This window comes from Sphaerisporangium rufum (assembly GCF_016863395.1).
Classification (GTDB): Bacteria; Actinomycetota; Actinomycetes; order Streptosporangiales; family Streptosporangiaceae; genus Sphaerisporangium; species Sphaerisporangium rufum.
Genome location: NZ_BOOU01000048.1, coordinates 1 through 55,089, shown reverse-complemented (window position 1 = coordinate 55,089; position 55,089 = coordinate 1). Strand labels below are relative to the sequence as shown.

Sequence of the window (55,089 nt, the reverse complement as noted above, 5' to 3'; positions counted from 1 at the left end):
GTAGCAGTCCATCACCTCCCAGCCAAGCCGTTCAGCCAGACTGCCGGCCAGGGTGGTCTTTCCTGTACAGCTCACGCCCTCTATTCCAATGATCATTTGTTCCTCTCTCGTCCGTCGAAGGGCGACCGGACAGCGTCCGCCGGCCGCCGGAACTTGTCGACCCAGGCCGCGGCGATTCGCGCCCGGGTTCGTGCCGGAACCTCATACAGGGCCGGCTCGTGAGGCTCGGACAGTAGGCGCGCCGCTGCGGCGACGATCTCGGCCTTGACGAGGTGGATGGCAGGCCCCATCGCGGAGGTGTGCAGAAAGTTCACCGCGTTCCCGTTGCCGAGCAGGAAGAAGGCTCGCCCCTGGCGGCCATAGCGCACCACGCCGTCGATCACGTCCTGTCGAATGAACCCGCTGGTCTCGCCGGTGAGGCTGCCGAGGTCGAACTCGTCGTCCCCGGAGGTGGCGCCCGCCAGGAAGGCGCCCTCCCGCAGCAGGGGGAGGTGTTCCATGCCGATGGCATGTCTGCCAGTAGCACTGACGACAAGGTCCGCGCCCGACAGAGCCTCGGGCAGCGGCATCGAGTGGAAGCCGGCTGCGATGGCCTGCGCCTGGCGGACCGGATCGGTGTCGCGCACCGTCACCACGACGTGCCGGGCATGCAAAGCCGCTGCCACACCCGAGCCGATCTTGCCGAAGCCCAGCACACACGCCCGGCGGCCGGGAAGGATCTCCCCCATACGACGCAGCAATGACTCGATCGAGAACACGATGGCCTCTCCGACCAGACGGTCCTCCGGCTCCTTGAGCGGGCTGCGCGCGACGCTGTAGACCGGGCATGGGAGCGGGTCCAGTTGCAGATAGCGCCGCAAGCCGTTCTCGGTGTCCTCAACGACCCCGGCGATCTGGCCGGAGAACGTGCCGCACAGCTCGGCGAGAGCGGGAGCGAAGTACCCGCCGATGTCCGCCAGCACGAGCCGCCGTCCGGCTGCCCGATCCTCCAAGTAGGCGGTGAGCCACAGCGGATCAGTGAATCGGGCCCGGTCCAGGACGTCACAGCGATGGACTGCTTCGACCTGCTTCCGGATACGAAGGTCTGCGGACTTGGGTTTGGGCAATACCGCTACGACCTGGGCGACATGCTCGAACGCTGCCAGAAAGTCCATCTGGCCGGGCAGCAGATGGGTGACCACCACGGCTGCTGCCGTGCTCGCCGGCAGACCTGCGACGACTTCGGCGAAGAATGCCTCGGCCCCGCCGAGGCCGGACAGGACCACAGGGGGTGCAAGAGCGCGCTGGACCCCGGTCATACGTGCCGCCCTCGTACGTTCAGAGCGCGCAGGATTTGGGTGGCCGCTTTGCTGGGTTCCAGGACCGAGGTGATGACTTCACCCCATGCCCAGCCGTAGTGTCCCCCTTCACCGGCTCCCCGGCCGGGCAAATAGTAGATGATTTCCGACAAGGCCCCGAATCCGTACAAGATGATGCGGAGCTGGGGCGGGCCGCCCGTCAGCCGCTCCAGTCTCACGAATAGGCCGGGGTCGAGCCGGCCTAGAGCGACCCGGAGACTTTCCAGATGTTGGGCGGCGTCCACCTGCTGGTGCAGGTGGCGCGGTGCCCGCCACTCGCGTGGCTGGTCGAAATCAACGACGGGCACGTCCGCGCCACCATGGCACATGCGGTTCGTTCTACGAAGCATCGACACTCCGTTTCGGTGGTCGGTCAACTACTTTTAGTCAACCGAGGAGATCGCCACCGAACCAGCGCAGCAACTCCGCATCTCTGCTGCGTCTAGCCGCATTCCCACGGCATCCGCGGAGCGTCCCGTACGCTGACCTTGGTGAACGGGGACGTACCGGGCTTCGCTTCGACGGATCACGGCTGGCAGAAGAACGCGGTGGCTGTTACCTGGCCCTTGGTCGCACCGATCTCGCCGAGAGCGCCCTCACCGAGGCACTCGGTAAGACCATCTCACTGCGCCGAAAGGGCAGCGTCCTGACCGACCTGGCCATGATCGGCGTCAATTGCAACGACCTGGACCAGATCCTTGAGAGCGGAGGTTCCGCCGTTTCCCTCGCTGAGCAGACCCAATCCTCGGGATACGTCGGACGTAAGCTTCAGTCCCTGCAGACCCGGCTCACCCCCTTCTTGGCCGACCCCAGGGTGAGCCATCTCAGCACCCGCATCACCCAGCTGACGGACCCCGTGAGACCGAGAGGATCAGGATGAGCACTCAGACCGAGGAACCCGGCCGTATCTTCCGCGAGGCGTGGATCGCCGGGGTCACCAAGTACTACCCCGGTGATCCCAAGCCCGGCTATATCACCCCGTGGGATCAGACGCCTGACTGGGAACGCCAAGCGGCTGCCGCCGTCTACCAGCAGATCTTGGACTTTATAACGGTCAGTGATGGGAATACCGCCAAGCTCACCCGTGAGCAGAAAGGCCGATTCGTCGCGCTCTGCTGGATCGCCCAGATCCACAAGCACATCGCCGATCCCAAACCGTCCTACGTCGCCGACTGGGACGACCTCCCTGCCTGGCAGCAGGAGACGGACGCCGACATCTTCGAGCGCGTCCAACTGGAAATCTGAGAGGAGGGGGCGTCCATCGGATTCGAGGCCGGTTTCTGTCACTCGTGCGGCGACCGGCCCTCGCCGTTGACAGCGGTGATCTCCTCCGAACCCGACAATGTCAACGAGTCACCTTACGCGCCACAAGGTGCCGTTGAGCCCGGCAGAAGCCGGGCGTCACGGGGAGACGGACGGCGCCGGGGCACGGGTCACCGGCCGCGGCCGCTCCACCGGATGTCGTAGGCGGCGAGCTGGAAGTCCCGGCCGTCGACCCGGGCGGTGACCGGCTCGGCGGTGGTGTTCACCATCACCATCTGCTGTTCGACGGCCAGCACCTGGACGCGCGGGTCGGAGGAGGCCACCGTGTCGAGCCGGGCCCCGGCCGGGAACCAGCGGGTGAACCCGCTGAGCACGCCGGCCATCGGCATCTCCTCGCCGGTCGCCGGGGACCACAGGCAGCCGGGGCAGTCTTCCCCGCTCTTGCGCTGCGGGTTCCAGTAAAGGGCGGTGGCGACGCCGCTGCGGGCCATCTCCATCATGGCGACGGTCTGCACGGCCGTGCGGTGCCGCTCGTCCCAGTCGGCGTTCGGCGGGGCCGTGTACCACTCGGCCCACCAGATCGGCAGGTCGCCGCCCTGCCGCCGCAGCCAGTCGGTCATCACGGAGAACTTCTTCAGGGCGGTGAACTCGTCCGGCACCGCGCCCTGGTCGTTGGTGAGCGAGGAGGCGTCGATGACCAGGAAGTCGGCGCCCTTCTTGTGGCGGATCCAGTATTCGACGGCGTCCAGCGACCGCTGGTCGATCACCCCCCACGGGCCGCGCAGGCTGGAGGCGTTCGGGGTGGAGACGTGGCTGTCGACCGGCACGTACGGCCCACCCACCTGGATCTTGGGGTTGACCGCCTTCAAGGCGGTGTACACCCGGTTGTACAGGTCGGTGTAGGCCTCGGCGTCCCAGCGCCCGCCGGCGTCGTCGAAGAACCCCTTCAGCTCGTTCCACACCATGTAATGGGTCACCGTGGGGTAGCGGCGGGCGACGGTGGCGGCGAGCTTGGCGTAGTCGTCGAAGTGCTCGCGGCGCGGGGCGACCTCGATCTTGCCCCAGTCGGTGCGGCCCTCGGCCCCGCCCTTCATCCAGTCGGGCGCGCAGCACAGGGTGAGCACGGGCTGGGCGCGGGTCTCGGCCATCAGCCGGACCCGGCGGTCCAGGTCCCGGAAGTCGTACTTGCCGGGCATCGGCTCGGGATTGCCCGCCCCCCAGCCCATGATGTGCTGGTTCTGCACCATGGGCACCCTGGCGAACAGGTCGTCGACCCGCGGCCGGATGTCCTCGTCGGTGCCGTCCACGTTGTCCCCGCTGTACTGGGTGTGGGTCACCCCCCAGCGCGGCCAGGTGGCCGTCACCGGCGGCGCCGCCACCGCGGGCGGCGGCTGCGGGGTGGCCGGGATCGTCGCGGCCGCGCCGCCGCCGGACCGGCCGGCCTCGCGCTGGGCGGCCACGACGAGCAGGCCGACCACCAGCAGCAGGGCCACCAGACCGGCCCCGAGGGCGACCGGCCCTTTGGGGATGTAACGGCGCCGGGCATGCCGGCCGTTGTTGTCCAACACTTGGTCACCGTATCCGCTCGCGCTTGCACAGGCCTTGCACCATCCCACTGTGGGCCACCGGCCATAAGCTACCTGTCACGAAGCGTGCGCCGACCATACCGTCCGCCGACCGTCCCATATGTGCTGTTAAGCCGCCAAGCATAGCGTCGGGCCTCGCTATAAGAATCAACGACCCTAAGGTGTCAACTCCTTGGTGAAAGGGGTATAAACCCGGCGACCGAGGATTTGAGGGGGCACAGTGGCCCAGGCATGGCTGCCCGTCGCCAGTCGAATTCCCGCTCTCGAAGACTCCGGCCCGATGGGAGGAGGCGCTCCCCGGGCCGTGTGGTTCATCTGGCCGACCGATCCGCAACGGGTCTCGGCCAAGTCCGTGGCCCAGCGGCTGGTCCAGCTCGGCCGCCCGGCCCACCTCACCTGGAACCCCGTCACCGGGGAGATCGCCCAGTCGCTGCCGCCGACCCGGGCGGCGTGCGGCCTGCCGGGGGACCTCAACCGGCACGGGCGGGTGTGCGTGCAGATCCGGGTGCTCGGGTCGGTGGACGTGCCGTTCACCGAGAGCAAGCTGGACGGGCTGGACGACATCCTCGGCTGGCTGGACTCCTGGCAGGTGCCGCGGCGCTGGCCGGCCGGGCCGCCGCTGCCTTACCCGCACGCCATGGCCGCGAGCGGCACGCCGCGACTGTGGGCCTGCGGCGGGCACTTCGGCAACTCCCAGGTGCCGGGATCACGGGAGGGCGACCCCGGCCCCATCGACGTGCATCGCATCGTCGGCCCGCGGGACGTGGAGGTGCCGCGCCCGCGGCAGGAGGCGGCGCGGGACCGGCTGCTTGATCGGCAAACCGGCTAAAGGGCAGGTGACCCGACAAATCGGATAAAATATCAGTGAGCCCCGGACGCCGGGCCTCGCTCTTTATCCCGGTATTACGGGCGGGACGCGAAGCTGGGAACCACGGGGGGCCTTGTCCCGCCGAGTCACAGTAGGAGCTTATGCGCGTCACCGTGGTTCACCCCCGCGAGCTCGGCCCCGCCGAGATCGCTCGCTGGCGCGCCATCCAGACCGGCGATCCGGCGCTGGACAGCCCGTTCCTGACCCCGGAGTTCACCGTGGAGGTCGGGCGGGTGCGGGAGCAGGCCCGGGTGGCCGTGCTGACCGACGGCGGGGAGATCGTGGGCTTCCTTCCCTTCGAACGCCATCCGATGGGCATCGGGATGCCGGTGGGCGCCGGACTCACCGACGTCCAGGGCATGGTGCACGTCAAGGACATCGAGTTCGACCCGCGCGCACTCATGCGCGACTGCGGGCTGGCGGTGCTGGAGTTCGACCACCTGGCCGCCGGCCAGCCGCTGGTGCCCGAGCGGCACACCCGGCACGCCTCCCCCGTCATCGACCTGTCCGACGGCTACCCGGCGTACGTCGAACATCTCAAGCGGGTGTCCGGCAAGACCTACAAGTCGACCGCCTACAAGTCGCGCAAGCTCGGGCGGGACGCCGGCGCGCTGCGCCACGACTACGGCGTGCACGACCCCGCGGTGCTGCGCACCCTGCTGTCCTGGAAGACCGACCAGTACCGCCGCACCGGCCGGACCGACCGGTTCGCCCGGCCGTGGATCGTCCGGCTGGTCCGCAACCTCCTCAAGCTGGACACCGAGCACTTCGGCGGCTCGCTGGACATGGTCTACGCCGGCGACCGCCCGGTGGCCGGCCACTTCGGGCTGCGTACCGCGACCACGCTGGCCGGCTGGTTCCCCGCCTACGACCCGGAGTTCGCCAGGTACTCCCCCGGGCTCGTCCACCATCTGGCGATGGCCGAGCGCGCCGCGGCGGCCGGCATCCGCCTCATCGACATGGGACGCGGCGACAAGGAGTACAAGGACAAGCTCAAGACCGGCGAGCTGTGGGTCGTCGAGGGCCGCCTGGCCCGGGTCGCGCCGGGCGCCGGAGTGCACTGGCTGGTCCGCGTCCCGGTGCGCAAGGCACGTGGAACGGTCCTCGCCAACGAGCGGCTGCGCGGCACCGCCGACCTGGCGCTGCGGGCCTACGGCAGGATCCGCACCACGATCGCATCGTGACGCCGGCGCCACCATGCGCTACCTTGCTGCTGGCCACCGGTCATCGGCCCGCCGCCCGGACGGATGCCGTGACGAGGTGGTGAAAGAGAGCGACCGTGAGCCCGGAAAGACATGTCGCGGCCCGCACCGGCCGCGAGTGCGTCCACCTGCCGTCCAACCGGCTCGGCCTGTACCTGGCGCTGCGCCACTGGTGCACCCCCGGCCAGCGCCTGCTGATGTCCCCGATCTCCGCCGACGAGATCCTCTTCCTGGTCCTCGCCGCCGGGCTGATCCCGGTGATCGCGCCGATCTCCGTGCTGGACGGCAACATCGAACCGCTGCGCGCGCTGCTGGCGAGCGTCGACGCGGTGCTCACCACCAACCTGTACGGCCTGCCGGATGACGTGCTCGGCATGGCCGGGGCGGTGATCATCGAGGACGTCGCGCACGCGGCGCAGACCTCGGTGGACGGCCGGCCGGTCGGCACGTTCGGCGTGGCGGGCGTCTTCAGCCTGTCCAAACACGCCGGCGCCGGGTCGGGCGGGGTGCTGGCGGTCGACAGCGCCGCCGACCGGCGCGCGCTGGAACACGAACGCGACCTGCTGCTCCGGCCGGGCGCGCTGCACCGCGACCTGCACTCCGTCGCCATCTCGGTGGCCCGCCGCCTCGCCCTGCGGCTGGACATGGCCCGCCCGGCCCTGCGGCTGGCCAGGGTGCTCGGCATGGAGGAGCCGCGCGACGGGCACCGCGTCCCGCTGCGGCCCGCGGCGCTCGGCGCCGCGCTGCACGGCGCGCCGGACCTGAGGTCGTTCGACTCCTGGGTGCGTGCGGACCTGCGGTCCTACCGGGACGCCCACGGGCCGGTGGCCCGGTGGTACCAGGGCCGGTGCATGGCCCGGTTGCCGCGCGAGCGTGACCGCCGGCTGGCCGGTGTGGCGCGGCTCGCCGAGCTACCGAGCGTCGCGCAGGGGGTGCTGCGCCAGCTGGACCAGCCGCTGTTCCGGGTGCCGCTGCTGGTGGCCGACCGGGACGGCGCGATCGCGGCGCTGGAGCGGCACGGCGTGCCCACCGGCTACCTGTACGACCCGCCGTACGACGACTACGCCGGTCCCTTTGTGGAACCGTCGCCGGACCCGGGCGGTGCGCGGTGGTGGGCCCGGCACGTGCTGCCGGTCGACCCGCTCTACGCCGAGCGGGCGCTGCCGGTGGTGGCGGAGCTGCGGCCCGCCCCGCACCCGCCGGGCGATCACTTCCTGGACCGGGCCGCCTGAACCTCACCCTCGGACGCCGCCGAGCAGCCGGGCGATGACGGCGCACCCCCGGCGCACCTCGGCCGTGGTGGCCGAACCGTAGCCGATGACCACCCCGGGCACCCGGACCGGGCCGTGATGGTGCCGGGCCAGGCCGTCCAGCAGCACGCCCCGCGCCGCGGCCGCGGCCACCAGCCGGCCGGCGGCCTCCTCGTCCGGCAGGCGCAGCACGACGTGCAGGCCGGCCGAGTCGCCGCTCACCCACCGACCGAGGATCTCCACGACGGCGGCCCGGCGGCGGGCATACTCCAGCCGCATGCGCCGCAGGTGCCGGTCCAGGTCACCCCGCTCCAGCAGCACCGACACCGCCTCCTGGACCGGGCCGGAGGTGCGGTCCGACAGCCGGTCCCGGGTACGGGCCACCTCGGCCAGCAGAGCGGGCTCGGCCACCAGCCAGCCGATGCCGACGTCCGGGGCCAGCGACTTCGACAGCGAACCGAGCAGCACGACCCGGCCGGGATCCAGCCCGTACAGCGCGGGCAGCGGCGCCACGTCATAGCGGAACTCGGCGTCGTAGTCGTCCTCCACCACGATGGCGCCGGTCCGCCGCGCCCAGTCCAGCAGCCGCTCCCGGCGCGGCACCGGCAGCCGCCCGCCGAGCGGGTACTGGTGCGCGGGGGTGGTGAACAGCAGGCGCAGGTCCGCCGGGAGCCGCCCCGGCAGCACGCCGTCGCCGTCCACCGGGCAGGGCACGATCCGCCCGCCGCGCGCGGCGAACGCGTTCCTGGCCACCCGGTATCCGGGGTCCTCCACGCCGGCCGGGTCGCCGGGCCGCAGCAGGGTGGCGGCCACCAGGTCAAGCCCGTGCGCGGTGCCCCGGGTGACCATGACGTTCTCCGGCCCGGCCGGCACGCCCCGGGCCCGGCGCAGGTGTCCCGCCAGCAGCTCGCGCAGCCGCGGGTGGCCGTAGGGGTCGATCGTGTCGGACGGCGGGTGCCGCGCCGCCAGCCGCCAGGCGCGCCGCCAGGCCGCCTGGTCGTAATCGCGGACCCACGGATTGCCCGGACGCAGGTCGACGACCCCCTGGCCGGCCGGTGTCCGGCGCGGCGCCGCGGGCACCGGCCCGCCGGATCGGCCCGGCCCGTCCGGTTCCCCCGCGGCGATCCGCGGGCCCGCGCCTGGTCCGGTCGCCTGCGCACCGCCCGGCTTCGGCCGGCCCTGATCCAGGCGGCCCTGATCTGGACGGCCCTGATCCCGCCCCCGCCCGCCCGGCGCGGCCCCGTCCTGCCGGCCGCCGCCACCGGTGGCCGCCAGCAGGGACAGGTCGGCGACGTAGGTGCCCGACCCGTGCCGGCCGACCAGCCATCCCTCGGCGTAGAGCTGCTGGAAGGCGTCGGTGACGACGGTGCGGCTGACCCCGAGCAGCCGGGCCAGCTCGCGGCTGGAGGGCAGCCGCTCCCCCGGGGCCGGCACCCCCCGGCGGGCGCTCTCGCGCAGCCGGTCGCCCAGCTGCACGGCGAGCGGGACCGGCGAGGCCCGGTCCAGGACGATCGGCGGGTCGGCACGCCCGGGAACCCCCGACGCCCCCGGCGGGCGCGTCGGACGCGGCGGACCTGGCGATGAATCCGGCAAAGTGGTCTCCGTGAAGTACCGGTAAGTGGCCCTACAGTACGGTCCACTTTCTTTCTACCGTAGCCACATGCTCTCTACGACGCCGCTCTCCACGACGCCGCGGACCGCCCTGACCCGAGCCAAGGACCGGGCCCGTACCGACCGGGCCGACCTGCACGCCGTGCTGGACGCCGGACTGATCTGCCACCTGGGCGTGGTGATCGACGGCTGCCCGCGGGTCGTCCCCACCGCCTACGGCCGGATCGGCGAGACGCTGTACCTGCACGGCTCGACCGGCGCCACCTCGCTGCGGGCGGCCGGCGAGGTCTGCGTCACCGTCACCCACGTGGACGGCGTGGTCTACGCCCGGTCCGCTTTCCACCAGTCGGTGAACTACCGGTCCGCCATGATCTACGGCACCGCCCGGGTGGTGACCGACCCGGAGGAGAAGACGGCCGGGCTGCGCGCGCTCACCGAGCAGCTGGCCCCCGGCCAGTGGGACGTGGCCCGCCCGCCGTACCGCAAGGAGCTCGCCCAGACCACGGTGCTCGCGCTGCCGCTGGCCGAGGCGTCGGTCAAGGTGCGCCAGGGGCCGCCGCGCGAGGAGGAAGAGGATCTCGCGTTGCCGGTCTGGGCCGGCGTGCTGCCGCTGCGCGTCGGCTGGGGCGACCCGCAGCCCGACCCGGCGGTCCCGCCCGGCGTCCCGGTGCCCTCGCACGTGGCCTGGCGCTGACCGGCACCCCCGGCCCGTCCTGACAGCGGCCGCGACCGGATGCCAAATCTCTATTAAGCGACTCCGGCGGTCGCGCCGTCGTTAAGCTTCGTTCTCGCGTCATGGGTGGGGGCCCGGCCACGTTAGGAGAACGCATGGACGGCCACAGGGGTGCATGGCGGGTTCCGGGATACACCGAGGTGCGCGATCTCGGTGTGGGCGCGTCGGGCCGGGTCGTCATGGCCCGGCACGACGCCGACCAGACCCCGGTCGCGATCAAATACTTGTCCGGCGACCTCTGCGCGGACCCGGGGTTCATCATCCGGTTCCGGCACGAGGCGCGGCTGCTGGAGCTGGTGAACAGCCCGTACGCCGCGCGTTTCTACGAATACGTGGAGAGCGACGAGGGCGCCGCGATCGTCATGGAGCTGGTCGACGGCGTCTCGCTGCGGGCGATGCTCCGCTCGGAGGGGCCGACCGGCGCGGAGGCGGCGCTGCTGGTGCTCAAGGGGGCGCTGCTCGGCCTGGCCGCCGCGCACGCCGGCGGCATCGTGCACCGCGACTTCAAACCCGAGAACATCATGATCGAGGCCGGCGGGGCCAGCAAGGTCGTGGACTTCGGCATCGCGGTGCGTTCCGGCGAGGGGGTCAGCGGCTCCGGCACCCCGCCGTACATGGCGCCGGAGCAGTGGGCGGGCGCGCCCGCCGGGCCGGGCACCGACGTCTACGCGGCGACCATCGTCTTCTTCGAGTGCCTCACCGGCACCCGGCCGTTCCAGGCACCGAACATCGCGGCGCTGGCCCGCCAGCACCAGACCATGCCGCCGCCGGTCGAGCAGGTGCCCGCGCCGTTGTGGCCGCTGGTCGAGCGGGGCATGGCCAAGCACCCGGCCGACCGGCCGGCCACCGCCGCGGACTTCGTCGACGAGCTCGAGGCGGTCGCGGCCGAGTCCTACGGCGCGGACTGGGAGGAGCGCGGCCGGCGCAGGCTGGCCGCGCTGGCCGGCCTGCTGGCCCTGCTCTTCCCGCTGGCGGAGGAGTCCGGCTCGGCCACCTCGCTGGCCGACACCGAACTCGGCGGACGGCGCGGCATGCGCCGGCTGAGCACCAAGATCGCCATCGGCGCGGTGGGCGTCGCGGCCCTGGCCGGCCTGGGCGCGGTGCTGGTGGGCACCCTGGGCGACAGCACGCTGCAGGCGCAGACGAGCGTGGTCACCCCGTCCGCCACGCCGCCGGACGTGCTCGGCTCCACCGGGCCGGCCGCGCCGGAGACCGCCGAACCGTCCGGGGAACCCTCCCCCGCCGATCCCACCGCCTCGCCGAGCCCGGTGGCGCCCACGGGCACGGCCGCGCCGCCCGGCACCACCGCCGCGCCGACCGCGCCGGCCCGGCCGACCCGGCGGGCGACGCCGGCCACCCGGCCGCCGCGGCCGCCGCGTTCGCCGGCCGCCTCGCCGAGCGGCAGCCCGTCCGACGACGCCCGCCCCCCGGTGGACGACCCGATGACCACCCGGCCGCGCCCCCGGCCGACACCGACGCCCGCCGAGCCCACGCCGCGGCCCGCGCCGTCCACCACCGCGCCGCCTGAGGAGCCGGAGCCGTCCCCGAGCCCGTCGTCCCCGCCGCCGCGGGGCGAGGGCCGCACGTCGTCGGGGTCGCCGTCGGCGAGCGGGTCCCCGAATCCGGGCGATCCGCCGCCGGCCGCCCTGGTGACGCTGAGCGCGATTGGCGGCACACTTGCCGTGACGCGGCGAACCACCGGACGGCACCGAGGGCGGTCATAGATGCCAGATGGCAGCATCGCGGGATACCGGCTGACCGGCCGGGCCCGGGCGGGCGAGGTCGGCACCTGGTACGACGCCCTCGCCCCGGACGGCGCTCGCGCCGGCGCGCTGCGCCTGGACCCGGTGGTCCTGGCGGCGCCCGGCGCGCGGGAGCGGGTGGTCGCCGCGGCGGCCGCCGACCGGCGGCTGGCGCAGGGCGGGCTCACCGGGCTGCTGCCCATCGTCGATCTGGTGGCCGCCCGCACCGAGGTCTGGCTGCTCACCGCCCGGCCGGCCATGCCGGCGGTGACCGAGCTGCCGGCCGGGCCGGGGGTGGCGCCGGACGCCGGCAGCGCCGCCACCGTGCTGGTGGAGACCGCGCAGACCCTGCTGGCCGTGCACGCGGCCGGCCTGGCGCACGGCGCGCTGCACGCGGGCACCGTGGTCGCCGGCGAGGACGGCACCGCGATGCTGGCCGAGCGCGGGCTGCTGGCCGCGCTGCGCGGCGTGCAGCCCACCGCCGAGCACGACGCGGCCGCCTGGGCGGCGCTCGCCCGGAACCTGGCCGCCGGGTGGGCGGCCGGCGATCCGGCGGCGGCGCGGCTCTTCGACCGGGCGGCGGCGGCCGCGACCACCGGCGGCCTCGGCGCCGCGCGGGACGTCCTGCTGGCCGGCCGGGACGCGCTGCCGGCCGGGTTCGCCACCCGCGAGCCGCTGGTGGCGAGCATCCAGCGGTGGGCGGCGGGTGACGCCCCCACCACGCCGGCCCCGGCCGGGCCCGAGGTCGACGAAGGCGAGATCGTCACCCTGCTGCACCCCCCGGCCGGTGCCCGGGGCCCGGCCGGGCCGGTCCCGCCGGCGGGCGGCGCGGACGTCCCGGCCGGCGGGCTCCGGTTCGGCCCCGGGGTGCCCGCCGAGACCACGGCCGCGCAGATCTGGCGGGCCGGCCGCGACCAGTCCACCCTCGCGTCCGGGCCGCCGCGGGGCCGCACCCGGCGACGGCGGGGCGGGCTGCTGGGGTCGATCCTGGTCTTCCTGCTCATCCTGGTGGCGGCGGTGTTCCTGTGGTCGCGGCGCGGCGACCCGCTGGCGGTGACCGCGGTCGAGGTGCGAACGCCGAAGGCCAAGGGGTGCGACGTCACGGTGAACGTGATCGGGGTGATCACCACGAACGGCTCGGCGGGCCCGGTCACCTACGAGTGGCGGCCGAGCGGCGAGCGCCCGGTCCGGCAGACCGACCAGCTGCGCTCCGGCGCGCCCACCCACCAGGTCAGTCTCAAGTGGCGGGTGGCCGGGGACGGCACCCGGCGGCTCACCGCCCGGCTGAGGGTGATCTCGCCGGCGGGCGCGGACGGGCGGCCGCTGGAAGGCAAGGCGTCCTTCACCTATCGGTGCTGAGGCCGGACGGGAACTCCCCGGGAAATCCCAGCTGTCCGGTGCTGTGCGGCAAATGCACAAATAGAGGGATGTCACTATCCTGACGGGCATGACGCAGACCCCCGCCGGCTGGTATCCCGATCCGTACGGAACCCCCCAATTGCGTTGGTGGGACGGTTCGCAGTGGACCGACGCCACCCATCCGCTGGAGGCGCCGGCCGGGGGGAACGGCCCGGTCAACACCGGCCAGTGGGCGCAGCCGGGGCAGGGGCGGCCGCAGGACGCCCCGCCCCGCCCGGAGGGCGAGTCCGGTCCCCGGCCGCCGGACGCCGGGGCGACCGGCTCCGGCCCGCCGGCGCCCGCCGGCCCGCGGCCGGCACCGATCACCGGTCCGCAGCCCGTCCCGGCCACCGAGCCGGGGCGGGGTCCGCAGGCCGCCTCCGGCGCCGACCGGCCGCAGGACGCCAGGCCCGAGACGCGGCCGGAGCCGGGAAGCGCACCGGGATCGGGATCGTGGCAGCCGCCCGGCGGACCGGTTCCGCCGGCGGGCGGCTCGGGGCCGGGCGCCCCGACCGGCCCGCGGCAGGGCGGGTTCGCCGCCCCAGGCGGGCCGCCGCCGGGGCCGCACGGCGCTCCCGGCCCGCAAGGGGCTCCCGGCCCGCAGGGTGCCCCGAATCCGTACGGCGCGCCGGCTCCGCACGGCGCTCCGGGCGCCCAGGGGGCTCCCGGCCCCTACGGTGGACCGGGACCGTACGGCGCGCCCGGTACCGGGCCGGCCGGCTGGGGCGGTCCGGGCTCGACCACCCAGATGCCGGTCCCCGAGTTCGGGGCGCCGGCGCCGGCGAAGCGTTCGATGCTGCCGTGGGTGCTCGGCGGCGGTGCGGTCGCCGTGCTGCTGGTGGTGGCGCTGGTGATCGGCCTCACCATCGCCAACCGCTCGGGCACCCCGACCGCGGCGGACTCGCCGCTGCCGAGCTCCGAGCCGTCCGAGCCGTCCGACCCGCAGATCACCCCGCCGCTGGAGACGCCCGCGCCCGAGCCTTCGGCGAGCACCGGCCCGCTGCCCCGGCCGGAGGGCGACACGGTCAAGGATCCGGGCAGCGGCCTGACCTACTTCTACCCGGGCGAGCCGTGGCAGGTGCCGGACCCGGCCGCCGTGAACGGCACCAAGAACGACCCGCGGGTCGGCTGGACCTCGGGATATCAGACCGTCTCGCAGAAGGACTTCGACGGGCAGGGCAACGACTGGATGGGCACCGTGCTGGCCGGCCCGCTGCCGGCGGCCTTCGAGTACTCCGGCACCGGCTCGCTGCGCGGCACGCTGGCGAGCACGCTGTTCACCTACGAGCGGATGTACTACGACGTGCCGCACACCCGCAAGATCCTGGGTGACAAGGCGATCGAGGTCAGCGGCAAGAAGGCCTGGACGCTGCGCTTCGAGATGGACTTCGGCGAGCAGGCCAAGGAGGCCGGCTGGAAGTGGAAGAAGGAGCAGGGCCTGCTGGTGCTGGTCGACCAGGGCGAAGGCAAGCGCCCGGCCCTGCTGTACGCCTCCGTGCCCGACAATCTGGACACATCGCTGATCAAGCGCATCCAGGACTCTCTCAAAGCGCCCTGACCGGGCACTACGCTGTGTCCATGAGTGACCTGCTGGTCTGGATCGACTGTGAGATGACCGGGCTCGATCTCGGCCGTGACGCGCTCGTCGAGGTCGCCTGCGTGGTGACCGACGGCGAGCTCAACCGCGTCGACGAGGGCGTGGACATCATCATCAAGCCCCCACGCGAGGCGGTGGAGCAGATGTCGGAGGTGGTGCGCCAGATGCACACCACCTCCGGGCTGCTCGACGCGCTCGCCGACGGCGTCACCCTCGCCGAGGCCGAGGCGGAGGTCCTCGCCTACATCCGGCGGCACGTCCCCGAGCCCAAGCGCGCGCCGCTGTGCGGCAACTCGATCTCCACCGACCGGGCGTTCATCGCGCGCGACATGCCGCAGGTCGACGGCCACCTGCACTACCGCATGGTGGACGTCTCCTCGGTGAAGGAACTGGTCCGCCGCTGGTACCCGCGGGTCTACTTCGCCGCGCCCGCCAAGCAGGGCGGGCACCGCGCGCTGGCCGACATCACCGAGAGCATCCAGGAGATGCGCTACTACCGGGCGGCCGTCTTCGTGCCGCAGCCCGGCCCCGACTCGGCCACCGCACGCGAGGTCGCGCACGGCATCACCGCGTCTTGACGGCCGGCGGCGTCAGAACTCCCAAAAGCCCGCTACACTTTTCCTGTACCGTGGTGCAGACCGCGGGACGATGGTGGGTGTAGCTCAGGTGGCAGAGCGCCAGGTTGTGGTCCTGGATGTCGTGGGTTCAAGTCCCATCACTCACCCGGCAGGTGATGGCCGGTCCCTAGCGGACCGGCCATCACGCTTTTACGGGGTGACCCGAGTTGCCCCGCAAAATCCTCCTTTGTCGCACACGTGCACCCCAAAGCCTGAACCGGCGGGCTATGCTCGCACACATCCGTACACCGCCAGCGCGGGGGGCTCGGCGATCTGACAATGATTCGCGGCACCGGAGGCCCGATGAGTGTCGAAGACGCCACCCGTGACGAGCACGCGCGCGCCGCGCTGAGCAAGCGCGAGGCCGAGGTGATGGAGCTGATCGCGACCGGCCACTCCAACGGGGAGATCGCCCAGCGCCTCTTCCTGAGCGAGAAGACGGTCAAGAACCACGTCAACCGCATCTACGCCAAGCTGGGGGCCGGTTCCCGAGGTGCCGCGATCGGCCTGTGGCGGGGCGTGCCCCCCGGCTGAGCGCCCCGCCCGCGGCCGTCACGCGGTGGCCGTCACGCGGTGGCCGGCTCTCGCCCGGCGGGCTCCGCCGGCGCCTTCCCGGACGCCGCCGGCGCGAGCGTGGCGAGCGCGCGGCCGAGCGCCGCCAGGCCGTACCCGATCTCCTCCGCGGTGATCGACAGGGCGGGGCGCAGCCGCACCGACCGCTCGCCGCACGGCAGCACGAGCACCCCTTCCTCCTCGCGGAGCGTCGCGATCAGCCGGTCCCGCCCGGCGGCCACGTCGAAGGCGCACATGAGCCCGCGCCCCCGGGGGGCGCTCACCAGCCCGGGGAACTCCGCGGCCAGCCGGCGCAGGCCGCCGAGCAGCAGCTCGCCGAGGGTGCCGGCCCGCGCGATCAGCCCGTCCCGCTCGATGATCTCCAGCATCCGGCGGGAGCGCACCATGTCGGCCAGCCCGCCGCCCCAGGTGGAATTGATCCGCCCGCTGACCTGGAACACGTTGTCGGGCACCTCGTCCACCCGGCGGCCGGCCATGATCCCGCCGACCTGGACCTTCTTGGCGAAGGCCACGATGTCGGGGGCCAGGCCCAGCTGCTGGTAGGCCCACGGGGTGCCGGTGAGCCCGGCACCGGTCTGCACCTCGTCCAGCACGAACAGCGCGTCGTGCTGGTGGCACAGCTCCTGGACGGCGCGCAGGAACTCCGGCCGCAGGTGATTGTCGCCGCCCTCGCCCTGGATGGGCTCGGCGATGAAGCAGGCGATGTCATGCGGATGGCGGTCGAAGGCGGCCCGCGCCTGGGCCAGGGACCGCTCCTCGGCGGCCTCGACGTCGCCGAAGTGGATCGCGGGCACGTCGATGCGCGGCCAGTCGAAGCGCGGGAACCGGTCGGTCTTGACCGGCTCGGTGTTGGTCAGCGACAGCGTGTAGCCGCTGCGGCCGTGGAACGCGCGCCGCAGGTGCAGCACCCGGGTGCCGAGGCCGCGCGGGCGGCCGTGCGCCTCGTTGTGGCGGCTCTTCCAGTCGAAGGCGCACTTCAACGCGTTCTCCACCGCCAGCGCACCGCCCTCAACGAAGAACAGGTGCGGCAGCTCCGGATCGCCCAGCACCCGCGCGAACGTGTCGGCGAAGTCGGCCAGGTGGTGGGTGTAGAGGTCGGAGTTGGCCGGCTTGTTGGCCGCGACCCGGCCGAGCAGCGCGAGGAACTCCGGGTCGTCGTCGAAGGGGTTCACCCCGAGCGGGGCGGAGGCGAAGAAGGTGTAGAAGTCGAGGTAGCGGCGCCCGGTCCCGGCGTCCACCAGCCACGAGCCGCGGCTGCGATCGAGGTCGAGCTCCAGCCGGTAGCCGTCGACGAGCAGGTGGCGGGCCAGACGGTCGAGGACGCCCATGTGCCCTCCTTGTCGAGTCGGACACGTACCTTCGAAGGTTTTTCCCCGTCGGCCGGGCGGATATGCGTATACCTTCCGGCACATCGGCCGTTCGACACGAAGATTTCAGGCGATGACCGGCATCCGGCCGTGGCCGGTCAGACGGCGTGCGCCGTGGTCCCGGCGGCCCCCCGGTGCCCGATGTCGTGCACCCGGTAGGCCAGCACCAGCAGCGAGATGCCGTAGACGATGGCGAAGAGCCCGATCAGCCAGGTCAGCGCCAGCGCGCCGGTGGCGGGCCAGGCGAACAGCAGGATGCCGAAGATGATCGCGAGCGCGCCGCTCACGATGTACATCCATTCGGTGTCCCCGCCCGCCCGGCGGCGTACCGCCGCGACGATCTCGGCCACCCCGATGACGATGGCATAGGCGGCGATGAGCATCAGCAGCGCGAACGCGGTGATGCCCGGCCAGATCCAGGCGATGATCCCGGCCAGCACGGCGAGGACGCCCGAGACGATCAACCAGGTGCGGGGGTCGCGCCCTGGCTCGCCGCGCAGCGCGCCGAACAGCGTGAAGGCCCCGCTCACGATCGCGAAGGCGCCGAACAGCACCACCAGGGTGAGCAGGGTGATCAACGGCCACACCAGGGCCAGGACGCCGAAGATGATCGCGCAGGCGCCGCGCGCCGCGATCGCCCACCACTGCCGTCCGAGGCCATGTCCCTCGCCATGTCCCTCGCCGTGCCGGATCTCGTGCATGCCGTCCTCCCGGATGGGCCCGGGCGGCGTACCACCGGGCCCCTCGTCCCGTATTTCGGTTCTTATCCGCAAAGGACCTGCTAACAGCCCATAGAAGAGTCAAATAACCCTTACTTGCCTACAAGTCCGTCAAGATCGAGCGGAGCCGTGGCGGCACGACCGGCGTCACAGGGCGGCCAGGAAACGGGCGGCGATCGGCGCCGCGACCGCCGCACCGTCCCCGCCGCCCTCCACCAGGATCGCGAACGCCAGATCCCCCCGGTACCCGGCGAACCAGGCGTCATCGCCCGCGCCGGATCCTCCCGGGACGCGGGACGCCACCCCGGCCGTCCCGGCGGGCAGCCCCGCCCCGGCGAGCGCCTGGTCGGCCACCGCGCCGGCCATCATCGAGCGCAGCCCGGCCGCCACCGGCCCGGGCAGCGCCCGTGGCCCCGGGATCCGGCGCGGCTGCTCCAGCAGCCGCACCGCCCGCTCCGACATCAGCCGGGGCGGCCGCCAGGTGCCGTCCCGCACGGTGGCCGCGGCCAGCGCCATGCACAGCGCCGAGGCCCGCGTCCCGCGTTGCCCGATCGCCATGGCGGCGAGCTCGCCGGGACCGTCCGGCTCGGCCACCTCGCCGCACCGGCCGCCGAGCCCGGAGTTCAGCGGGCCGCCGAACCCGAAGCCGGCCGCCTGCCGGCGCAGCGCGGCGCCGTCCAGCCGCTCGGCCGCCAGCCGGGCGAACCCGGCCGGGCACGACGCGGCGAACGCCTCCCGCAGGGACACCGTGCCGCGATCGTCGTCGCCGCCGCCGGAGATGCTCGTCCCGCCGGGGGGAACGTAGCTCGCCGGGCAGGCCACCGGGCTGTCGGCGGTGAGCCCGCCGCGCAGCAGCGCCGCCGCGGTGACCAGCCGGAAGGCGGTGCCGGGCGGGCGGCTCCGCTCGAACGCGCCGCGGCCGGGCAGCCGGTCGGCCACCGCCAGCACCTCGCCGGTGGACGGGCGGACCGCGACGAGCGCGGCCCGCCGGCCGGCGCCGTCCAGCGCCCGGGCCGCGGCGGCCTGCGTCCACCAGTCCAGCGTCGTGCGGTACCTGCGCTCGGTGGCCTCGCGGAACACCAGCAGCCGCCGGACGGCGCCGGTCGGTGCCACCGCCTGGACGGCCCAGCCGGCCGGCGGATCCTCGTCCAGCGCGTCGATCCGGGTCACCAGCTCGGTGAAGTAGGCCTGGGCACCGCTGTCGTGCGGCAGCGGCCGGCCCTGCCGGGTGAGCAGCTCGGTACCCGGCACCTGGATGCGGGCCAGGCTCAGCCGGTCGGCGCCGGCCCCCGGCTGCAGGGTCTCCGGCGTCCAGACGACCTTCCAGCCGCCGTCGCGCACCGCCAGGTGCAGCACGCCGGAGAAGGGCCACTGGCCGAGCTCGGAGATCTGCCGGATGCCCTGGAACGGCAGGTCGGCCGTGGTGGCACCGTGCCGGACGACCCGGCCGGGGGTGAGCGTCAGCGAGGTGATCTGCAGGTCGGCGGTGAGCCGGCGGTGCCGCTCGTCGAAGTCGGCGGGCGGGGCCGCCACCAGCGCGCGCATTCCCGCCAGGTTCTCCGCCGCCCAGGCCGCCAGGTAGGTGCGGCCGACCTCCTCGGGGGTGCCGGTCACCTTGCGCGCGTCCAGGACCAGTGCGCCCAACGCGCCGGCCACGATGACGAGGCTCAGCACCAGGAGTGCGAGAAGTCCTCGGCGGCGCATACGGTTTCTCCCAGGGAGTGCCGGTCCGGCACATCCGGATATATCAGACAACGTGGGGGTCAGGGGTGGGGAAGCGTAAGCCCGGTGCGGCCCCGGTGCCCGGCCGGCACCCGGTCGGCGCCGGCGAGGCGGAGCTCCTGCACGACCTCGACCGCCCCGGCGGCTGGCTGCTGAGCGTCGACGGGGTCCCCCAGTCGTACGTCGACCTGGACGATCCGACCTACCTGGAGTTCGAATACGTCCGGCTGATCGCCGAGGCGATCGACTCGCTGGAGGAGGGCCCGCTGGACGCCGTGCACGTGGGCGCGGGAGCCTGCACGCTGCCCCGGTACGTCGCGGCCACCCGCCCCGGGTCCCGGCACATCGTCATCGACCCGGACGCCGCGCTGATCCAGCTGGTCCGCGACCGGCTGCGGCTGAAGTCGGTGCCCCGGCTCAAGGTCCGCATCGACGGCGGCCGGACCGGGGTGGCCGCGCTGCCGGACGACTTCGCCGACCTGCTGGTGCTGGACGCGTTCGGCGGCGCGGTCATGCCTTTGGAACTGGCGACGGCGCAGTACCTCGCCGACGTCGCCCGGGTGCTGCGGCCCGGCGGGACGCTGCTGGCCAACATCGCCGACGGCCGCGGCCTGGCCTTCGCGCGCCGCTTCGTGGCGACCGTGCGCGGCGTGTTCCCGCACGCCGCCATGCTCGCCGAGCCGGGGGTGCTGCGCGGGCGCCGGTTCGGCAACCTCATCGTGGCCGCCTCGGCCGCGCCGCTGCCGCTGGCCCGGCTCACCCGCCGGGCGGCGGGCGGTCTCACCCAGGCGCGCTGCGTCGCCGAGGACGACCTGGCGAGATTCGTGGCCGGCGCCCCGCCGATCAACGACGGCGACCCGGTGGTGGCCCCGGTCCCGCCGCCCGCCCTGTTCGACTAGCCCGGCCGCTCCATCTACCACGGCTGCGTGGGGGGCGCTGTTGCCCTCCGTCCAGGCCGGGTCTACCGTAGAGACGACCTTTTGACCAGATAAGCAGATTTGGTCATGACGTTTCCAAGGGGGCACCCAGATGAGGGCAGCACCGACCGGTGAAGGCCCGGCGCCGCCCGGACCGGAGATCTCGGCGCGCGAGGAGCGGGCGCACCGCATCCTGGACGCCGCCGCCGAGCTGGTCGAGCGATGGGGGTACGACAAGACCACGGTGGGCGACGTCGCCCGGGTGGCCGGCGTCGCCAAGGGCACGATCTACCTGCACTGGAAGTCCCGGCAGGCGCTGTTCGGCGCGCTGCTGCGCCGCGACCGGGTGCGCATGCTGGAGGAGATCCGGCGCGGCCTCGGCGAGACACCGGGCGGGGCGACCCCGCGGGAGATGTTCCACCACCTGGGGCTCGCCATGTTCCGCCGCCCGCTGGTCCGGGCCGCCGTGCTGAACGACACCGAGGTGCTCGGCAGGCTGCTCCGGCACAAGCCCACCGTGCAGACCACCGAGGCGATGCGGTGGCTGGCCGACTCCTACCTGCGGGTGCTGCGCGAGCACCATGCCGTGCGCGAGGACCTGTCCCCCGCCGAGCTGGTGAACACGATCACCGGCACGATCTACGGGTTCTTCATGTTCGGCCCCAAGGTGCCCGAGCCCTACCGGCTGTCGGACGAAAGGCTGGCCGGCCTGCTCGCCGACACCCTGCACCGCGCGCTCGACTCGGGGCACGCCCTGTCCGCCGCCGAGGCGGCCGCGGTGTCCCGCGCCACGCTGGCCTACGTTGACCACGCCCTCAAGGTGGCCCGGGACCGGCTCCGCCTCTCCTTCGACACCACCGATCTCGAGAAAGACTACGTCCGGTGACCGATCTCCCCTATGTGCTGCCACTCGCCGACGACCGGGCCGACCTGGCCGCGGCCGGTGGCAAGGGCTCCTCCCTCGCCCGGCTGGCCGCCGCCGGTCTGCCCGTCCCGGCGGGCTTCCATGTCACCACCGCCGCCTACGAGGCCTTCCTGGCCGCGGCCGGCCTGGCCGAGCCCGTCGTCGCCGCGGCGTCCGGCGCGGCCTCACCCGAGGCCGCCGAGCGGGCGGTGGCCGACCTGTTCGACCACGCCGGTATCCCCGAGCCGGTCGCGGCGGCCGTCCGCAAGGCCTACTCCGCCCTGGGCTCGCCCGCCGTCGCGGTGCGCTCCTCGGCCACCGCCGAGGACCTGCCGGACCTGTCGTTCGCCGGGCAGCAGGAGACCTTCCTGAACGTCCAGGGCGAGGCGGCGGTGCTGGCCGCGGTGAAGAACTGCTGGGCCTCGCTGTGGGGGGCGCGGGCCATCGCCTACCGGGACCGCAACGGCGTCGACCCCGGCGAGATCTCCACCGCGGTGGTGGTGCAGGAGCTGGTGCCCGCGGACGCGGCCGGCGTGCTGTTCACCGTGGACCCGGTCAGCGGCGCGGCCGGCCGGATGACGATCGACGCCGCCTGGGGCCTGGGCGAATCCGTGGTCGGCGGCGGGGTCACCGCCGACACCGTCGTCGCCGCCCGGCCGGACGGCCGGGTCGTCGAGCGGCGCACCGGCGACAAGGCGGTGATGACCGTGCGCACCGCGGACGGCACCGCCGAGGTACCGGTACCGGCCGACCGGCGCGACCGGCAGGTGCTGGACGACGGCCAGGTCGCCGAGCTGGTCGGGCTGGGCGAGGCGGTGGAGCGGCTGTACGGGCGGCCGATGGACGTGGAGTGGGCCTGGCACGACGGCGCCTTCTTCGTGCTCCAGGCGCGCCCGATCACCGGCGCCGGCCGCGGCCCGGCGGAGACGTGGAACGACAGCCTGGCGGGCGACTACCTCTGGACCAGCGGCAACCTCGGTGAGGCCATCCCCGACATCATGACCCCGGCCACCTGGTCCTTCGTCCGGAGCTTCATGCAGGGCGCCATGCGCACCTCCTCGGTGCCCGGCATGGAGGCGTACGGGCGCATCGGCGGCCGGTTCTACATGAACCTCAGCATGGCCGCCACCCTCGCCGCGACCTTCGGGATGCGCCGGCGGTTCGCCGCCGAAGCCGAGGCCGTCTTCGGACGGATCCCGCCGGGCATGGAGATCCCGCTGGTACCGATCTCACGCTGGAAGATCATCCGGCGGATCCTGCCATCGGTGATCCGGCTCGCCCGGGAGATCCGGGGGAACATCGCCCGGCTGCCCGCCTTCTGCGCGGCGGCACCGGCCCGGTGCACGGAGCTGCGCGAGCGCATCGCCGGCACCGCCGACCCCGGCGCCCTCGCCGCACTCTGGCGAGACGAGGCCGGCCCGTACGTGATGGAGGCCTCCTTCATGCTGGAGGCGGCGACCCGGCAGGACCCCAACGCGCTGACCGGTCTGCGTGACCGGCTGAGCCGGCTGGTCGGCCCGGCGGACGCCGCCGCGCTGGCGACCGGTCTGCACTCTGCGGCGGACGGCGGCCTGGCCAGCCTCGGCCCGCTGGTCGGGCTGGAGCGGCTCGCCCGCGGCGAGATCGATCAGGAGACCTTCGCCCGCGAGTGGGGGCACCGGGGCCCGAGCGAGTTCGAGGTGTCGATCCCGCGGCCCGCCGAGCAGCCGGACTGGGTGGAGCGGCGGCTGGCCGGCCTGCGCGACGCCGAATACGACGTGGCCGCCCTGCTCGCCCGGCAGCAGGAGGCGCGGGAAGCGGCCTGGCGGCGCCTGGCGGAGCGTCACCCGGACAAGGTGCGGACCACCCGGCGCGACGTGGCGCGGATGACCAAGGCGCTGCGGAGTCGCGAGATCGCCCGCTCGGAGGTGATCCGGGCGGTCTGGGTGTGCCGGGCGTTCGTGTTGCGGGCCGGTGAGCTCACGGGCCGTGGCGACGACCTGTTCTTCCTGGACGTCGAAGAGATCCTCAGCCTGCTAGGCGGGGACGAGGCCCCGCTCGCCAAGGTGGCGGCCCGGCGCGCCGCCTACGAGGGCTACCGGGCGTTGCCGGTGTACCCGACGCTGATCCGCGGCCGGTTCGATCCGTTCCGGTGGGCGGCCGACCCGAACCGCCGGCACGACGTGTTCGACGAGCACGACCAGGTGGCCGCGCCGGGTGGCACCCTCCGCGGCTTCCCCGGGTCGGCCGGCATCGTGCAGGGACCGGCCCGGGTGGTGACCAGCCTGGACGAGGGCGAGGCGCTGCGGCCCGGCGAGATCCTGGTCACCACGGTCACCAACGTGGGCTGGACCCCGCTGTTCCCCCGCGCGGCCGCCGTGGTCACCGACGTCGGGGCGCCGCTCTCGCACGCCGCCATCGTCGCCCGCGAGCTCGGCATCCCGGCCGTGGTCGGCTGCGGCGACGCCACCGCCCGGCTGCGCACCGGCGACCTGGTCCGGGTCGACGGCGAGCACGGCACCGTGGACATCATCTCCCAGCCGGCGGCGCCGGTGTCCTGACCGGCGGCCGCCGTCCCGTCCGGCGGGCCGGGCGGGACGGCGGCGTCAGGTCGCGGTCCGTTCCGGCGGGCCGGGGGACGGCAGCGTCAGGTCGCGGCGCCGTGGTCGGCGGCGATGGCGTCGATCCGGCCGGCCAGCCGGAAGTCGAGCTCGGTGAGCCCGCCGGCGTCGTGGGTGGTCAGCGCCAGGCGCAGCTCCCGCCAGCGGATGTCGATGTCGGGGTGGTGGTTCAGGTGCTCGGCCTGCTCGGCCACGTCGTTGACGATGGCGATGGCGGTGCGGAAGTCCGGCGCGGTCACCGTGCGGCGGATCTCGTCACCCTCGCGCCGCCACCCGGGCAGCCCGGCCAGCCGGGCGGATATCGATGCCTCGTCGAGCCTTTCCATACTTCACTCTTTCACGCGGGGCAGCCGTCGTGGCAGGCAGGTCATTTGACGGCGCCGGCGGTGAGGCCGGACTGGATCTGGCGCTGGAAGATGATGTAGACCACCAGCATCGGCAGGATGGCCATGGACAGCGCGGCGAACAGGCCGGGCCAGTCGGCCTCGTAGCCGGCATTGGTGTTGATGTTCGCGATGCCCTGGGTGAGCAGCCACTTGTCCTCCACCGCGCCGGACAGCAGCACGATCGGCAGCAGGTACTGGTTCCACTGGCCGATGATGTTGAAGATGGTGATGCTGACCAGGCCGGGGCGGGCCATCGGCATCATGATCTGGAAGAACGTGCGGGTGTGCGAGGCGCCGTCCATCATGGCCGCCTCCGCCACCGAGGTCGGCAGGGTGCGGAAGAACGCCGACAGGAAGAACACGGTGAACGGCAGCGAGTAGGCGACGTACACCAGGATCACCCCGAGATGGGTGTCGATCAGGCCGAGGTTGCGCACCACGAAGAACAGCGGGACCAGGGCCAGGAACACCGGGAAGGCCAGCCCGGAGACGAACAGGTAGTAGACGGCGCGGTTGCCGAAGAAGCGGTACCGGGCCAGGACGTAGGCGGCCATCGAGCCGAACAGCATGGTGAGGAACGTGCTGGCCCCCACCACCAGGGCGGTGTTGAGCATGTACCGCCCGATGTGCGCCTTGTCCCACGCCCGTCCCCAGGCTCCCCAGTCGTAGGCCTGCGGCAGGGCGAGCGGGGCGTCACCGACGATCTCGGCGTTGGTCTTGAACGAGGCGAGGAACGTCCACAGGATGGGCCCGATGACGAGGATCGCCCAGACGACCAGGGCGACGTGGGAGAGCGCGCCGAAGACCCCGGGGGTGTCGCGCGGCCGGCGGCCGGCGGGGCGGGGCGGCCGGGCGACCCGGACGGTTTCGGTGGTGGTCGCGGTGTCCGCCATGGCTAAAGCTCGATCCTCTCGCGCCGGGTGACCCGGAGGCTCAGCGCGGCGAACGTGATGGTCAGGAAGAACAGCGCCACGCCCATCGCCGAGGCGTAGCCGAACTTGGAGAAAGTGAACGCGGTGCGCCAGATCTCCAGCGGCAGCACGGTGGTGGCGTTGTCCGGGCCGCCGCGGTCCACCGACAGCACCTGCACCAGGGCGAAGCAGTCGAACGCCGCGATGCCGAGGTACACCCAGCCGACCTGGATGGTGTCCCAGATGAGCGGCAGCGTGATGCCGAAGAAGAGGCGGAACCGCCCGGCGCCGTCCAGCGCGGCCGCCTCGAAGACGTCCTGCGGGATGGCCGACATCCCGGCGGAGAACAGCACCACGTAGAAGCCGACCAGCTGCCAGACCAGCACCGCCATGATCGACCAGAGCGCCAGGTCCGGCTCGATCAGCCAGCCGACCGGATCGATGCCGGCCAGGGCGAGCAGCCCGTTGAGCACGCCGGTGCCGTCCGGCCGGTAGACCGCCTGGAACAGCACGCCCACGACGGCCACCGCGAGCACCTGCGGGAAGAAGTACACGACCCGGTAGAACTTCGAGCCGGGCACGCCGGCCGTCCGCCCGCGCCGGCCGCCGCCGATGTTGAGGAGGAAGGCGAAGAACAGCGCGACGGCGATGGTGACGAGCGGCAGCGCGAGCAGCAGCAGCCCGTGATGGCGGACCGCCGCCCAGAACACCTCGTCACCGAGCAGCCGGGTGAAGTTCTCCATGCCGACGAACGTGGGTGTCGCCGAGATGCCCTTCCAGTTGGTCAGCGAGATGTAGAACGCCTGGGCGTACGGGCCGATCACGAACACCACGTACAGCACCAGCGGGACCAGCAGGAAAGAGAAGACGAACCCGTAGGTCCGCGCCTTCGCGCCGGAGAACCCGCCCGCGCCCCCGCCGCCGCGCCACCGCATGATCGGTCACACCGTCCGGTTCTGCTTGGTGATCGAGGAGTCCGACTTCACGGAGTCCGCCTTCTTCTGCATGTTGGCGCAGAACTCGTCGGCGGAGATCCGGCCGAACATCAGGGAGTTGGTCTGCTTGCGCAGCTCGGTCTCCAGCTCCTTGTACCAGTTCTCGAAGCTGCTGTAGGTGACGATGTTCGCGCCCGCCGCCTTCAGCGCGTCGTTGACGCTCTTCAGCCCCGGGGACAGCGGCAGCCCGTCGGCGGCGCCGGTGACGACGGTGAGGCTGCCGGACTTCTCGGTGAAGCCCTTGGCGCCCTCCTTGGAGAGCATGATCCGCGCGTACTCCAGCGCGCCGGCGGTGTTCTTGGCCTTGGCCGGGATGATGTAGGGCTCGCCGGCCGCCGAGCGGATGGCCTCGAACGGCATCTTGTCGGCGGGGGTGAGGCTCGGCGTGGGCGTCATCGCGTACTCGAAGGACTCGGGCGTGTTGGACTTCTGCTCGTTCTCCAGCCACGACCCGGACGGGTACAGCGCGACCTTGTCCTGGTTCTGCCGGGTCTGTACCTCGGTGTGGATGAGCCCTTCGTAGCTCTTGTCCATGAACTTGCCGATGGCGGCCCAGGCCGCGGCGGACTTCTTCATGGCGTCGCGGGTCCACACCCCGTCCACCAGGTTGTCGACGTCCATCAGCAGCTGGTTGCCCTCGATCTTGGCGGCGGTGATGAGGATCATCCAGTACTGGTAGTAGGCGGCGTTCTTGCCGGCGTAGGCGTAGGGGGTGATGCCCGCCTTCTTGATCGTCTCGCAGAGCGCGGTGAACTCGTCGAACGTCTTGGGCGGCGTCCAGCCCTTCTCCTGGAAGAGCTTGCCGTTGTACCAGAGCCCGTACCCGCTGGAGACGTAGTTGAGGATGTAGGGCTTGCCGGCTATCTGCCCGGACTCGACGGTGCCCGGGATCAGCGTGTCCCTGATCTTCTTGGCCGGGTCGTCGATGGACGGCGCGTCGAACAGCGCGGTCAGGTCGAGCAGCTGGCCCTCGCTCTGCAGCGCGCCGTTGTCCATCAGGTCGGAGCCGGAGTTGGCGATGAAGTCCGGCACGTCACCGCTGGCGAACCGGGGCTGCAGGGTCTGGGCGATCTGCTGGGTGGCGACGTGCTTGACGGAGGCCTTGGGGAACTCCTTGGTGTACATCGGCTCGTGGACGTCGGTGGCGTAGGAGTCGCCGAGGCCGCCCTTGAAGATGACGACCTCCAGCGGGGCGTCCGCCTTGACCCCGAACGGGTTGGCCGCCGAGGTCGCCGCGCCGCCGGCGGACGGCGCCGCGGAGGCGGCCGGCGCCCCGCCGCTGGTGGCGCAGGCGCTCAGCAGGCCGCCGGCCGGGCCGGCGACGAGCGCGGTGAGGCCGATCCGGCGGAGCATCTGCCGCCGGGTTATGTCTTTGGGCGTGCCGCCGGCATAGGACATGCGACCCTCCAGGGGGCGTGATGAGCCGAATTAGGAAAGTTTCCTAAACGTTTGGAGGAACGTACGTCCCTCCCCGCGCACCGTCAAGTGGTATGGGCCAAGCCGTGATCTACCTGTGGCCGGGCGGCGAGCGGCCCGCGACCTCGCCCGGCGGCAGGGGCCCGGCCGGCGCGGCAACGGCACAGGTCACCGGCCGATCATGACACAGCGGCACGCGGGCAGGCGGCCGCCGGGCCGGTCTAGACCAGTACGGGTCCGCGCGGCGCCGCCGGTCCGGTCGCCGGCGCCACGGGGAGCGACCGCCCCGCGCCCGCCGCAGGGGCAGCCGGCCGGCGGTCGCCGCGCGGGCGGCCGTCCACAAGACGGACCGTCCCGCCGCGCCGCGCGCCGACCGGCTAGCGTCGGAGGGCAACGATCCCGACATCGGAGGACAGAGCGGTGCCCCTCCAGCTGACCGGCGCGCCCGGCGACCCGGACCTGATCCGCCTGCCCTGGCAGCTGCCCCTGGAGGAGTGGCCGGAGCACCACCTGGTCACCCTGCCGCGCGGCATCTCCCGGCACATCGTGCGCTTCGTCCGGCTGTCCGGGCACGTGTACGCCATCAAGGAGATCAGCAAGCGGTACGCCCAGCGCGAGTACCAGCTGCTGTGGGACCTGAGCCGGCACGACGCCCCGGCCGTGGAGCCGGTGGCCGTGGTCACCGGGCGGGTGGACGCCGCCGGGGAGCCCCTCGACGCGGCGCTGATCACCCGCCACCTGCGCTTCTCGCTGCCCTACCGGGCGATGCTGTCCGGCACGCTGCGGCAGGACACGCTGGTCCGGCTGCTGGACGCGCTGGCGGTGCTGATCGTCCGGCTGCACCTGACGGGCTTCTACTGGGGCGACTGCTCGCTGAGCAACACCCTGTTCCGCCGGGACGCGGGCGCGTTCGCGGCCTACCTCGTGGACGCGGAGACCGGCGAGCTGCACCCGGTGCTCAGCGAGGGCCAGCGCCTGCACGACATCGACGTCGCCCACATGAACATCTACGGGGAGATGCTCGACCTGTCGGCGGGCGGCTTCCTGCACGCCTCGGTCGACCCGCTGGCCTTCGCCGACCAGCTGTACGAGCGCTACCACCGGCTGTGGAAGGAGCTCACCCAGGAGGAGATCGTCGAGGACGTCGAGTGGCATCTCATCGACCAGCGCATCCGCCGGCTGAACTCCCTCGGCTTCGACGTCGCCGAGATGATGGTGCGCCGCAAGGCGGGCACGGCCCGGCTGGTCGTCCGGCCCAAGGTGGTCGACGCCGGGCACCACCAGCGCCGCCTGCTGCGGCTCACCGGGCTGGACGTGGAGGAGAACCAGGCGCGCCGCCTGCTCAACGACCTTGACTCCTTCCGGGTGGCCAAGGGGCTGCGCCACGAGGACGAGGCGATCGTGGCGCACCGGTGGCTGGCCGAGACCTTCCAGCCGACGGTCGGTGCGATCCCGCCGGAGCTGCGCGGCAAGCTGGAGCCGGCCCAGCTGTTCCACGAGGTGCTGGACCACCGCTGGTTCATGTCGGAGGCCGAGGGCGGCGACGTGGGACTGGCGGCCGCGCTGCGTTCCTACATCGACAACGTGCTGGTCTTCAAGCCGGACGAGGCGGCCGTCATCGGCGAGGAGCCGGACGACGAGACCGTGGCCGCCGCCGAACCGGAGACCCGGGCCGTGGACGTCACCGAGGGCTGACCGCCGCGGCGGCGCCCCGGTCCAGCTCGGCGACCCGTACGGCGGCCGCCGCCAGGTCGTCCTCGCCGAAGACGTCCACTCCGTGGGCGCGCAGCAGCGCCGTGGTGACCCCCGCGCCGGGCGCGAGCCGGCCGCCGAACGTGCCGTCGTGCACGCGCAGCGCGCCGCACGACGGGCTGCCCTCCTTGAGCACGGCCACCCGCAGCGCCAGCCGGCGCGCCACCGCGAGCGCGGCGTGCGCGCCCTCGACGAAGTGCGCGGTGACGTCGGCGCCGGCGGCGGTCAGCACCCGGGCGTGGCCGGCCAGCACCGCCGCCCCGCCCGCGCCGCCCTCGATCTCGGCGGGCGGGCGCGGCACCGGCAGCCCGCCGGCCACCTCCGGGCAGAACAGGACCAGCCGTCCCTCGGCCCGCCACCGGACCAGTACCGCGTCGCCGGACGTCTTGGCCCGCCCGTCGTAGCGCACCGGCCGACCGGCGAGGCACGCGCTGACCAGTACCCGCTGCATGCCTCCACGTTAGCCGCCCGCCCGGCGGCGCGGTGACCGCGAGCGGTGGCGCGGGAATCCACCGTGCCGGCGACCCTGTGCCGGCGACCCTGCGCCGGCGACCCTGTGCCGGCGACCCGGCGGCGATCGAGTGACCGTGGCCGGGGCCGGCCGGATGGCTGCCGTCCGTCAAACCCGGTTTCGTCCCCCCGTAAACACCTTTATCGCGCGATCATTGCCCGTCCCTAGCATTTGGTCGGCCATTCCTTCTACCCGGTGAAAGATCCTTACATCTGGTTGCTTTTCCTGACCTTTCACCAGGGCGAGCAGGCCCGGCGGGCTCTCTAGAGTTGGCGTCGCCCATTGGACGGCCGGCCGGCGAGGAGTGATCGTGCTCGACATCGAAGACTGCCTCCGCGAGATCCTCGCGATTCCCGGCGCGCTGGACGCGCTCGCCGTCGAGGACATCGGCGGCGCCGCGATCGCCACCGGGCGCGGGGCGGGGGGTTTCGACGCGCAGGCCACCGCGCAAGGGCTGTGCCGCGCCTTCCATGCCACCCTGGACGCCCTCGGGCCGGCCTCGCCGCACGGCACCGTGCGGGTGGAGGACGCCATCGTCACCGCCGACCAGGGACTGCACCTGGTGCGCCCGCTGGACACCCCCCTCACCGGCCCGGTCCTGCTCTACGTGCGGCTCGACCGCGACCGGGCCAACCTCGCGCTGGCGCGCCACCGCCTGCGCGAGCTGTCCGGCCGGCTGATCACGACGTGACCCATGACCGCATCACAGTCCCTGGAGGCCGTGCTCTCCGGCCTCGCCGCCGACCGGGCGACCGGCGCCCTGCGGGTCGGCCGCGCGGGCACCGTCTACCTGACCCGGGGGCGGGTGAGCCATGTCGAGAGCCCGGGCACCCCGGGCGTCGAGGAGATGCTCGTCGCCTCCGGGCGGCTGCGGCCCGCCACGGTCCGCGGCGTGCGCCAGTCGGCCGGCGAGCTGGCCGACGGCGGGGAGCGCCTGGTGCGCCAGGGCCTGCTGACCCGGGGGGAGCTGCAGTTCTGCGTGCTGGGCGCCACGCTGGACGCCGCGTTCTTCGTGCTCGCCGCGGCCGGCGCCCGCACCCGCTTCCGGCCGGACGACCGGCACTGGATCGGCGACCAGTGGTACTTCGACGTCGCCGGACTGTTCCGCGAGTGCCGCCGCCGGCGGGACCGGCTGGACCAGGTGTGCCCCTCCCCCGAGCTGGACACCCGGCCGGTCGCCCCGGTCCCGCGGGTCCCCGCGCAGCGGGTGGTCCTGACCGCGGTCCAGTGGGAGCTGCTGCGGCACGCGGACGGCGCGGCCACCCCGGCCGACCTGGCCCGGCGGCTCGGCCGGCCGGTGTACGCGGTGCTGCTGGCGGTCCGGCAGCTCGGCGCGGCCGGCCTGCTGTCCGAGCCGGAAGCGGCGCCGGACCCGCCACCGGGCACCGACCGCGGCGGCCCGGCGGCGACCCGGGCGAAGAAGGGGCCCGACGCGCCGCCGCTGCCCGTCCGCACCCGCACCGGGCCGCGGCCCGCCCCGGCCGGTGACCCGGCCGACCTCACCGACATCGGCGTCCTCATCCGGCTGCGCGACGCGCTGGAACGCCTGTGAGGACGGCCGGCGGCACCTCGCCGCGGCCGTCCTCACCCCGAAACGGACGGCGGCACCCGCCGCCGTCACCGAACGCGGGCCGGCCCGAACGGACCGGCCCGCCCGCCCCCACGGAGGAACACATGGCCGGCATCGACGTGTCGCTCAAGGACATGATGGCCATCGACGGCGCGGTCGGCGCCGTGGTGGTCGACTACACCAGCGGGATGGCCCTCGGCGCGCTCGGCGGTTCCAAGGATCTCGACCTCCAGGTCGCCGCGGCCGGCAACACCGAGGTGATCAAGGCGAAGTTACGCACCATGGAGGCCCTGCAGCTCAAGGACGGGATCGAGGACATCCTCATCACGCTCGGCACGCAGTACCACATCATCCGCCCGCTGACCGGGCGGGGCGGCAAGGGCCTCTTCCTCTACCTGGCCCTGGACCGCGGCCGCGCCAACCTCGCACTCGCCCGGCACGGCCTGCGCGGCATCGAGGAGCGGCTGGACGTCTGATCCGCGGGTCCGCCCCGGCGCGGCGGGTGCCTCCCGGCGCGGTGACCCGACCGGCGGCCCATGCCGCCGGTCGGGTCACCGGCCGGTCACCGGTCAGGCCGCCCGCGCCCCTGATCGGCGGGCGGCCGGGCCGGTCAGCCCGCCGTGCACCCGTCCGGCCCGGCCGCCGCCAGGCTGGAGAGCGAGCACACCTTGGCCGTCGGGTAGTAGTCCCCCATCACCGCGGCGGCCGAGTCCGGGTTCCCGTCCTCGGGCACCCGCTGGACCGCCTCGGCGAAGCCGGCGTCCACCACCATGTTCCGCAGCAGCACCCGGTGCGGCATGGCCGGGTTCTCCAGCGAGAAGGGCACGAACGTGGCCCCCGCGATCCGGCCGATGGCCGGTCGCTGCGCCTCCCGGCCGATCACGTAGGTGTAGCGGCCGGTGGCGTCCAGCGCCGTCTCGTCGTCGCTGCGGCAGCCGTAGTCCTTGCCGCCGCCGGGCAGCTCGTTGACCACGACCGGGCGGCTCGGCAGCGGCAGGTTGCTGCACAGCGAGAAGTACCGCGCCTGCGTACCCTCGGCCGGCCAGGGCTTGGGGTGCGACCCGGGGGTGTGGCTCGGCGCCTTGCCGCGGACCACCACGACCCGGTCGCCGGCCGGCGGCTGCACCGCGGCCATCAGGTAGGCGGCGTCATCGTTGGGGAAGACCCCGACCTCGTCCAGCGACGGGCGGGCGAACCGCCCGGTCGACGGCTCCCGGGCCGCCACCTGGTCGAGGCCCAGCTCGGTCACCATCCGGTCGGCGGCCGCCGTGTCCGCCCCCTCGCACGGCGGCACCGGCTGGGCGACGCCGCCGCGCTCGTAGACGATCGACGGCAGCTCGACGGCGGAGAAGTCGCCGCCGGCCGGCAGGTAGACCCGCATGACGATGTACCCCTTGCTGCCCGCCGGGGTGCCGGCGGGCGCCAGCGGCAGGACGTTGGCCTGGCCCGGCGCCACGTCCGGCCGCACCGTGACGGTGTAGCGGCCGCCGGGCTCGGCGGGCTCCCGCCACGGGTTGGTCGAGCCGGCGTCCGGCAGCACCAGGTGGTCCGGCAGCGAGGACCCGACGCCGTTGACGGAGAACGACCCGCCGCCCTCCTTGTACACGTTGAAGGACATGTACCGGCTGTCGGGATAGGTCCCGGACAGCTTGATGGTCAGGTCGTCCGCCACGGTGTAGGGCTGCACCCAGTAGGCGGCGGCGGTGTCGGGATAGTAGACGTTCAGCGTGTCGGCGGACGCGAAGACGCCCCAGGCACAGTCCGGCGTCGCCGCCGCCGCGGCGACCGGCTGCGGGGCGGCGAGCAGCACGGCGGGCAGGCCGAGCATCGCCACGGCGGCGGCCTTGAGCCGCCGGAACGCCGGACGGGTGAAACCGCTGATCATATGAGACCTCTCCTCTGATGCGTCGTCGGTGGCGCCGCGGTCCGGTCAGGTGGCCGCGGCACGCTGGGTCAGCGGGTGCGGGCGACCTCGGCCGCGACGGCGCGGAAGACGGCCAGCGCCTCGCCCTTCTCGCCCTTGTCCGCCTTGATGGAGGACTTCACGACGACCACGCCGTGCTCGGGGGACACGTAGGTGTACTGGCCGCCGAAGCCGGCGGCCATGAAGTCCGTGCCGCCGTCGCCGCCCAGCCACCAGTGCAGGCCGTAGCCCTTGTTGAAGGAGGCGGACGGCCGGGTGGAGGCCGCCACCCACGACTTGGGCACCACCTGCCGGTCGAGCGCCTTGCCCTTGTTCAGGTAGAGCAGCCCGAACCTGGCGTAGTCCCGGTCGGTCGCGTAGTAGCAGCAGTAGCCGAGGTCGTCGGTGCCGTCGTTGCCGACGCGGGCGGTGCCGGCCATCCCGGCCGGCTTCCACAGCTTCTCCTCGACATAGTCGTGGTACGGCTTGCCGGTGACCTGGGTGATGAGGGCCGCCAGCACGAACGAGTTCATGCTGGTGTACTCGAACTCGGTGCCCGGCTGGACGGCACGCCGGGTACGGGCGGCCATCGTGCGCAGCGAGCGGCCGGCGTGCGCGGCGAGCTGCGCCTTCGGCACGTCCTTGCCCTCGTTCCAGGCGACGCCGGAGGACATCCGCAGCAGGTCGCGGATCGACACCCCGTCGTAGCCGGAGCCGGCCAGCCACGGCAGGTACTTGGTGACCTTGTCGTCGATGGACCGGATCCGCCGCTCGGCCAGCGCGATGCCGACCGCCGCGGAGGTGAACGACTTGCCCATCGACCAGGACTGGAAGCGGGTGCTCGCGCTCGCTCCCTGGTACTTCTCGAAGACGATCTTCTGCTGGTCCAGCACCAGGAAGCCGTTGGCGCCGGAGCGCTGCAGGTAGTCCGCCAGCGTGCGGGTGGTGCCCCCGAAGGTGTAGGTGACCTTGAGGTCCCGGGGCGAGACGGTCAGCTTGACCGGCTTGGCGGCGGGGCGCAGGACGGTGTACCCGGCGGGGTCGAACCGCCCCGCCGGGGCGGTCGTGGCGGTGCTGGACGGGCTGGCGGCCGGGGTGGGGCCGAGCGGACGGGCCTGCGCGGGCACCGCCCAGGCGGCCACCGCCAGGACGGCCGCCCCGGCGGCGCCGGCCGCGGTGAGCCTGCGACGTGCGGGCATGACAACTCCAGAGGTCGGGCGAACGGAACAGGCCGGGCATCCGGCTGCACCGGACCCGACCGGCACGCATGCTGGCAGTCGTTCTTGGCGGATTCCTGGCAAAGCCCGCCCGGGACCGCGGCCCGGCCTCCTCCCCGTCCGGAACGCCGCCCGACCTGGCCCGCACCGGCACACCGCCCGGCCTTCTTCCCGGTTCGGGCCTGCCGCCCGGGCTCCGCCCCGCGGCCGGCCCCCCGGTGTGACCGGATCCCGCCGCCCGGGCTCCGCCCCGCGGCCGGACCTCCGGTGTGACCGGATCCCGCAGGCCGGTCCGTCCTGCCGGCTCCGGGGCGCGGCGCGGGTGCCGTCAGCCGAGCCAGCCGCCGGGGGCGGCCGGCGGCGCGGACGGGCCGGTCAGCGGGATCCGCACCTGGACGCGGGTGCCGGCACCGGCCGGGCCGCCCGCCACGGCGGCGTCGCCGCCGTGCAGCCGGGCCTGCTGGCGGACCAGGGTGAGCCCGAGGCCGGAGCCGGGGCTGCCGGCATGCCGGTGGAAGCGCGCGAACACCGCCTCCCGGTCGGCCGGCAGGATCCCCCGGCCCCGGTCAGCGACCTCCAGCATCACCGTCCCGCCCGTCCCGCCCGTCGCCGTGCCCGCCGCCGTGCCCGTCACGGTGACCGTCACAGTGATCTCAGCGTGGCCGGCCGGGCCGGCGCCGTGCACCGCCGCGTTGTCCAGCAGGTTGTCCACGATCAGCCGGAGGCCCTCCGCCCAGCCGCGCACCACCGCCGTGCTCGCGCCGGTGACGGCGATCCGGGCGCCGGGATGGCGGCGCCGGGCGTCGGCGGCCGCCGACGCGGCGATCTCCGCCACATCGGTGGCGGCGAACCCGGCCGGGTCCAGCAGCTCGCCGGCGGCCAGCCGGCGCAGCATGGTGACCAGCCGCTCCACCCGGGCCTGCTCGGCGACCAGATCGCGCATGACCTCGGCCCGCTCGCCGGGCGGCAGTCCGGGGTGCTCCAGCAGGGTGATGTTCGTGCGCATGCTGGTCAGCGGGGTGCGCAGCTCGTGCGCCGCCGTCGCGGCGAAGGCGCGGGCGGTCTCCAGGGCCTCGCCGGTGCGCGCGACGGCGGCGTCCCGGCGGTCGAGCAGGTGGTTGAGCAGCAGCGCCAGCTCGTCCAGTTCGGTGACCCCGGACGCGGTACCCAGCCGGGCGCCCGATTCCGGCGGCGTGCCGATGGCGCGTGCCTGCCGGCGAAGCGCCGCCAGCGGCCGGGTCGCGAACCGGCCGAGGGCCGCCCCGGCCGCCGCGCCCACCGCCACCGCGACCAGCGTGGCGAGCGCCACCCGGCGGCCCAGGGTTCGCAGCCGCGCGTCCAGGTGCTCCCCGGGTTCGAAGACCCACAGCGTCGCGGTGTCCCCGTGCAGGCCGAGCCCGGTGGCGGCGTACCGCCACTCCCGCCCGCCCGCGGTGAAGCCGGCCGGCCCGGCGGCGCGGGCGGGCGGCCGCGCGGGCGGCACGTCCCCGACGACCAGCGGTGCGGCACCGGGGATGTCCAGGTAGACCCCGCCCGCGTCCGCGGCCTGCGCGGCGGCGGCGGCCAGCCACCGCTGCAGGTACTCGGGCGGCACCTGCGGCAGCCGGGTGGACCGCCAGGCGTACGCGGCGGCGGTGGGCGCCAGCGCGCGCAGCCGGGTCGCCAGATGGTCGTCGCGCTCGGCGCGCAGGTCGGCGGAGACGAGGGTCAGCATGAGCAGGCCGGCCGCCAGCACCAGTGCCGGGAACGCCCCGGCGAAGTAGACGGCGAACCGGGAGGACAGCCTCACGCGCCCGGATCCCGCAGCACGAATCCGACGCCGCGCACGGTGTGCAGCATGCGCGGCACCCCGGCCGCGTCCAGCTTGCGCCGCACGTAGCCGACAAAGGTGTCCACCGCGTTGCCGGTGACCTCGAAGTCGTAGCCCCAGACCCGCTCCAGCAGCACCTCGCGGGTCAGCACGATGCCGGCGTTGAGCGCCAGGACCTCCAGCAGGTCGAACTCGCGCCGGGTCAGCGGCACCTCCCGGCCGCCCGCGGTCACCCGCCGGGCGGCCGGGTCCACGGCGAGCGGCCCCACCCGCAGCACGGGCTCCTCCCCCGGGTCCGCGCCGGCCGGGCGCGACGCCCGGCGCAGCAGCGCGCGCAGCCGCAGCGCCAGCTCGCGCAGGTCGAACGGTTTGACCAGGTAGTCGTCGGCACCGGCGGACAGGCCGGCGACCCGGTCGGCCACCTCGTCCATCGCCGACAGCATGAGCACCGGCACCTCGGCGCCGCCGTCGCGCAGCGCCGCGCACACCTCGATGCCCGAGACGCCGGGCATCGCCACGTCGAGCACGATGGCGTCCGGCGGATCGAGCGCGGCCGCCTGCAGCGCCGCCGGCCCGGATCCGGCCGTCTCGACCGCGAAGCCCTCGGCGCCCAGCCCGCGCCGCAGCGCGCGCAGGATCGCCGGATCGTCGTCCACGACCAGGATGCGGCGCCCCCCGGCCGCGTGCCCGTCCATGGCCGACCAGTGTAGGAGGTGCTGTCCCGGCTGATCGGCGTTCGTGCCAGTATGCGGGCGGCAAAACCGGGTGAGCGCCCCCGGGTGGGCCCTCGCCGAGGACGGAATCCAGCCGGGGCGGCGGCGCTCAGGGCAGGGTGAGCACCCGGGGGCCGTCCGCGGTCACCGCGATGGTGTGCTCGACGTGCGCGGCGCGGCCGCCGTCGGCGGTGCGCAGCGACCAGCCGTCCGGGTCGACGTCGTAGGCGTCGTCGCCGCCGGCCAGGAACATCGGCTCGATGGCCAGGGTCATGCCGGGCCGCAGCCGCATCCCGCGGCCGGGCGCACCCCGGTTGGGGATGTGCGGGTCCTCGTGCATCCGCCGGCCGATCCCGTGGCCGCCGAAGTCCGCCATGATCCCGTACCCGGCCGCGGCGCCGACTCCGCTCACCGCGTGGCCGATGTCGCCGATCCGCCCGCCGGGGACGGCCGCGGCGATGCCGGCGCGCAGCGCCTCCTCGGCCGCCTCGATCAGCGCGGCGTCCCCGGGCCGGGCCGGGCCGATGCTGAAGCTGATCGCCGCGTCCCCGGTCCAGCCGTCCAGGGTCGCGCCGCAGTCGATGCCGACCAGGTCGCCGGGCCGCAGCCGGTACCCGTCCGGGATGCCGTGCACCACCACGTCGTTCACCGACGCGCAGATGACGGCCGGGAAGGGCGTGGGGGCGAACGAGGGCCGGTAGTTCAGGAAGGGCGCGGTGGCCCCGGCGCCGAAGATCACCTCGCGGGCCACCTCGTCCAGCTCGGTCAGCCGGACACCCGGCGCCGCGTGCTCGCGGGCCGCGGCCAGCGCGCGGGCCACGACCCGGCCGGCCTCGCGCATCGCCTGCAGCTCGCCTTCGGTCTTGATCTCCACCATGGCGTCGGACCTCCAATACAAATACCGGTATTGTTATAACGCTACTATGGATCCCATGGTGCGCATCCCCTTGACCGGACCGGAACGCCGCCGCGGCGAGCTGCTCGGCGCGGCACTCCGCCAGGCCCGCGGCACGCGGAGCATGGCCGAGGTGGCCACCGCCGCGGGCATCTCCGCCGAGACCCTGCGCAAGATCGAGACCGGGCGCATCGCCACGCCCGCCTTCTTCACCGTCTCCGCACTCGCCGGCGCGCTCGGCCTGTCCCTGGACGAGCTCGCCGCCCGGTGCGCCGAGCAGGAACGCTGGTCCTCAGGCGCCCGGCTGGCCGGCTGACTCCGCGCCGCCGCAGGCCGCACGGACGCGGGGCAGCACCTCGGCGCCGAGCCGGGCGACATTTCGCAGCGTGCGGCCGGGGTCGCCGGCCCCCTCCACCAGGAAGATGAAATGGCGCAGGCCGGTGCGCTCGACGGTCGCGACCACGGTGTCGGCGCAGTGCTCGGCCGAGCCGACCGGATGCAGGCGGCACAGCAGGTCGGCGTACTCGCGGGCGTCCCGGGGGACGTACCGGCGACCGTCCACCGGACGGTACCCGGCCAGCCCCGGCGCCAGCCACCGGGGCAGCGACTCGCGCATGGCCGCGACCGCCTCGCCGGTGGTGTCCGCGACGTAGGCCAACCCCGCCGCGACGTGCGGCACGCCGGCCGGATCGTGACCGTGCCCGGCGGCGGCGCCAGCGTAGTCGTCCAGCATGGCGGCCCGCTCCCGGTCGCCGATGTGCATCCCGAGCAGCAGCGGCAGCCCGCGGGCCGCGGCGATCCGCACGGTGCCGGCCGAGGTGGCCGCCACCGCGGGGCGCGGCACGCGGCCGGGCCGGGGCACGATCTCCACCTCCCGGAAGCGGAACGTCTCGCCGCGCGCGGCCACCCGCCCCCCGCCCAGCGCGGCGAGCAGCAGGTCCAGGCCATCCTCGAAGCCGTTCTCGAAGCGGTCCAGCCCGGTGCCGAAGACCTCCAGGTCCACCCACGGCCCGCCCCGGCCGACGCCGAGCCGGAACCGCCCGCCGGACAGGTGGTCCAGCAGCACGGCCTGCTCGGCGAGCGCGACCGGGTGCGCGGTGGACAGCACGCTCACCGCGGTGCCGACCGTGATCCGCTCGGTGCGGCCCAGCAGGTGCCCGGCCATGGTCACCGCCGAGGGGCACAGGCCGTAGCTCATGAAGTGGTGCTCGGCGATCCACACGTCGTCGAACCCGGCCCGCTCGGCGGCCACCGCGGTGTCCGCCGCCGCCCGCAGCAGCTCGCCGTGCCCGTGGCCGGGGAACCCGGCGACCGGCAGGAAGACCCCGATCCGCACCTCGTCCGCCATGCGCCAACTCTGCCAGCCCGCGCGCGCCGAGTCCGGCCACCGGGCCGGGCGGGCCGCGCGGCGATCTCGCCGCCGGCCGGGGCCGACCGCCCGGGCCCGGTCACCGGCGCGGGTCACGCGTGCGGAAAATACAGATTCGCATCTTCGATGCCGGTCGACATGATCACCGATACCATCCGCACCGTCGCCGAAAGGGCGGGCCGGCGCAACCGGCGGCGACCGCCCACCGGCCGAGGAGGCCACCGACCGTGACCAGACAGGTCCGATGGCCGGGTCGAGCGGCACGCCGCTCCGCCGGCGGCTCCGGGCGCGGCGGCCCGCCCGCCGCCGACCGGCTCACCTCGGGAACGGCCCCGTCCCCTTCCCAGGCCACCACGCGGGCCGGCAGAGCCGGATCATCGTCGCGCACCGCCGTCGTGGCGGCACGGGCCGAGGGAATGATCCGGCCATCGCCCGGTCCGGACCCGGGCACCCGGCACCAGGCGGCCCGGCCCGGCCGGGTCTTCATGGTGTGCACCGAGCTTCCACCCGACGTCGTCGGCGGTCTGGGCCGCTACGCCGAACGGATGATCGCGGCGATGCGCGCCGCCGGCACGCCGGTTCTGGTGCTCGCCGCCACCGGCCGGCGCGGGTCGGTCGACACGATCGGGGACGTGACCGTGCGCCGCATCCGCACCCCGGGGGTGCGGGCCGCCCGGGTGCCGCGCCCGGTCGGGCAGCTGCTCCGGCTGGCCGGCCTGCTGGCGTTCAACGTGGTCGCCGCGGCGCGCATCTGGCCGCCGGCCGCGGACCGGCCGGCGGCGTGGTCGCCGTGCACGACTGGATGGCCTGCCCGGCCGGACTGCTGTGCCGGCTGCTCGGCCGGCGGCCGGTGGTGTTCCACGTGCACAGCACCGAGATGAGCGCGGTCCCCGGGCGGCCGCGCGGCGCGGTGTCCCGGCTGCTGGCCGCGGTCGAGGACGCCATGGCCCGGCGGGCGACCGCGATCGTGGCGCCCAGCGTGACCATGCGCGATCAGCTGGTGGCCCGGGGCTGGCCGGCCGGGCGGCTCCACGTCGTCCCGCACGGCTGCGAGGTGGCCGAGCTGGCGGCGCTGGCCGAGCTGCCGCCGGCCGCGCGGCACGAGATGCGGACGGCCGTGCGGAGCCGGCACCTTCCCGGCGGCACCGGTGCGCTGGTGGTCTTCGCCGGCCGGCTGTCGGCGCACAAGGGCGTGGACACGCTGGTCCGCGCCGTACCGTTGTTGCGGACGGCCGGCCCGGTCGTGGCGGTGCTGGCCGGAACCGGAGCGCCGCGCACCGACGACAACGCCCGCGTCGCCGAACTGATCGCCGGGCTCGGCGTCGCAGATCAGGTGCGGGCCGATTACCGTTTCCTGGATCCGGACGAGTTGTTCGGCCTCTTCCTGGCGGCCGACGTGTGCGTTTTCCCCTCGACCTACGAGCCGTTCGGGCTGGTCGCGATCGAGGCGATGGCGCTCGGCCGGCCGGTCGTGGTAGGGCCCGGCTACTCCCCCGAAGTGGTCGCGACCGGTGCGGTCCGCTGCGCCCGGGACGATCCGGCCACCCTCGCCGCCGCGATCGACGAGTGCCTCGGTGACCGGGCGGCGGCCGAGGAACGCGGCCGGCGGGCCGCGGAATCCGTCCGCGAGAACTACACCTGGGCCCGCACCGTCGCGCTGACACTGGCGGTCTACCGGGAGGCCGGCGACCGTGCTCAGCCCGCCTGGTCGCCGGGTGGCAGGTAGGGTCCCTCGCCTTGGACCGTCCCGCCGCCCACCCCGGTGCCGTGGCCGGGCTCGGCGGTGCCGTGCGGCCGGCCGGCCGGACCGTGCCGCCCGTGCCGGCGCCGCCCCGGCTCGCCGCGCCGGGCGGTCCGCTCGGCGCGCGCGCTGCTGCTCGGGCCGACGCCGAGCGGCGGCCGGGCCCCGGTGTCGGTCGGCGGCACGCCCTCACGCTCGGCGTCGCTGACCACCCGCGGCGGGCGCTCGCCCCCGCGCGGCGGGCTCTCGAAGGCACGGTCGCCGGCCATGATGACCTGCCGCCGCACCCGGGCGCGCAGTCCGGCGAGGTCCGGCCGGCCGCCGGACGGCTGCTCCGACATGTCGTCCCCTTCCCGCCGGGCCCCGATGGGCCCGGCAACCCGATCCTCGGTAGAGATTCTGTAGAGACTCAGCAGATACGCGGCAGCGGGTCGCCGACCAGCACGTCGACGATCCGGGTGCCGCCGAAGGCGGTCCGCAGCAGCACGGTCCCCGGCGGGTCCGCGCCGATCCGGCCGACGATGGCCGCGTCCTCGCCCAGCGGACCGGCGCGCAGCGCGTCGAGCGCGGCGCCGGCCTGCCACCCGGCCACCACGGCGACCATGCGTCCCTCGCAGGCGACGTAGAGCGGGTCGATGCCGAGCAGCTCGCACGCCCCGCGGACCGCCGGGCGCACCGGCACGGCCTCCTCGTCCAGCACGACCGCGACCCCGGCCGACTCGGCGATCTCGTTCAGCACGGTGGCCACCCCGCCCCGGGTGGCGTCGCGAAGGCAGCGCACCCCGTCGCAGGCGTCCAGCAGCCGGGTGGCCGGACCGGTCAGCGGCGCGGTGTCGGAGACCAGGTCGGCCTCGACGTCCAGCCCGCCGCGGGCGAGCATGATGGTGACGCCGTGCTCGCCGATCGGCCCGGACACGATGACCGCGTCCCCAGGCTCGGCGGCGGCCGCGCTCAGCCGGCCGGGACGGTCGATCCGCCCCACGCCGGCGGTGGTGATGTAGCAGCCGTCGGCCTTGCCGCGCTGCACCACCTTGGTGTCCCCGGTGACGATCTCCACGCCGGCCGCGCGCGCCGCCCGCGCCATCGACGCGGCGACCCGCCGCAGGTCGGCGACCGGGAAACCCTCCTCCAGCACGAAGGCGGCCGACAGGTGCAGCGGGCGCGCCCCGCACATGGCCAGGTCGTTGACGGTGCCGTTCACCGCCAGGTCCCCGATGTCGCCGCCCGGGAAGAACAGCGGCGTCACCACGAACGCGTCGGTGGTGAAGGCCAGCCCGTCGCCGTCCACCGCGCCGTCGGCCAGCGGCTCCAGCAGCGGGTTGCGGAACTCCTCCAGGAACACCGCCTCCACCAGCGACCTGGTGGCCCGGCCGCCGGCGCCGTGTGCCAGGGTGACCAGCTCGTCGCGGACCCGGGCCCGCCGGCGCCGGGCCCGCTCGACGCGCTCCAGCACCTGCTCCTCCCGGCTCAGCGGCCGGTCCGGCGCCCGCTCTCCCGTCCCCGCGCTCATCGGGCCGTCGCCTCCCGCACCCGGTCCCGGGAGAACCGGCCGAAGTTGTAGTAGGCCGCGCAGGCCCCCTCCGAGGACACCATGCAGGTCCCGATCGGGGTCTCCGGAGTGCACGCGGTGCCGAACACCTTGCACTCCCACGGCTTGAGCACGCCTTTGAGCACCTCGCCGCACTGGCAGGCCTTGGGGTCGGCCACCCGGACCCCCGGCACCCCGAAGATCTGCTCGGCGTCGTAGGCGGCCCACCGGTCCCGCAGCCGCAGTGCCGAGTACGGGATGAAGCCGAGGCCGCGCCACTCGAAGTGCGCGCGCGGCTCCATCACCTCGTCGATGACCGCCAGCGCCCGGGGGTTGCCGTCCCACGGCACCACGCGGGCGTACCGGTTCTCCACCTCGGCCCGGCCGGCGGCGAGCTGCTCCAGGTTCGCCAGCACGGCGTGCAGCACGTCCAGCGGCTCGAAGCCGGCGACCACCAGCGGCCGGCCGTAGTCGCGGGCGATGAAGGCGTACGGGCGGCAGCCGATCACCGCCGAGACGTGGCCGGGGCCGATGAACCCGGAGAGCCGCAGGTCCGGCGAGTCGAGGATGGCCTTCACCGCCGGGATGATCGTCACGTGGTTGCAGAAGACCGAGAAGTTCGCCAGGCCCTCGGCGCGGGCCCGTAGCAGGGTCATCGCGGTGGACGGCGCGGTGGTCTCGAAGCCGATGGCCATGAAGACCACCCGCCGGTCCGGGTTCTCCCGGGCGATCTTCAGGGCGTCCAGCGGCGAGTAGACCATGCGGATGTCGGCGCCGCGGGCCATCGCGTCGAGGAACGAGCCGCGGCCGCCGGGCACCCGCATCATGTCGCCGAACGAGGTCATGATGACGTCCGGCCGCTCGGCGATGTGGATCGCGTCGTCGATCCGGCCCATCGGGATGACGCACACCGGGCAGCCGGGCCCGTGCACCAGCTCGACGCCGGCCGGCAAGTGGTCCTCCAGCCCGTGCTTGTAGATCGTATGGGTGTGGCCGCCGCACACCTCCATGAACTTGTACGTGCGGCCCGGCTCGCACAGCGCGGCGATCCGGGCGCCGAGCGCCCGCGCCGTGCCGGCGTCACGGTATTCGTCGACGAAACGCACCGGACCTCACCCCTGCTCGATCATGGAGTCGCGCAGTGCCGCGATCTCGTCGTCGTACGCCTGGCCGATGCTGGTCAGGAAGTCGAGCGCCGCCCGGGCCTCCGCCTCGTCGATCTTCGACAGCGCGAAGCCCACGTGGATGAGCACCCAGTCACCCGGACCGGCCTCCCCTTCGTCCAGCAGGCCGATGTTGACCGCGCGCCGCACCCCGCCGACGTCGACCTTCGCCAGGTCAGGACGGTCGGCCAGGATTTCCACGATCTCCCCGGGAATCCCCAGGCACATGGCTCGCCTCCGCCAGTTGGATGGATTCCAGGACGAGGTCGTCGCCGCCCTCGCTGTCCACGTCGGCCGAACCGCACGCCGGGCAGACGGCGTAGGGATCGACCGAGGTGGTCGTGTGCGCGCAGGCCCGGCAGCTGATCCGCGCGGGCAGCGTCACCAGGTCAAGGCGCGCGCCCTCGGCCACCGTCCCCGCGGCGACCAGGGCGAACGCGTCGTTGATCGAGGGCTCGGCGGCGCGCAGCAGCGCGCCCACCTGCACGCGCGCCCGGCGTATCCGCCGGCCGTCCGCCCGTCCCTCGACCGCGGCGAGGATCGACTCGGCGATCCCGAACTCGTGCACGGCCGCACCTCCTTCTGTCCTCTGTCCTCTGTGTTGTGGTCTGTCTTGTGTGGTCTGTCCTGCATGCTCCGGCCGTCCGCCGGCCGCCCGTGCCGGTGACCTCGCCGGACCGGGTGGTCACATCCGGCGGATCTTCAGATAGCGCTTCAGGTCGGGGATCGACTGGTAGACGACAACCCCGACCGCGACCAGCGCGGCGATCTTGATCAGGCGTTTGACCATGCCCGTCCCTCCTTCCCCCGGGACTTGTGCCGGGATATGTCGCGGGCCGCGCCGCCGGCGGCCGCCACCGGGCCGTCGCCGGCCGTGGCCAGCTCGGCGACGAGGTCCAGCACCAGGCCGGCGGCCGGCGCGACCGCGGCCGCCACCGGCGGGCTCAGTTCCATGCCGGGCGAGACGTCGGCGGGCTCGCAGCCGACCAGCAGCACCGGCCCGACCTCGCCGTCCAGCGTCCCGGCCAGCGCCAACACGGCGTCCGGGGTCATGTCGTGCGCGTCCACGAACGTCCCGGGGATCTCCCCGGCCGCCGGTCGCAGCACGTACAGCGTGCCGGGCGGGCCGTCGCGCGACACCGCGTCCACCAGGATGGTGTGGTCGTAGCGGCCGCCGGTCAGCTCGTAGGCCAGGTGCACCCCGCGGATGCCGAAGTCGGTGACCACCACGCCGTCCGGCGCCGGCCGGCCGGCCAGGTGCCGGGCCACCGCGACGCCGAACCCGTCGTCACCGAGGAAGACGTTCCCGACTCCCGCGACCAGGATCCTCATGCCGGCCCCCCGGTGCCGCCGGCCACGCCGTTTCCCGGACGGCTTCCCGGATCATTCCCCGGGCGGTTCGTCGGGCCGCTTCCCGGCCGGCTCCCCGGATCATTTACCGGGTGGTTCGTCGGGCCGTGTCCCGGACGGCTCCCCGGGCCGTTCGCCGCGTCGCCGCCCGGCACGCGCCCCGGACCGGACAGCGGCTCCACCTCGTCGGGGGCGAAGTACAGGAACCGGCCCTGGGCCCGGAGCAGGTCCGCGCCCGGGTCGTCCTCCAGCGTGACGGCGAGGTGGCGGGCACCGTCCACGTCCGCCAGCACCGCCTCGACCCGGGCGGCGCGGCCGGTCAGGAACATGTCATGGGCGTCGGCGCGGCGGCTCGGGACGAGCCGCACCCGGCTGCCCTGGGCGATGGACACCCCGGCGACCGTCACCGCCGCGGACGCGGCCTCCCGCTCCGGCGCGGACGGGTTGCCGGACACCGCCCCGGTCACCGCCCCCGCCCCGGACACCGGCACGCTCCCGGACACCGGCACCGCCCCAGGTGCCGGCACGGTCCCAGGTGCCGGCACGGTCCCAGGTGCCGGCACGGTCCCAGGTGCCGGCACGGTCCCAGGTGCCGGCGCCGGCCCGGTGGCGGCGGCGCCGAGCCGGCGGATCGCGCCGTGCAGGCGCTCCAGCATCTCCGGCGGCAGGCCCTCGGCCCGGTCGACGATCTCGGCGGCCCGCGGGTCGGTGGCCCGGGCCTCGCGCTTCTCCGCCTCGGTGAGGGTGAGCGTGCGCAGGTGCAGCAGCTCGTCGATCTCGGTGGCGTCGAAGAAGTCGCCCGGGCTCTCCGGGGCGACCGCGGGGTGGTCGGGCAGGATGATCGGGGACGACAGCACCACCGCGCGCGCCCCGGGCGCGCCGACCAGCACCGGCCAGGTGTGCTCGTTGCGGCAGCCGGCCGCCTCGCGGCGCGCCCACTCCGGCGGGTCGGTCAGCGACAGGAAGTTCCCCGCGGTGATCCCGAGGAGCAGGTGCGCGGCCACCAGCGAATGGCGCAGCGCCTCCGGTCGCGGCGCGTCCGGCGACGCGAAGACGGTGGCGTTCTCCAGCCGCACCCGCAGCTTCAGCACACCGTAGGGACCGGCCGGCCGTTCGGCGGCCACCCGGAGCGTCACCCGCAGCGGACGGTGCCCGGTGACGATGCGTCCCCCGCGCAGGTACTCCTCGCGGCGGCCGCCGGGGATCCGCAACCGGACGGTGCGCGGGCCGCGCAGCAGGTTCGGCACCGGCAGCACCACCTCGGCCTCGCGCGGCACGGCGTCGTCGAAGGCCAGGTGCACTCGGTCGCCGTCGCGCAGCTCCGGGACCGGAACGAACCCGCCGGCCGTGTGCCGCTCCACCCGGCGCTCGCGCACGTGCAGGAAGCGCGGCCGCACCCGCAGCAGCGCGTGGGCCGCCCCTTCGAGCAGGCATTCGGTCACCGCGGCCGGCGGCTCGGCCGTCCGCCGGTAACCCGGCGGCACCAGCACGCCGAACTGCCAGCGCACCCGGTTCTTGGCGGCCGAGGCGCGGTAGGGGTACAGCAGGTAGCCCTCGTAGAGCACCGCGTCGGCCACCCGGCGCGCCGCCCGCATCGCCCCCGCCGACGCCGTCATGACCGCGCCTCCTTCAGCAGCGCCTCCACGGTCTCGTCCCAGGTGGCCAGGGCCCGGCCCGCCTTGTAGCGCTGCAGCGCGCGCAGCGTGCCGCGGTCCAGCCGCAGCCAGCCGGTGCCGGGGAAGTAGCGGTCGATCATCTCGGTCCACACCGCGACCGGCAGGCCGTGCCGGACCTCCCGGTCCCACGGGATCTGCCCGACGGTGAACCCCGCCGGGGAGCGGGCGAAGACCGTGCCGCTGAACAGCAGCAGCAGCGGCACCTCGCCGCCGTCCAGCGAGGCGAAGTACTTCCCCGCGGCCACCTCCAGGTCGTATCCGCAGGTCACCGGCAGGTCGATCTCGGTCTCGCCGGTGAACCGGGGCACCATCACCGAGACGTTGGCGAACTGCAGCGGGCGCGCCGTCTCCCCCCACCGCGACGGCTCGCCGAACAGGTCGGCGAGCAGCTCGCTCTCCGCCGCCGTGTAGCGCCGGCGGCGCGGCTCCACCCGGATCTGGCAGCGCAGCGCGATGGCGTGCACGGCGCCGCCGTCCGGCGCGGTCACCCGCAACCGGAACGTCAGCGTCGGGAAGACCGCGTGCGGGTCGGCCCGCACGCCCGTGCACGCGAAGTCGATGTCAGCCACCGCCGCCCCCTGCGCGGCAGGTGGCCGTCACGGCCGGACCGGTTCGGGCGGCCGCGGCCGGGGCGGGCGCGACTGCGGCCGGGGCGGCTTGTGCGGCCGGCTCCCCGGCCGGTCGGCCACCGGGCCGGGCCGGGCCGCCGGTACCGCCGTCCCCCAGGTCCGTGAAGAAGCCATCGATGGCCTTCCAAACGTCCGGGCCACCGTCGAACCCCTTCCAGTGCAGCCGGACCAGGCCGGCCAGGCGGTAACAGGCGTCGATCGGCACCAGATGGCACCGCGGGCCGCCCGGGCCGCGGTCGACGAGGAACGCCTCCACGTCCGGCAGCACGTCGCCCGGGACCGCGCCCGCGTTGGCGGCCAGGATCCGGTCGAAGGAGCGCAGCGGGAGCAGGCACTCGGTGGCGCCGCCCGGACTGGGATAGAAGGCCACGTACCTGCCGAGCGTGGAGTTGTGGAAGAAGAACGCGGTGCGCACCGGGATCTGCATCTCCTCCCAGTCCGCCGGGTCCACCCGGAACTCCGGCAGGGCGAGGTGGCGCTCGGGCACCGCCCGGTAGCGGCCGGCCGCTGCCGCCGCCCGGTCCAGCAGCAGGTGACAGCCCTGGCAGGCACACAGCAGCGCCCGGCCGGTCAGGTCGACCACGTGGCCGTGCCGCTCGCCGCAGGGGGCGGCGCACAGCCCGCAGTCCGTGCCCGTCCCGCCGCCCGCCGCCCGCGGCGGCCGCACGAACCGGCGCAGTCCGGCACCCGAGCCCGCCCGGCCGCGCTCCGCCGGGCCGCCGTCCACCCGGGCGCCATCCGGCCGGGCGCCATCCGGCCGGGCGCCATCCGGCCGACCGCCGTCCACCCGGCCGCCATCCGGCCGGCCACCCTCCGCCCGGACGCCATCCGGCCGCGCCGCCCGGGGGTCCGGGCGGTCACCGGTGCCCGCGTTCATCGGACCGCCTCCCCCGGCGTACGGGCCGGCGCCCGGAGCCCGATCTGCAGCAGCGGCGGCGCGGTACCCGCCTCGACCTCGACGGCCGCCGCCTCCGGGGCCGCCGCCCGCACCGCCTCCCGCACCGCGTCGGTCAGCGCGCGGGCCGCGCACCCGTGGCCGCCGGCCAGCCGGACCCGCACGGCGTCCTCGGTCGCCTCCAGCAGTTCGAGGTCGCCCGCGGCCAGGTTCAGCCGCTCGCCGGCGTCCCGCAGCGCGGCCCGGACCCGGTCGGCGGTGCCCAGCGGGTGCAGGTCGTGCACCACCAGCAGGCCCGCGACCGTCTCGTCCGCGGTCAGCCGGCGCAGCACCTCGGCCGCCTCGCACTCGACCACCGCGCGCATGACGCGGTCCAGCGCGGCGCCGTACAGGCCGACCAGCAGGCGCACCAGTTCCTCGGCCCGCGCCCTGGCCACCGGGTCGGCGAGCGCGCCGAGCTCCTCGATCAGCGCCTCCACCCGGTGCCCGGCGGCCCGCACGTCGTGCGCCGCCTCGTCCGGCCGGTCGTCCCGCATCGCGCTTCCCACCCCCGGCCCGCCGGTCAGCCCGCGCCGAACGCGTGCGGCGTGTGCAGTTTGCGCAGTTCCTTGCCGCCGCCCAGGTACATGTGCACCCCGCACGGCAGGCACGGGTCGAAGCTGCGCACCGCGCGCATGATGTCGATGCCCTTGAACGCGTCCGGCGGGTTCTCCTCGAAGATCGGGGTGTTCTGCACCGCGTCCTCGTACGGACCCGGGACGCCGTACACGTCGCGGACGCTGGCGTTCCACGGGGTGGGCGGGTAGGGGTGGTAGTTGGCGATCCGCCCGTTCCTGATCACCATGTGGTGGGACAGCACGCCGCGCACCGCCTCGGTGAACCCGCAGCTCACCGCCTCCTCCGGTACCTCGAACGGCTCCCAGGTCTGGGTGCGTCCCCGGCGGACCTCGTCCAGCGCCCGCTCGGTGAAGTAGAGCGCGCACGCGGCGGCGTACGCCTGGAAGTAGGAGCGCGCCCGGTCGCGTTCCAGCGCGTTGGACAGCGGTTCGCCCTGGTAGGTGGGGATCTTCCACTCGAACGTCGTCTCCGGCCGGGTCGCGGTGCGCGGCAGGTTGATCTGCACGCTGTGCCCGGTGGCCTTCACGTAACCAATGTCCACCTTGCCGGACAGCGCGGTCGACCAGAGCCGGGCGATCGGCCCGCCGCCGGTGTCCAGCGGCAGCAGATCCTTGCCGTCGAACCACCGGGGGGACATCACCCAGCTGTACTTGTCCTTGAAGTCGCGCTTCTGCGGCCGGGGAATGGTGTGCTGGTTCCACGGGTGCCGCATGTCGACCGGGTTGCCCAGCGGGTCGTGGGTGACGAACGGCTCCTGGCCCGCCCAGTCGTCGTAGTAGGAGCTGCCGAGCAGGATGCGGATGCCGAGGTTGATGTCCACCAGCCCGTTGGTCACCAGGTTCCCGTCGACCACCACTCCGGGGGTGACGAACATCCGCCGGCCCCAGTCGTCCATGTTCTGATAGGTGAAGTCGCAGTGCTCGGGATCGTTGAGGCTGCCCCAGCAGCCGAGCAGCACCCGGCGCCGTCCGACCTGCTGGTAGCCGGGCAGCGCGTCGTAGAAGAAGTCGAACAGGTCGTCGTGCATCGGCACGACCTTCTTCACGAACTCCACGTACCGCATCAGCCGGGTGAGGTAGTCGGTGAACAGCTGCACGGTGGCCACGGTGCCCACCCCACCGGGGTAGAGCGTGGACGGGTGGACGTGCCGGCCCTCCATCAGGCAGAACATCTCGCGGGTGAGCCTGCTCATCATGAGCGCCTCGCGGTAGAACTCGCCCTCCAGCGGGTTGAGCGAGCGCATGATGTCGGCGATGGTGCGGAAGCCGTGCTCGGCCGCGTGCGGGCACTCGGTGCGCTCGGCCAGCTCCAGCACCCCGGGGTTGGTGGCGGCGACCATCTTCTCGCAGAAGTCCACCCCGACCAGGTTCTCCTGGTAGATGTTGTGGTCGAACATGTACTCGGCCGCCTCGCCGAGGTTGATGATCCATTCGGCGAGCGCGGGCGGGCGCGCCCCGTAGGCCATGTTCTGCGCGTACACCGAACAGGTGGCGTGGTTGTCGCCGCAGATCCCGCAGATGCGGCTGGTGATGAAGTGCGCGTCCCGCGGGTCCTTGCCCTTCATGAAGATGCTGTAGCCGCGGAAGATCGACGAGGTGCTGTAGCACTCCGCCACCTCCCGGGCGGCGAAATCGATCTTGGCGTAGATGCCGAGGCTGCCCACGATCCGGGTGATGGGGTCCCAGGCCATCTCCACCAGCTCGCGGGGCCGCTCCTTCGAGGTCGTCATGTCGGTCAGCTCCAGGGCGCCTTGTGTCCGGTGAGCAGCGCGCGCCCCTTGGCCCGCCACTTCGGTTCCTTGTCCACCGTGCCGAGCGTGATGCCGCGCAGCGCCCGGACGACGCCGCCGTACACCATGCTGGCCGCCGACGACACCCGGGCTCCGGGTGGCTCGTCCATGAAGGGCATGAACTTGTCGGGGAAGCCGGGCATCGTGCAGGCGATGCAGATGCCGCCCACGTTCGGGCAGCCGCCGATCCCGTTCATCCAGCCGCGCTTGGGGACGTTGCACTTCACGACCGGGCCCCAGCAGCCGATCTTGACCAGGCAGGTCGGCGAACCGTACTCGGCCGCGAACTGGCCCTGCTCGTAGTATCCGGCGCGGTCGCAGCCCTCGTGCACCGTCGCGCCGAACAGCCAGGTGGGCCGCAGCGCCTCGTCCAGCGGGATCATCGGCGCCTGGCCGGCCAGCTGGTAGAGCAGATAGAGCAGCGTCTCGGACATGTTGTCCGGCTGGACCGGGCAGCCGGGCACGTTGACGATCGGCAGCCCGGCCCTGGACCGCCAGTCCCAGCCCAGGTAGTCGGCCACCCCCATCGCGCCGGTCGGGTTCCCGGCCATCGCGTGGATGCCGCCGTAGGTGGCGCAGGTGCCGGCCGCCACCACGGCGGCGGCCCGGGGCGCGAGCCGGTCCAGCCACTCCGCCAGCGTCCGGGGCTGCCCGGTCTCCGGGTCGTTGCCGAACCCGGACCAGTAACCCTCCTGCTTGATCGACTCGTTCGGTACCGACCCCTCGACGACCAGCACGAACGGATCCAGCCCGCCCTCAGCCGCCAGGAAGTAGGCGTCGATCATCGCGTCCGCCCCCTGCATCGGGCCGCCGGCGAAGTCGAGCAGCGGCCAGTGCACCTCGACCTTCGGCAGCCCGGGCAGCGCGCCCATCACGATGTCCTCGATGCTCGGCTGGGTGGCGGCGGTCAGCGACACCGAGTCGCCGTCGCAGCTCAGCCCGGCATTGAGCCACAGCAGGTGGACGACCGGCTCCTCGTGCCGCTCCTGCTCCCGCACGGCGCCGCCCGCCTTCTTCGCCTTCGCCGCCATACCGCCCCCCGATCGTGGTCGACGTCTCCCGCTCCCCGTCCTTCGTCCCGGCCCGGCCGTCTCACGGCCCCTGGGCCAGGCGACGGCCGGGCGGACCCGCCCGTACCGCCAGGACGTGCTGCACGGCCTCCCAGAGCACGTGGTAGATCGTCGTCTGCGCCTCCTGGATGCGGTGCACCGACGACGACGGCACGACGAACAGGTGGTCCAGCAGCCCGGCGGCCGCCAGCTCGGCCAGCCGGCCGCCCTGGTGCCCGGCCAGGCCGACGGTCAGCATGCCGCCCCGCCCGGCCTCCTCGAAGGCCGCGGCCAGGTTGGCCGATCCGCCGCTGGTCGACAGACCCACCGCGACGTCGCCCGGCCGGCCGAGCGCGGCGAGCTGGCGGGCGAACACCACCTCGAACCCGACGTCGTTCGACAGCGCGGTCACCACCGCGACGTCGGTGGTCAGCGCCAGTGCGGGCAGCGGCCGCCCGTAGCGGGGATGCAGGAACGCGGTGGCCAGGTCCTGGGCGTCGGTGCTGCTGCCCCCGTTGCCGAAGGTGAACAGCCGGCCCCCGTCCGCCAGCCGGCCGGCCACCGCCTCGGCGCACGCGGCCAGCGGTTCGGCGTACCGCGCGGCCACCTGGTCGCGCAGCTCGGCGATCTCGGCGGCCTTCGTCCCGGCCGACCAGGCGGCGTCCGCAAGGACCGCCGCGTCGTGCCCGCCGGCCGCGGCGTCGACGGCCGCCCCGGCCGCAAGGAACGGGTACAGGCGGTCCAGGCCGCCGAGCGAGGAGTCTCCGGTCATGCCCGTCACGCCTCCCCGCGGCAGGCGGGCCCGGCCTCCGGCCCGCCGTTCCGCCGGGCGGTCACCGCGATGGCCTCCTTGGCGTGCACCAGGACGGTGTCACCGGGTTCGGCGTCCACCAGGGCCACGCTGACCGGCTCGCATACCCCGCCGATCTCCACGATGGCCATCCCGCCGGCCGCCCGTTCGACCACGACGGCGGGCAGCGCCTGGTCCGAGCAGGTGAGGCAGCCCGCGGGACCGCGATCCCCGGGCAGCTCCTCCTCGGGCCCGCTCACCCGGCCACCCCCCGCCCGGCCAGGCCGGGCTCGGCGGGCGCGGCCGGGGCGGTGCGCGCGAAGAAGACGTGCACCAGCTCCCACAGCACGTGGTAGGCGGTGACGTGGATCTCCTTGACGACGGCCGGGTCCCCGCAGCGTGCGACGAGCACGTGGTCGGCCGCCGGGCCGCGGGCGAGCGCCCCGCCGTCCCCGCCCGCCAGCGCCATCGTGAACAGGCCGAGCTCGCGTGCCTGCGCCAGGCCGCGCAGCACGTTGGCGCACTCCCCGTCCGGCGACACGCCGAGCGCCATGTCGTCCGGCTCGGCCCAGTGCCGTACCTGGTGCGCGAAGACCTCCTCGAACCCGGCGCCGGCGGCCACCCCGGTGAGCGTGGCGGCGTCGTTGCTCAGCGCCAGCGCCGGGAGGGCACGGGTGCCCACCACCACGGGGTGCATGAACTCGACGGCGATGTGGGAGGCGTCGGTGCCCGCGCCGCCGTTGCCGAAGACGATCAGCTTGCCGCCCCGGCGGAACCTGGCCGCCATGTCCCGGCACGCGCGCGCGATGCCCTCGGCGTCCTCCGCCAGGCGGCGGCCCGCGTCGTGCCGCCGCCCGAAGGCCGCGGCGACCGCGTGGCGCGTGCTCGATGTCACAGCCATGATTACGCTCCGTTATGTACGGTAGTCGCTAGGCTACGGGGCGTACGCGGAGAACCGACACCCCAAGGCGGACAACGAGCGGTAAAGCCTCGATCGTGCGACGTAGCGTGGTATTCCGGGACGAGGACGGGTTCCTGGCTCAGGCGGCAGGGCGGGGTTCCGGGCCGAGGTGGCGGCCGAACCAGTCGCAGGCCAGGTGCGCCACCTGCTCCAGCGCCCCCGGCTCCTCGAACAGGTGGGTGGCCCCGGTGACCACGGCGAAGGCCGTCGGCCCCGGGAGCATCTCCATCGCCCGGTGGTTCAACTCGATCACCACCGTGTCGCGCTCGCCCACGACCAGCAGCGTGGGTGCGTACACCCCGCGCAGGTGATCACCGGCCAGATCCGGCCGGCCACCCCGGGAGACGACGGCCCGCACGAGATCCGGCCGTTCGGCCGCGGCGACCAGCGCGGCGGCCGCCCCGGTGCTCGCCCCGAACAGGCCGGCGCCGAGCCCGGCCACCGGCCGGTGCCCGGCGGCCCAGTCGACCAGCGCCACCAGCCGGGACGCCAGCAACCCGATGTCGAAGCGCAGCGCGCCGGTGACGGCGTCGATCTCCTCCTCCTCGGCGGTCAGCAGGTCCGCCAGCACCGTGGCCAGGCCGGTGTCGTTCAGCCGGCCCGCCACGTAGCGGTTGCGCGGGCTGTGCCGGCCACTGCCGCTGCCGTGCGCGAACAGCACCACCCCCCGCGCGTTCTCGGGCACGGACACGTCGGCGGCGAGGGACACGCCCGCCGCCGGGATCAGGATGCTCTGGTCGACCTTCATGTCGCCTCCTCATGCCTCCCGAGGATCGGCCACCGGCCATCCGGCCGGAGACGGCGGCCGGGCACGCGGGGCGGCTCGGAAGTCCGCGAGGGCGGCCCCGCCCTCGTCCGCGGGCCGGCCCTGACTTCGAGCCTACGCGCCGACCGGCCGGCCGCCCGGCGGCGGGCGCCACCCGGGGACGCCGCCGGCATCGGGCGAGACGGCGCGCCGGAAAAGAGCTACCAAGCCCCCTTTTGCGGGCGCATTGCCATTTAGCGGCAGGCTTTGCCGAAATATCTCTTTCATCGCACCAATGCCGAAGAATACCAGGCAATCGACTTTCTTAGTCGGGCGACAGGAATTCGGAATTGACACCGGAAAGATCGGCACCACATAATTGCAGCGGCCTGGCGAGCCGGCGGAACATCCGGCGAGCGGCACGATTCACATTCTCGTTCCGCCCTGCCCACCCACGAACCCCCCGACGTCTTTCCTGCGGCTCTCTCCGACGTTCCCCCTTCGGATGACTCCGCATTCCCCCGCTCGCCTTCGGACCGTCCTGTCGCGCCTTCCGCACCGCGCACGGCACCGGCCCGGGCCATCTGGACGCGTGCCCCGCGTTCGGTATGTCCCCCCGTTCATCGCACAGGATTGGTGGTGTGGGTCGTGACCGAGACGACCGACCCGAGCACGACCGCGGCGGCCGAGCAGAACGGCCA

56 protein-coding genes and 1 tRNA gene (1 of these 57 only partly in view) are annotated in these 55,089 nt (G+C 74.0%); 20 read left to right on the top strand and 37 right to left on the bottom strand.

Annotated features, from left to right (window positions below):
- The 3 genes in view from Sru01_RS17015 to Sru01_RS17005 are tightly spaced (at most 17 nt apart) and all read right to left on the bottom strand, a layout consistent with a single transcriptional unit that may run on beyond the window.
- Positions 1–75, bottom strand: partial view of a nucleoside/nucleotide kinase family protein gene (locus Sru01_RS17015; protein ID WP_203985965.1) — the start only. The gene continues 516 nt to the left of window position 1, outside the view; the window shows 75 of its 591 coding nt (coding positions 1–75); it begins with the start codon at positions 73–75; the stop codon falls past the left edge of the window.
- A gap of 17 nt (positions 76–92) precedes the next feature.
- On the bottom strand, positions 93–1,298 hold the full coding sequence (locus Sru01_RS17010; RefSeq protein ID WP_203985962.1) for an adenosylhomocysteinase: 1,206 nt from the start codon (positions 1,296–1,298) through the stop codon (positions 93–95).
- Complete coding sequence (locus Sru01_RS17005) at positions 1,295–1,687, bottom strand: hypothetical protein (protein ID WP_203985959.1); 393 nt, start codon at positions 1,685–1,687, stop codon at positions 1,295–1,297. The genes Sru01_RS17010 and Sru01_RS17005 overlap by 4 nt, the downstream gene beginning before the upstream one ends.
- A 526-nt stretch (positions 1,688–2,213) precedes the next feature.
- Here Sru01_RS17005 and Sru01_RS17000 point away from each other — a divergent pair.
- Positions 2,214–2,582 (top strand): hypothetical protein, encoded by a 369-nt coding sequence (locus tag Sru01_RS17000; RefSeq protein WP_203985956.1) that lies wholly within the window; start codon positions 2,214–2,216, stop codon positions 2,580–2,582.
- A 188-nt stretch (positions 2,583–2,770) separates the two neighbouring features.
- On the opposite strand, the gene Sru01_RS16995 is transcribed toward Sru01_RS17000, so the two are convergent.
- Positions 2,771–4,168 (bottom strand): GH39 family glycosyl hydrolase, encoded by a 1,398-nt coding sequence (locus tag Sru01_RS16995; protein WP_239137498.1) that lies wholly within the window; start codon positions 4,166–4,168, stop codon positions 2,771–2,773.
- Between the two features lie 322 nt (positions 4,169–4,490).
- Here Sru01_RS16995 and Sru01_RS16990 point away from each other — a divergent pair, with 322 nt between their 5' ends.
- The 3 genes from Sru01_RS16990 to Sru01_RS16980 all read left to right on the top strand — a co-directional run bounded on the left by Sru01_RS16990 (position 4,491) and on the right by Sru01_RS16980 (position 7,488).
- Positions 4,491–5,015 carry a hypothetical protein gene (locus Sru01_RS16990; protein WP_203985950.1) on the top strand — a complete coding sequence of 175 codons (525 nt, stop codon included), beginning with the start codon at positions 4,491–4,493 and terminating at the stop codon, positions 5,013–5,015.
- Positions 5,016–5,155: 140 nt separating this feature from the next.
- Complete coding sequence (locus Sru01_RS16985) at positions 5,156–6,238, top strand: GNAT family N-acetyltransferase (protein ID WP_203985947.1); 1,083 nt, start codon at positions 5,156–5,158, stop codon at positions 6,236–6,238.
- A gap of 95 nt (positions 6,239–6,333) precedes the next feature.
- Positions 6,334–7,488 (top strand): DegT/DnrJ/EryC1/StrS family aminotransferase, encoded by a 1,155-nt coding sequence (locus Sru01_RS16980; RefSeq protein WP_203985944.1) that lies wholly within the window; start codon positions 6,334–6,336, stop codon positions 7,486–7,488.
- 3 nt (positions 7,489–7,491) lie between these two features.
- On the opposite strand, the gene Sru01_RS16975 is transcribed toward Sru01_RS16980, so the two are convergent.
- Positions 7,492–8,982: an aminotransferase-like domain-containing protein gene (locus tag Sru01_RS16975; protein ID WP_373869525.1), complete on the bottom strand. Its 1,491-nt coding sequence runs from the start codon at positions 8,980–8,982 to the stop codon at positions 7,492–7,494.
- A 184-nt stretch (positions 8,983–9,166) separates the two neighbouring features.
- Here Sru01_RS16975 and Sru01_RS16970 point away from each other — a divergent pair, with 184 nt between their 5' ends.
- The 7 genes from Sru01_RS16970 to Sru01_RS16940 all read left to right on the top strand — a co-directional run bounded on the left by Sru01_RS16970 (position 9,167) and on the right by Sru01_RS16940 (position 15,738).
- The gene (locus tag Sru01_RS16970) at positions 9,167–9,811 is read left to right on the top strand and encodes a pyridoxamine 5'-phosphate oxidase family protein (protein WP_203985942.1); all 645 of its coding nucleotides are present in this window, start codon (positions 9,167–9,169) and stop codon (positions 9,809–9,811) included.
- A 134-nt stretch (positions 9,812–9,945) separates the two neighbouring features.
- Positions 9,946–11,574 (top strand): serine/threonine-protein kinase, encoded by a 1,629-nt coding sequence (locus Sru01_RS16965; protein ID WP_203985939.1) that lies wholly within the window; start codon positions 9,946–9,948, stop codon positions 11,572–11,574.
- Positions 11,575–12,951: a protein kinase family protein gene (locus Sru01_RS16960; RefSeq protein WP_203985937.1), complete on the top strand. Its 1,377-nt coding sequence runs from the start codon at positions 11,575–11,577 to the stop codon at positions 12,949–12,951.
- Positions 12,952–13,039: 88 nt separating this feature from the next.
- Positions 13,040–14,548 carry a DUF2510 domain-containing protein gene (locus tag Sru01_RS16955; RefSeq protein ID WP_203985934.1) on the top strand — a complete coding sequence of 503 codons (1,509 nt, stop codon included), beginning with the start codon at positions 13,040–13,042 and terminating at the stop codon, positions 14,546–14,548.
- A 20-nt stretch (positions 14,549–14,568) separates the two neighbouring features.
- A complete protein-coding gene (gene orn, locus Sru01_RS16950) occupies positions 14,569–15,165 on the top strand; it encodes an oligoribonuclease (RefSeq protein ID WP_203985932.1) in 597 nt (198 codons plus the stop codon).
- A gap of 73 nt (positions 15,166–15,238) precedes the next feature.
- Positions 15,239–15,311: transfer RNA gene (locus tag Sru01_RS16945), tRNA-His, on the top strand.
- A gap of 196 nt (positions 15,312–15,507) precedes the next feature.
- Positions 15,508–15,738 (top strand): helix-turn-helix domain-containing protein, encoded by a 231-nt coding sequence (locus tag Sru01_RS16940; RefSeq protein WP_203985929.1) that lies wholly within the window; start codon positions 15,508–15,510, stop codon positions 15,736–15,738.
- A gap of 32 nt (positions 15,739–15,770) precedes the next feature.
- Here Sru01_RS16940 and lat read toward each other — a convergent pair whose 3' ends face one another.
- From lat to Sru01_RS16925, 3 genes are all read right to left on the bottom strand, one after another.
- Entirely contained in the window at positions 15,771–17,105 is a 1,335-nt protein-coding gene (gene lat, locus Sru01_RS16935) for an L-lysine 6-transaminase (protein ID WP_203985926.1), read from the bottom strand.
- Positions 17,106–17,242: 137 nt separating this feature from the next.
- The gene (locus Sru01_RS16930) at positions 17,243–17,845 is read right to left on the bottom strand and encodes an HdeD family acid-resistance protein (RefSeq protein ID WP_203985923.1); all 603 of its coding nucleotides are present in this window, start codon (positions 17,843–17,845) and stop codon (positions 17,243–17,245) included.
- A 165-nt stretch (positions 17,846–18,010) separates the two neighbouring features.
- Positions 18,011–19,537, bottom strand: coding sequence for a penicillin-binding transpeptidase domain-containing protein (locus Sru01_RS16925; RefSeq protein WP_203985920.1), 1,527 nt, complete (start codon positions 19,535–19,537; stop codon positions 18,011–18,013).
- Positions 19,538–19,632: 95 nt separating this feature from the next.
- Between Sru01_RS16925 and Sru01_RS16920 the strand changes: the two genes are divergently transcribed.
- The 3 genes from Sru01_RS16920 to Sru01_RS16910 all read left to right on the top strand — a co-directional run bounded on the left by Sru01_RS16920 (position 19,633) and on the right by Sru01_RS16910 (position 23,946).
- The gene (locus Sru01_RS16920) at positions 19,633–20,484 is read left to right on the top strand and encodes a spermidine synthase (RefSeq protein WP_239137496.1); all 852 of its coding nucleotides are present in this window, start codon (positions 19,633–19,635) and stop codon (positions 20,482–20,484) included.
- A gap of 130 nt (positions 20,485–20,614) precedes the next feature.
- Positions 20,615–21,388, top strand: coding sequence for a TetR/AcrR family transcriptional regulator (locus Sru01_RS16915; RefSeq protein WP_203985917.1), 774 nt, complete (start codon positions 20,615–20,617; stop codon positions 21,386–21,388).
- On the top strand, positions 21,385–23,946 hold the full coding sequence (locus tag Sru01_RS16910) for a PEP/pyruvate-binding domain-containing protein (RefSeq protein ID WP_203985913.1): 2,562 nt from the start codon (positions 21,385–21,387) through the stop codon (positions 23,944–23,946). Before Sru01_RS16915 ends, Sru01_RS16910 begins: the two co-directional genes overlap by 4 nt.
- An 86-nt stretch (positions 23,947–24,032) precedes the next feature.
- On the opposite strand, the gene Sru01_RS16905 is transcribed toward Sru01_RS16910, so the two are convergent.
- Genes Sru01_RS16905 through ngcE form a run of 4 tightly spaced genes read right to left on the bottom strand, consistent with a single transcriptional unit; the run spans position 24,033 to position 27,696 of the window.
- Entirely contained in the window at positions 24,033–24,332 is a 300-nt protein-coding gene (locus Sru01_RS16905) for a 4a-hydroxytetrahydrobiopterin dehydratase (RefSeq protein WP_203985910.1), read from the bottom strand.
- Between the two features lie 41 nt (positions 24,333–24,373).
- On the bottom strand, positions 24,374–25,285 hold the full coding sequence (locus Sru01_RS16900; RefSeq protein WP_203985907.1) for a carbohydrate ABC transporter permease: 912 nt from the start codon (positions 25,283–25,285) through the stop codon (positions 24,374–24,376).
- Between the two features lie 2 nt (positions 25,286–25,287).
- A complete protein-coding gene (locus Sru01_RS16895) occupies positions 25,288–26,238 on the bottom strand; it encodes a carbohydrate ABC transporter permease (protein WP_203985904.1) in 951 nt (316 codons plus the stop codon).
- Between the two features lie 6 nt (positions 26,239–26,244).
- Positions 26,245–27,696, bottom strand: a complete 1,452-nt coding sequence (gene ngcE / locus Sru01_RS16890; protein ID WP_203985900.1) for an N-acetylglucosamine/diacetylchitobiose ABC transporter substrate-binding protein — start codon at positions 27,694–27,696, stop codon at positions 26,245–26,247.
- Positions 27,697–28,134: 438 nt separating this feature from the next.
- Between ngcE and Sru01_RS16885 the strand changes: the two genes are divergently transcribed.
- On the top strand, positions 28,135–29,409 hold the full coding sequence (locus Sru01_RS16885) for a DUF4032 domain-containing protein (protein ID WP_203985897.1): 1,275 nt from the start codon (positions 28,135–28,137) through the stop codon (positions 29,407–29,409).
- Here Sru01_RS16885 and Sru01_RS16880 read toward each other — a convergent pair.
- Positions 29,396–29,917, bottom strand: coding sequence for a 2-thiouracil desulfurase family protein (locus Sru01_RS16880; protein ID WP_203985893.1), 522 nt, complete (start codon positions 29,915–29,917; stop codon positions 29,396–29,398). The genes Sru01_RS16885 and Sru01_RS16880 overlap by 14 nt on opposite strands.
- Positions 29,918–30,287: 370 nt before the next feature.
- Here Sru01_RS16880 and Sru01_RS16875 point away from each other — a divergent pair, with 370 nt between their 5' ends.
- The 3 genes from Sru01_RS16875 (at position 30,288) to Sru01_RS16865 (ending at position 32,023) form a co-directional block, all read left to right on the top strand.
- Positions 30,288–30,668: a roadblock/LC7 domain-containing protein gene (locus Sru01_RS16875; RefSeq protein ID WP_203985890.1), complete on the top strand. Its 381-nt coding sequence runs from the start codon at positions 30,288–30,290 to the stop codon at positions 30,666–30,668.
- A gap of 3 nt (positions 30,669–30,671) precedes the next feature.
- Positions 30,672–31,529 (top strand): hypothetical protein, encoded by an 858-nt coding sequence (locus Sru01_RS16870; protein ID WP_203985889.1) that lies wholly within the window; start codon positions 30,672–30,674, stop codon positions 31,527–31,529.
- A 122-nt stretch (positions 31,530–31,651) separates the two neighbouring features.
- Positions 31,652–32,023, top strand: a complete 372-nt coding sequence (locus Sru01_RS16865) for a hypothetical protein (RefSeq protein WP_203985886.1) — start codon at positions 31,652–31,654, stop codon at positions 32,021–32,023.
- Positions 32,024–32,157: 134 nt separating this feature from the next.
- On the opposite strand, the gene Sru01_RS16860 is transcribed toward Sru01_RS16865, so the two are convergent.
- The 5 genes from Sru01_RS16860 to map form a co-directional block, all read right to left on the bottom strand.
- Positions 32,158–33,432, bottom strand: coding sequence for a hypothetical protein (locus Sru01_RS16860; RefSeq protein ID WP_203985883.1), 1,275 nt, complete (start codon positions 33,430–33,432; stop codon positions 32,158–32,160).
- Positions 33,433–33,500: 68 nt separating this feature from the next.
- Positions 33,501–34,649 carry a serine hydrolase domain-containing protein gene (locus Sru01_RS16855; protein ID WP_203985881.1) on the bottom strand — a complete coding sequence of 383 codons (1,149 nt, stop codon included), beginning with the start codon at positions 34,647–34,649 and terminating at the stop codon, positions 33,501–33,503.
- Between the two features lie 346 nt (positions 34,650–34,995).
- Positions 34,996–36,456, bottom strand: a complete 1,461-nt coding sequence (locus tag Sru01_RS16850; RefSeq protein WP_203985878.1) for a sensor histidine kinase — start codon at positions 36,454–36,456, stop codon at positions 34,996–34,998.
- Positions 36,453–37,172 carry a response regulator transcription factor gene (locus Sru01_RS16845; protein ID WP_203985875.1) on the bottom strand — a complete coding sequence of 240 codons (720 nt, stop codon included), beginning with the start codon at positions 37,170–37,172 and terminating at the stop codon, positions 36,453–36,455. Before Sru01_RS16845 ends, Sru01_RS16850 begins: the two co-directional genes overlap by 4 nt.
- Before the next feature lie 127 nt (positions 37,173–37,299).
- A complete protein-coding gene (gene map, locus Sru01_RS16840; protein ID WP_203985871.1) occupies positions 37,300–38,067 on the bottom strand; it encodes a type I methionyl aminopeptidase in 768 nt (255 codons plus the stop codon).
- Between the two features lie 55 nt (positions 38,068–38,122).
- Here map and Sru01_RS16835 point away from each other — a divergent pair, with 55 nt between their 5' ends.
- The gene (locus Sru01_RS16835; protein ID WP_203985868.1) at positions 38,123–38,401 is read left to right on the top strand and encodes a helix-turn-helix domain-containing protein; all 279 of its coding nucleotides are present in this window, start codon (positions 38,123–38,125) and stop codon (positions 38,399–38,401) included.
- Here Sru01_RS16835 and Sru01_RS16830 read toward each other — a convergent pair.
- Positions 38,378–39,433 carry an LLM class flavin-dependent oxidoreductase gene (locus Sru01_RS16830; RefSeq protein ID WP_445009382.1) on the bottom strand — a complete coding sequence of 352 codons (1,056 nt, stop codon included), beginning with the start codon at positions 39,431–39,433 and terminating at the stop codon, positions 38,378–38,380. The two genes, Sru01_RS16835 and Sru01_RS16830, sit on opposite strands and share 24 nt — an antisense overlap.
- 265 nt (positions 39,434–39,698) lie before the next feature.
- On the opposite strand from Sru01_RS16830, the gene Sru01_RS16825 reads away from it, so the two are divergent.
- A complete protein-coding gene (locus Sru01_RS16825) occupies positions 39,699–41,180 on the top strand; it encodes a glycosyltransferase family 4 protein (protein WP_239137495.1) in 1,482 nt (493 codons plus the stop codon).
- Here the strand turns inward: Sru01_RS16825 and Sru01_RS16820 are convergent.
- The 18 genes from Sru01_RS16820 to Sru01_RS16740 form a co-directional block, all read right to left on the bottom strand.
- The gene (locus Sru01_RS16820) at positions 41,150–41,536 is read right to left on the bottom strand and encodes a hypothetical protein (RefSeq protein WP_203985861.1); all 387 of its coding nucleotides are present in this window, start codon (positions 41,534–41,536) and stop codon (positions 41,150–41,152) included. The two genes, Sru01_RS16825 and Sru01_RS16820, sit on opposite strands and share 31 nt — an antisense overlap.
- A 68-nt stretch (positions 41,537–41,604) precedes the next feature.
- Positions 41,605–42,705 carry a hydrogenase expression/formation protein HypE gene (gene hypE / locus Sru01_RS16815; protein ID WP_203985858.1) on the bottom strand — a complete coding sequence of 367 codons (1,101 nt, stop codon included), beginning with the start codon at positions 42,703–42,705 and terminating at the stop codon, positions 41,605–41,607.
- Entirely contained in the window at positions 42,702–43,829 is a 1,128-nt protein-coding gene (hypD, locus tag Sru01_RS16810) for a hydrogenase formation protein HypD (protein ID WP_203985855.1), read from the bottom strand. Before hypD ends, hypE begins: the two co-directional genes overlap by 4 nt.
- 6 nt (positions 43,830–43,835) lie before the next feature.
- Complete coding sequence (locus Sru01_RS16805; RefSeq protein ID WP_373869524.1) at positions 43,836–44,087, bottom strand: HypC/HybG/HupF family hydrogenase formation chaperone; 252 nt, start codon at positions 44,085–44,087, stop codon at positions 43,836–43,838.
- Positions 44,062–44,454 carry a hydrogenase maturation nickel metallochaperone HypA/HybF gene (locus Sru01_RS16800; protein ID WP_203985849.1) on the bottom strand — a complete coding sequence of 131 codons (393 nt, stop codon included), beginning with the start codon at positions 44,452–44,454 and terminating at the stop codon, positions 44,062–44,064. The genes Sru01_RS16805 and Sru01_RS16800 overlap by 26 nt, the downstream gene beginning before the upstream one ends.
- 117 nt (positions 44,455–44,571) lie before the next feature.
- Positions 44,572–44,676 carry a DUF6893 family small protein gene (locus Sru01_RS36595; RefSeq protein ID WP_373869523.1) on the bottom strand — a complete coding sequence of 35 codons (105 nt, stop codon included), beginning with the start codon at positions 44,674–44,676 and terminating at the stop codon, positions 44,572–44,574.
- Positions 44,661–45,218 (bottom strand): hydrogenase maturation protease, encoded by a 558-nt coding sequence (locus Sru01_RS16795; protein WP_203985846.1) that lies wholly within the window; start codon positions 45,216–45,218, stop codon positions 44,661–44,663. Before Sru01_RS16795 ends, Sru01_RS36595 begins: the two co-directional genes overlap by 16 nt.
- Positions 45,215–46,852 carry a hypothetical protein gene (locus tag Sru01_RS16790; protein ID WP_203985844.1) on the bottom strand — a complete coding sequence of 546 codons (1,638 nt, stop codon included), beginning with the start codon at positions 46,850–46,852 and terminating at the stop codon, positions 45,215–45,217. The genes Sru01_RS16795 and Sru01_RS16790 overlap by 4 nt, the downstream gene beginning before the upstream one ends.
- A complete protein-coding gene (locus Sru01_RS16785) occupies positions 46,849–47,481 on the bottom strand; it encodes a DUF6084 family protein (protein ID WP_203985840.1) in 633 nt (210 codons plus the stop codon). The genes Sru01_RS16790 and Sru01_RS16785 overlap by 4 nt, the downstream gene beginning before the upstream one ends.
- Complete coding sequence (locus tag Sru01_RS16780; protein WP_203985837.1) at positions 47,474–48,268, bottom strand: DUF5947 family protein; 795 nt, start codon at positions 48,266–48,268, stop codon at positions 47,474–47,476. Before Sru01_RS16780 ends, Sru01_RS16785 begins: the two co-directional genes overlap by 8 nt.
- A 146-nt stretch (positions 48,269–48,414) precedes the next feature.
- Entirely contained in the window at positions 48,415–48,972 is a 558-nt protein-coding gene (locus tag Sru01_RS16775) for a NifU-related iron-sulfur-binding protein (protein WP_203985834.1), read from the bottom strand.
- A gap of 26 nt (positions 48,973–48,998) precedes the next feature.
- Positions 48,999–50,783 (bottom strand): nickel-dependent hydrogenase large subunit, encoded by a 1,785-nt coding sequence (locus tag Sru01_RS16770; RefSeq protein ID WP_203985831.1) that lies wholly within the window; start codon positions 50,781–50,783, stop codon positions 48,999–49,001.
- Between the two features lie 5 nt (positions 50,784–50,788).
- Entirely contained in the window at positions 50,789–51,874 is a 1,086-nt protein-coding gene (locus tag Sru01_RS16765; protein ID WP_203985828.1) for an NADH-quinone oxidoreductase subunit B family protein, read from the bottom strand.
- Positions 51,875–51,935: 61 nt separating this feature from the next.
- Positions 51,936–52,664 carry a D-sedoheptulose-7-phosphate isomerase gene (locus Sru01_RS16760; RefSeq protein ID WP_203985826.1) on the bottom strand — a complete coding sequence of 243 codons (729 nt, stop codon included), beginning with the start codon at positions 52,662–52,664 and terminating at the stop codon, positions 51,936–51,938.
- A gap of 5 nt (positions 52,665–52,669) precedes the next feature.
- Positions 52,670–52,942, bottom strand: a complete 273-nt coding sequence (locus Sru01_RS16755) for a HypC/HybG/HupF family hydrogenase formation chaperone (protein ID WP_239137494.1) — start codon at positions 52,940–52,942, stop codon at positions 52,670–52,672.
- Positions 52,939–53,583 carry a D-sedoheptulose-7-phosphate isomerase gene (locus Sru01_RS16750; protein ID WP_203985823.1) on the bottom strand — a complete coding sequence of 215 codons (645 nt, stop codon included), beginning with the start codon at positions 53,581–53,583 and terminating at the stop codon, positions 52,939–52,941. The genes Sru01_RS16755 and Sru01_RS16750 overlap by 4 nt, the downstream gene beginning before the upstream one ends.
- Positions 53,584–53,722: 139 nt before the next feature.
- Entirely contained in the window at positions 53,723–54,391 is a 669-nt protein-coding gene (locus Sru01_RS16745) for a dienelactone hydrolase family protein (RefSeq protein ID WP_203985820.1), read from the bottom strand.
- Positions 54,392–54,523: 132 nt separating this feature from the next.
- Entirely contained in the window at positions 54,524–54,811 is a 288-nt protein-coding gene (locus tag Sru01_RS16740; RefSeq protein WP_203985817.1) for a hypothetical protein, read from the bottom strand.
- Positions 54,812–55,089: the final 278 nt, after the last annotated feature.

Excerpts from the sequence above, each read along its gene's own strand:
- Sru01_RS17010 (WP_203985962.1), bottom strand. The coding sequence starts at position 1,298 with ATGACCGGGGTCCAGCGCGCTCTTGCACCCCCTGTGGTCCTGTCCGGC.
- Sru01_RS17005 (WP_203985959.1), bottom strand. The coding sequence starts at position 1,687 with ATGCTTCGTAGAACGAACCGCATGTGCCATGGTGGCGCGGACGTGCCC.
- Sru01_RS17000 (WP_203985956.1), top strand. The coding sequence starts at position 2,214 with ATGAGCACTCAGACCGAGGAACCCGGCCGTATCTTCCGCGAGGCGTGG.
- Sru01_RS16985 (WP_203985947.1), top strand. The coding sequence starts at position 5,156 with ATGCGCGTCACCGTGGTTCACCCCCGCGAGCTCGGCCCCGCCGAGATC.
- Sru01_RS16970 (WP_203985942.1), top strand. The coding sequence starts at position 9,167 with ATGCTCTCTACGACGCCGCTCTCCACGACGCCGCGGACCGCCCTGACC.
- Sru01_RS16965 (WP_203985939.1), top strand. The coding sequence starts at position 9,946 with ATGGACGGCCACAGGGGTGCATGGCGGGTTCCGGGATACACCGAGGTG.
- Sru01_RS16960 (WP_203985937.1), top strand. The coding sequence starts at position 11,575 with ATGCCAGATGGCAGCATCGCGGGATACCGGCTGACCGGCCGGGCCCGG.
- Sru01_RS16955 (WP_203985934.1), top strand. The coding sequence starts at position 13,040 with ATGACGCAGACCCCCGCCGGCTGGTATCCCGATCCGTACGGAACCCCC.
- orn (WP_203985932.1), top strand. The coding sequence starts at position 14,569 with ATGAGTGACCTGCTGGTCTGGATCGACTGTGAGATGACCGGGCTCGAT.
- Sru01_RS16940 (WP_203985929.1), top strand. The coding sequence starts at position 15,508 with ATGAGTGTCGAAGACGCCACCCGTGACGAGCACGCGCGCGCCGCGCTG.
- lat (WP_203985926.1), bottom strand. The coding sequence starts at position 17,105 with ATGGGCGTCCTCGACCGTCTGGCCCGCCACCTGCTCGTCGACGGCTAC.
- Sru01_RS16930 (WP_203985923.1), bottom strand. The coding sequence starts at position 17,845 with ATGCACGAGATCCGGCACGGCGAGGGACATGGCGAGGGACATGGCCTC.
- Sru01_RS16915 (WP_203985917.1), top strand. The coding sequence starts at position 20,615 with ATGAGGGCAGCACCGACCGGTGAAGGCCCGGCGCCGCCCGGACCGGAG.
- Sru01_RS16905 (WP_203985910.1), bottom strand. The coding sequence starts at position 24,332 with ATGGAAAGGCTCGACGAGGCATCGATATCCGCCCGGCTGGCCGGGCTG.
- Sru01_RS16900 (WP_203985907.1), bottom strand. The coding sequence starts at position 25,285 with ATGGCGGACACCGCGACCACCACCGAAACCGTCCGGGTCGCCCGGCCG.
- Sru01_RS16895 (WP_203985904.1), bottom strand. The coding sequence starts at position 26,238 with ATGCGGTGGCGCGGCGGCGGGGGCGCGGGCGGGTTCTCCGGCGCGAAG.
- ngcE (WP_203985900.1), bottom strand. The coding sequence starts at position 27,696 with ATGTCCTATGCCGGCGGCACGCCCAAAGACATAACCCGGCGGCAGATG.
- Sru01_RS16880 (WP_203985893.1), bottom strand. The coding sequence starts at position 29,917 with ATGCAGCGGGTACTGGTCAGCGCGTGCCTCGCCGGTCGGCCGGTGCGC.
- Sru01_RS16870 (WP_203985889.1), top strand. The coding sequence starts at position 30,672 with ATGACCGCATCACAGTCCCTGGAGGCCGTGCTCTCCGGCCTCGCCGCC.
- Sru01_RS16865 (WP_203985886.1), top strand. The coding sequence starts at position 31,652 with ATGGCCGGCATCGACGTGTCGCTCAAGGACATGATGGCCATCGACGGC.
- Sru01_RS16860 (WP_203985883.1), bottom strand. The coding sequence starts at position 33,432 with ATGATCAGCGGTTTCACCCGTCCGGCGTTCCGGCGGCTCAAGGCCGCC.
- Sru01_RS16855 (WP_203985881.1), bottom strand. The coding sequence starts at position 34,649 with ATGCCCGCACGTCGCAGGCTCACCGCGGCCGGCGCCGCCGGGGCGGCC.
- Sru01_RS16845 (WP_203985875.1), bottom strand. The coding sequence starts at position 37,172 with ATGGACGGGCACGCGGCCGGGGGGCGCCGCATCCTGGTCGTGGACGAC.
- map (WP_203985871.1), bottom strand. The coding sequence starts at position 38,067 with ATGGTGGAGATCAAGACCGAAGGCGAGCTGCAGGCGATGCGCGAGGCC.
- Sru01_RS16835 (WP_203985868.1), top strand. The coding sequence starts at position 38,123 with ATGGTGCGCATCCCCTTGACCGGACCGGAACGCCGCCGCGGCGAGCTG.
- Sru01_RS16830 (WP_445009382.1), bottom strand. The coding sequence starts at position 39,433 with ATGGCGGACGAGGTGCGGATCGGGGTCTTCCTGCCGGTCGCCGGGTTC.
- Sru01_RS16825 (WP_239137495.1), top strand. The coding sequence starts at position 39,699 with ATGGCCGGGTCGAGCGGCACGCCGCTCCGCCGGCGGCTCCGGGCGCGG.
- Sru01_RS16820 (WP_203985861.1), bottom strand. The coding sequence starts at position 41,536 with ATGTCGGAGCAGCCGTCCGGCGGCCGGCCGGACCTCGCCGGACTGCGC.
- hypE (WP_203985858.1), bottom strand. The coding sequence starts at position 42,705 with ATGAGCGCGGGGACGGGAGAGCGGGCGCCGGACCGGCCGCTGAGCCGG.
- Sru01_RS36595 (WP_373869523.1), bottom strand. The coding sequence starts at position 44,676 with ATGGTCAAACGCCTGATCAAGATCGCCGCGCTGGTCGCGGTCGGGGTT.
- Sru01_RS16795 (WP_203985846.1), bottom strand. The coding sequence starts at position 45,218 with ATGAGGATCCTGGTCGCGGGAGTCGGGAACGTCTTCCTCGGTGACGAC.
- Sru01_RS16790 (WP_203985844.1), bottom strand. The coding sequence starts at position 46,852 with ATGACGGCGTCGGCGGGGGCGATGCGGGCGGCGCGCCGGGTGGCCGAC.
- Sru01_RS16775 (WP_203985834.1), bottom strand. The coding sequence starts at position 48,972 with ATGCGGGACGACCGGCCGGACGAGGCGGCGCACGACGTGCGGGCCGCC.
- Sru01_RS16770 (WP_203985831.1), bottom strand. The coding sequence starts at position 50,783 with ATGACGACCTCGAAGGAGCGGCCCCGCGAGCTGGTGGAGATGGCCTGG.
- Sru01_RS16765 (WP_203985828.1), bottom strand. The coding sequence starts at position 51,874 with ATGGCGGCGAAGGCGAAGAAGGCGGGCGGCGCCGTGCGGGAGCAGGAG.
- Sru01_RS16760 (WP_203985826.1), bottom strand. The coding sequence starts at position 52,664 with ATGACCGGAGACTCCTCGCTCGGCGGCCTGGACCGCCTGTACCCGTTC.
- Sru01_RS16750 (WP_203985823.1), bottom strand. The coding sequence starts at position 53,583 with ATGGCTGTGACATCGAGCACGCGCCACGCGGTCGCCGCGGCCTTCGGG.
- Sru01_RS16745 (WP_203985820.1), bottom strand. The coding sequence starts at position 54,391 with ATGAAGGTCGACCAGAGCATCCTGATCCCGGCGGCGGGCGTGTCCCTC.